This is a genomic window from Humibacter sp., from assembly GCF_051954055.1.
Lineage (GTDB): Bacteria > Actinomycetota > Actinomycetes > Actinomycetales > Microbacteriaceae > Humibacter.
Genome location: NZ_JBQCIE010000060.1, coordinates 1 through 41,670 on the forward strand (window position 1 = coordinate 1; position 41,670 = coordinate 41,670).

Here is a 41,670-nt window from a genome sequence, read left to right on the forward strand (position 1 = left end):
GCGCCGAGTCGTCCGGCGGCAGCACACTCGCCGTCCCCAGATATGGGAAGTCGTTCGGCTTCCACATTGGAACCCTGTCCCGCAGGGAATCGTGTCCGCTCCGGACACCATGACAACCATGTCCCGCGACGACTCAACGTCCTTCATCATCGTGCGACGGTGCGAGCAGCTCGACCTCACGGACGATCGCAGGCGCCGGCGCTCGATCGGGTCCGGCGCGTGGTCTCGTGTGTCCGCCGGCAGCTACGCACGCACCGCCGAGTGGCGGGCTCTACGTCCCATCGAGCAGCACCGCGTACGCGTGGCCGAAGCGCTGCGGCGCATCCAGCCAGGTGCCGTGGTCTCTCATCTGGCTGCAGCGGCGCACCACGACATCGACGTGCTGGGGACGTGGCCGGAATCCGTCGACGTCACCGTGGATCACGCGTCAGGTGGTCGATCGACGGGCGCTATTCGCCGGCACGCGACGGGTCTCGCCGGGGTTCAGCGAGAACCGCTGGGCGAGCACGAGGTGACCACGCCGGCTCAGACCGCACTCGATCTGGCTCGCACGCTGCCGTTCGTCGCCGCGGTGACGGCGGTCGACCAGGCGATCTGGACCGGGCGACCTGGTGGTCCGCTGACAACCCTCGCGGAGATCATCGGACTTCTGGATGCCGGTCGACCGCGACGAGGAGACGCGAAGGCTCGCCGCGTGTTCGGATTCACCAACCCCGAGTCCTCAAACGTGCGTGAGTCTCAGAACTTCGTCGTCGTGGTGTCTCTCGGGTTTCCCCGACCCCTCGTGCAGTATCCACGCGTCTTGCGCAGTGGTCGGCTCGCGATCGCCGACCTCTACTTCGAGGAGCAGGACCACTGGTGCGAGATCGACGGGCGTGGCAAGTATCTCAGTCCCAAGTTCGGAGCAGAGCGCGATCCCGCTCAGATCGTCATCGACGAAAAGAACCGGGAGAACGAAATCCGCCGAGAGGTCCGTGGCTTTTCCCGTTGGGAGGCGACGGATGCCGACCGGCCGCGAGACATCTACGACATCCTCACCCAAGACGGACTTCGCTCGTCCAAACCGCGGCCCTGATGATGCTTGGCGCTACACGTACCGGCATGCGCCACAGAAATCGGAGGGTGGAAACGCCACAGGTATCGGCATCCGCTACACGAATCGGCATCCGCCACAGAACATTCCTATGGCGGATGCCGATTCGTGTAGCGCGAAGGCCCGCACGCGGCGGGCACCCCTACCAGCTGACGGGGAGCGCCTTGCCCTCCTCATAGCCGGCCGCTGACTGGATGCCCACCAGCGCCCGGTCATGGAACTGCTTCAACGTCCGCGCCCCGGCGTAAGTGAACGAGCTACGCAGACCGGTCGTGATCATGTCGAGCAGGTCCTCCACCGACGGACGCAGCGGGTCGAGGTAGATGCGCGAGCTGGAGATGCCCTCCGCGAACAGCTCCTTTCGGGCGCGCTCGTACGGGTCGAGCCGCTCGAAGCGCTGCTGAACCGCCTTGGTGGATGCCATCCCCCAGCTCTCCTTGTAGAGCCGGCCCGTCTCATCGGTCTGAAGGCGTCCGGGCGCTTCGACCGTGCCGGCGAACCAGGATCCGATCATGACGGATGCCCCGCCCGCCGCCAGAGCGAGCGCCACGTCGCGCGGGTACCGCACACCGCCATCCGCCCAGACGTGTGCTCCGAGCTCGCGCGCGGTCTCGGACGTCTCGAGCACGGCCGAGAACTGCGGCCGCCCGACCGCCGTCATCATCCGGGTGGTGCACATGGCGCCCGGCCCGACGCCGACCTTGAGGATGTCCGCACCCGCCGAGACGAGGTCGCGCACTGCCTGGTCTGTCACCACGTTGCCTGCAGCGATCGGAACGCCGAGGCGCAGCCTCGCCACCGCGTGGATGGCCCGGCGCATCGCGTCCTGGTCGCCGTGGGCCGTATCGAGCACCAGCACATCGACGCCCGACGACACCAGTGCCCGCGCCCGGCCGGTGACGTCGCCGTTGATGCCGATCGCGGCCGCGATGCGCAGCCTGCCGTGCGCGTCGACCGCGGGCCGATAGATGGTGGAGCGCAGCGCACTCGTCCTGCTGAGCGTGCCGACGACACGACCGTGATCGAGCACGGGCGCGAAGTCCAGATCGGCCGCTTCGAGCAGGTCGAAGGCGGCACGGGCATCCGGAACATCCTCCGCGTCGATCGACGGAAGCGACCCGTGCAGCAGCTCGCCGAGCCGGGCGTCGGGAAGCGCGCCAGCGAGGTCGCGGGCGGCGAGGCATCCGATGTACTTGCCGGTGTCGTCGTGCAGAACGATGCCGTGGCCGGGCAGCGGCGGAACGACGGTGAGTGCCTGCTCGACCGTCTCGTCGGGGTTCATCGCGAACGGCGAATCGAAGACGGTGGGCTGCGCCTTCACCCAGTCGATGGCCGCTTCCAGGTCTTGCGGATGCATGTCCTGCGGCAGCACGCCGAGCGCGCCGCGTCTGGCCAGGGTGGCCGCCAGGCGCGGGCCCGTTACGGAGTTCATGTTCGCCGAGACGATGGGGATGCTCGCGCCGGTCCCGTCCTCGGGCGCGAGCGAGACATCCATGCGGCTTGTCACATTCGAGCGGCTGGGCACCAGGAACACGTCCGAGTAGGTCAGGTCGTGCGTCGGCGCCGTTCCATAGAACTGCATGGAGCCAACGTTACGAGGTGCCCGAGCGGGTCGCACTCGTCCGCGCGGACCGTGACGACGCCAGCTGTGTTCGCAGCTCCGCCGCTCAACAGCCTCCATCGGCTCGGCAAAGCGAGCAAGCTCGCTCTGCTCTCGCCTCAGTCGGCTGTGCTCGCAGCTGCGCCGCTCAACAGCCTTCATCGGCTCGGCAAAGCGAGCAAGCTCGCTCTGCTCTCGCCTCAGTCGGCTGTCAAGCACCGTGCGCCGAGACGCGGCGCAGAGACGATTCGATTAGGCTTGATCCCTGGCCGGAGCGGCCGTCACCTGTGCCCTCAGTGACCTCCGTTCCGTGCGCAGATAGCCATCAACGAAGAGAGTGGGCGAAACGGCTGTGTCGAGCCAGTTGACCGGTGTAGGAACAGACGAGGGAGCATCAGGAGAATTCGGAGTCAATGAATGGCTCGTCGACGAGCTGTACGAGCAGTACATCGCCGACAAGAACTCGGTGGACAAGTCCTGGTGGCCCATTCTCGAGACCTACACGCCCGGCAAGACCGCCGCGGCCGCTCCTCCGGCGGAATCCGCCGGCACCACTGAATCGGCGGAAGCCAGGGTCGCCGCCCCCGCTCCGCAGCAGGCCGCAGCCCCGCAGGCTCCCGCCCCGCAGCAGACCGCGGCACCGCAGGCTCCCGCAGCCCCGCCCGCACCGCAGCCTCAGGCCGCCGGGGCGGCAGAGCCCGCGCCTGCGACGCAGCCTGTCGCCCGCACGACATCCGTCGCACCGCGCCCGGCTCCCGTGCCGGCCGACGCGCCCGTCACCGCTCCGCAGGGCGTCGTGCGCGAGGGCGAGAAGGCCCCTGAGGAGCCGAAGCCGGTCGTCACCCCGCTTCGCGGCATGGCCAAGACGCTGGCCACCAACATGGATGCCAGCCTCACCGTGCCGACGGCGACGAGCGTTCGTACCATCCCGGCGAAGCTGATGATCGACAACCGCATCGTCATCAACAACCACCTCGGACGCACCCGCGGCGGCAAGGTCAGCTTCACGCACCTGATCGGCTGGGCGCTCATCCAGGCGCTGAAGGACTTCCCGAGCCAGAACGTCTACTACGACGTGGTCGACGGCAAGCCGTCGGTGGTCTCCCCCGCGCACATCGGGCTCGGCATCGCGATCGACATCCCGAAGCCGGACGGCTCTCGCGCCCTGCTCGTTCCCGCGATCAAGCGCGCCGAGTCGCTCACGTTCGGCGAGTACCTGGCCGCATACGAAGACCTGGTGAAGCGCGCAAGGGCCAACAAGCTGACGGCGGATGACTTCAGCGGCGCGAGCATCTCGCTCACGAACCCTGGCGGCATCGGCACCGTTCACTCCGTGCCGCGCCTGATGAAGGGCCAGGGCTGCATCATCGGTGCGGGAGCCCTCGAGTACCCGGCGGAGTTCCAGGGGTCGTCCCTGAAGACGCTCACCACCCTCGGTGTCGGCAAGACCATCACGCTGACCAGCACCTACGACCACCGCGTCATCCAGGGCGCCGGCTCCGGCGAGTTCCTCAAGGTCGTGCACGAGCTGCTCATCGGCCAGCGCGACTTCTACGAGGACATCTTCGCCGCGCTGCGCATCCCGTACGACCCGATCCACTGGGCCGAGGACATCAGCGTCGACCTCGCCAGTTCGGTCGACAAGACCGCCCGCGTGCAGGAGCTGATCAACTCGTTCCGGGTGCGCGGCCACCTGATGGCCGACATCGACCCGCTGGAGTACAAGCAGCGCACCCATCCGGACCTCGACATCGCCACTCACGGCCTCACCTTCTGGGACCTCGACCGCCAGTTCGTCACCGGGCGATTCGGGGGCGACAAGCGCACGATGCTGCTGCGCGACATCCTCGGCGTGCTGCGCGACTCGTACTGCCGCACGGTGGGCATCGAGTACATGCACATCCAGGACCCCGCCCAGCGCAAGTGGGTGCAGGACCACGTCGAGGTGCCCTACGAGAAGCCGACGCACGACGAGCAGCTGCGCATTCTGGGCAAGCTGAACGAGGCCGAGGCGTTCGAGACGTTCCTGCAGACGAAGTACGTCGGGCAGAAGCGGTTCAGCCTCGAAGGCGGCGAGTCGACGATCGCGCTTCTGGATGCCGTGCTGCAGGAGGCCGCGCAGGACGGCCTCGACGAGGTGGCCATCGGCATGGCGCACCGCGGCCGTCTCAACGTGCTCACGAACATCGCGGGCAAGACCTACGGCCAGATCTTCCGCGAGTTCGAGGGAGCCCAGGACCCGCGCACCGTCGGCGGCTCGGGCGACGTGAAGTACCACCTCGGCACCGAGGGCACCTTCACGGGTGCGAACGGCGAGGAGATCGCCGTGTACCTGGCCGCGAACCCGTCCCACCTCGAGGTGGTCGACGGTGTTCTGGAGGGCATCACCCGCGCGAAGCAGGATCGCCGCCCGGCCGGCACGTTCCTGACGCTGCCCATCCTCATCCACGGCGATGCCGCGATGGCCGGACAGGGCGTCGTCGTCGAGACGATGCAGATGTCGCAGCTGCGGGCGTACCGCACCGGTGGCACCATCCACATCAACATCAACAACCAGGTCGGATTCACCACGCCGCCGAGCGAGGGCCGTACCTCGGTGTACGCGACCGACGTGGCGAAGGCGATCCAGGCGCCGATCTTCCACGTGAACGGCGACGACCCCGAGGCCGTCGTGCGGGTGGGCCAGCTGGCCTTCCAGTTCCGTCAGGAGTTCAAGAAAGACGTCGTCATCGACCTCATCTGCTACCGCCGTCGCGGGCACAACGAGGGCGACGACCCGTCGATGACGCAGCCGCTGATGTACAACCTCATCGAGGCGAAGCGTTCAGTGCGCCGCCTGTACACCGAGGCTCTCGTCGGTCGCGGCGACATCTCCGAGGAGGAGTACGAGCAGGCGCACAAGGACTTCCAGGAGCGCCTGGAGCGTGCGTTCGCCGAGACCCACGCCGCGCAGACCGGGTCCATCCCCGTCGTCTCCGGCGACCCGGATGCCATCAACGACCTGGAGCGGCCGGACGCGCAGCAGGATGCCCCGCGCGGCGAACTCGCGACGACCGGGGTCTCCGACTCGGTCATCCAGACCATCGGGCAGGCGTTCGACAACCCGCCGGCCGGTTTCACTGTGCACGCGAAGCTGAAGCAGCTTCTCGGCAAGCGCGTCGAGATGACGAAGAACGGCGGCATCGACTGGGCGATGGGCGAACTGCTCGCGCTCGGCTCGCTGCTGCTGGAGGGCACCCCGGTACGCCTCGTCGGTCAGGACTCCCGCCGTGGCACGTTCGTGCAGCGCCAGGCGGTTCTGCACGACCGGGTGAACGGTCAGGAATGGCTGCCGCTGGCCAACCTCAGCGACAACCAGGCGAAGTTCTGGATCTACGACTCCCTGCTCAGCGAGTACGCGGCGATGGGCTTCGAGTACGGCTACTCGGTGGAGCGGCCGGATGCTCTTGTCGCCTGGGAGGCGCAGTTCGGCGACTTCGCCAACGGCGCCCAGACGGTGATCGACGAGTTCCTCTCCTCCGCCGAGCAGAAGTGGGGTCAGCGCTCGTCGCTCGTGCTGCTGCTCCCACACGGCTACGAGGGCCAGGGCCCCGACCACTCGTCGGCGCGCATCGAGCGCTACCTTCAGCTGTGCGCCGAGGACAACATGACGGTCGCCCGTCCCTCGACGCCGGCGTCGTACTTCCACCTGCTGCGTCGGCAGGCATACGCTCGTCCGCGACGTCCGCTCATCGTGTTCACGCCGAAGGCGATGCTGCGTCTGCGCGGAGCCACGAGCGACGTTTCCGAGTTCACGTCCGGCTCGTTCCGTCCGGTGATCGACGACCCGCGCGATGTCGACAAGAACGCTGTGAAGCGCGTGCTGCTCATGGCGGGCAAGGTCTACTACGACGTCAAGGCGGAGCTCGACAAGAATCCGGATGACCGCGTCGCGCTGGTGCGTGTCGAGCAGTACTACCCGTTCCCGGGCGACGAGCTGAAGTCGGTGCTGGCGTCGTATCCGAACGCGGAGTTCTTCTGGCTGCAGGACGAGCCGGAGAACCAGGGCGCGTGGATCTACATGGCGCTGTCGGCCGCGAAGGCCGGCCTGCCGCCGTTCGGCGTCTTCTCGCGGGCGGCGTCCGCTTCCCCGGCCACCGGCTCGGCGAAGCGCCACGCGCAGGAGCAGTCCGACCTGATCAAGCGCTCCCTCACCCTCTAACACCGCCAACAGAGAGAGGGGGACCACGCCGAATGGTCGCGGTCCTCCTTTTTCTCATTCCCTCAACCGAACGGCGAGCAAGCCTTCGGTGGGATGTGCTCAGGGCTCAGGTGTCCCTCGCCGAGAGACTGGCATTGGGTCTGGCAGGAGCGCCGCGAAGCGACGCGGGGGCATGTCTCTCGGCGAGGGACAGCTGAGCCCGATGCTTAATGAGTCGACTGAATGCTCCGCAGTCGCGCCAGCACCTGAACACGTAGCTGTTCCGGTGCCGTCTCCTTGCACGCCCGCTGCACGACTTCCGTGAGCACCATGCCGACGTGCACCTCGCCCTGGCAGTCGCTGCAGTTCTCCAGGTGCTCCCGGATGTCCGCAGCATCGTCGGCCTGCAACTCGTGGTGCAGGTACTCCTCGATGTCCTTCTTGGCCTTTTCGCAGCCGCAGTCGCTCATGTGGTGCTCCCGGTGTTCTGCACGGCGTCGGCCTTCTGCTGGGCATCCTTCTGGGTGTCCCTGACAGCGCTGAGGCCTCGTTCGTGCGCGTAGTCCGTCAACAGCTCCCGGAGCATCCGCCTGCCACGGTGCAGACGGCTCATCACGGTGCCGATCGGGGTCTTCATGATGTCGGCGATCTCCTGGTAGGAGAAGCCCTCGACGTCGGCGAGGTACACCGCGAGGCGGAAGTCCTCGGGGATGGCCTGCAGCGCGTTCTTCACGTCGGAGTCGGGGAGGTGGTCGATCGCCTCCGCCTCGGCCGAGCGGGATGTCGCCGACGTGGCGGATGCAGCGCCGCCGAGCTGCCAGTCCTCGAGCTCGTCGATCGGGTTCTGGTAGGGCTCGCGCTGCTTCTTGCGGTACGTGTTGATGAAGGTGTTCGTGAGGATGCGGTACAGCCAGGCCTTCAGGTTGGTGCCCTGCTTGAACTGACCGAACGCCGCGTACGCCTTGACGAACGTCTCCTGCACGAGGTCTTGGGCATCCGCCGGGTTGCGCGTCATGCGCAACGCCGCCGCATACAGCTGGTCCATGAACGGGAGCGCCTGCTCTTCGAACAGGGCGCCGACGTCCTTGGCTGATTCGTCGCGCGTGTTTTCCTCGTGTGGAGTCGACATCACGGCCCAGTCTAGGCCGGGCATCACGGTGCGAAGACCGCGCTGACGGGCGACGGATCGGAGCGACGGGGTCGTCAGCGGGGCTTCGAGCAGCGCCTGGGCCATCCGTGCATTCACCTCCGTGTCGTCCGGTCGATCGATACTCTTGACAAGCGATGTTGATCTCGAAATATTCCGCGCCGGACTTCGACCCCTACGGCGACAAGAAGCCTGAGGAGCCGGATGCGCTCTGGCCGGCGCCCACGGCAGCCGGCCCCCTGCAAGCGCGCCTTGCGCTGCCCGGCTCGAAGTCCATCACGAACCGCGAGCTCGTGCTGGCGGCCCTTGCGGATGCCCCGTCGCTGCTGCGTGCCCCGCTGCACTCCAGAGACAGCGCGAACATGATCGCGGCTCTGCGGGCTCTCGGCACTCGGATCGAGGAGCGGGACGGCGCAGGACGATTCGGCCCGGACCTTCTCGTCACACCGGGCGAACTGACCGGGAGCACCACGATCGACTGCGGGCAGGCGGGCACGGTTATGCGCTTCGTGCCGCCCGTCGCGGCGCTGGCGCTCGGTCCCACCACGTTCGACGCCGACGATTCCGCGCGGGGACGCCCGATGGGCGGCATCGTCGCGGCGCTGCATGCCCTCGGCGTCGACATCGACGACGACGGCCGCGGCGGGCTCCCGTTCACTGTGCACGGTACGGGCCGCGTGATCGGCGGCGCGATCGAGATCGATGCGTCGGCATCGAGCCAGTTCGTCTCGGCGCTGCTGCTGTCGGCGGCCCGATTCGACGAAGGGCTCCGCCTCACCCACGTCGGCGATCGGCTGCCGAGCCTACCGCACATCGAGATGACGATCGATGCGCTCGCCCGCCGCGGGGTGACGGTGCAGAGCCCGCGCATCGGCGAATGGGTCGTGGAGCGGGGTTCCATCGGCGGCCGCGATGTCGACATCGAGCCCGACCTCTCCAACGCCGCGCCGTTCCTCGCCGCCGCTCTCGTGACCGGCGGCAGCGTCACGGTGACGGGCTGGCCGGATGCCACGACACAGGTGGGCGCCGACCTCGCGGGCATCCTTCCCGCTTTCGGCGCCACTGTGGAGCGTGCGGAGGGCGACCTGACCGTGCGCGGCGGCGACGGCATCCGCGGTGTCGACCTCGACCTCACGACCGGCGGCGAGCTCGCGCCGACCGTCGCCGCGCTGGCCGCCCTCGCGGACTCCCCCAGCACCATCACCGGGATCGGGCACATCCGTCACCACGAGACGGACCGGCTCGCCGCCCTTGCCACCGAGATTCGGGCGCTCGGCGGTGAGGTCGACGAACTGGACGACGGGCTGCGGATCACGCCACGCCCCCTGCACGGCGGCGTCTGGCACAGCTACGAGGACCACCGCATGTCGACCAGCGGCGCGCTGATTGGGCTGGCCGTGCCGGGCATCCAGATCGAGAACGTCGAGGCGACGCACAAGACGCTTCCGCAGTTCACGGAGCTGTGGCAGTCGATGGTCGGCCACGCCGCCGTCTCCCACGCCCGGTTGGCGACGACGTGAGCGGAGCACAGGCCGCGTGAGCTGGTGGGACACCGACGACGACGAGGATGAACCGTACGGCGAGTACGACGAGTCGTCAGTGCGTGTGCGACCGAACCCGAAAGGCAGCCGTCCGCGCACGAAGACCCGGCCGGAGCACGAGGACGCGGTCGTGGGCCGGGTGCTGGGGGTCGACCGGGGCCGCTACGCCGTGCTCGTCGACGAGAACACGACGGGCGAGCACGAGGCGATCGCCGCCAGGGCGAGCGAGCTGCGGAAGCAGGCGGTCGTCACCGGGGACCGCGTCGACCTGGTCGGCGACACGAGCGGTGAGGAGGGAACGCTCGCGCGCATCGTGCGCATCCGTGACCGCAGCACGCTGCTGCGCCGCAGCGCCGACGACACGGATGCCGTCGAGCGCGTCATCGTCGCCAACGCCGATCAGATGCTCATCGTGGTGGCCGCGGCCAATCCGGAGCCACGCACCCGCCTGGTCGACCGCTACCTCGTGGCTGCGTACGACGCAGGTATCGAGCCCCTGCTGTGCGTGACCAAGACCGATCTGGCCGATCCAGGGCCGTTCCTGGCGAACTTCGCGGGGCTGGACCTGCCCGTGTTCCTGAGCACCACGCTTGCACAGGATGCCCGTGCCGGCATCCCGCTCGACGAGCTGTTCCACGCGCTGGCCGGCCACGACACGGTCGCGGTTGGGCACTCGGGCGTTGGCAAGTCGACGCTCGTGAACGCGCTCGTGCCCGGGGCGGATCGCGCCACCGGTCACGTGAACGAGGTCACCGGGCGCGGCAGGCACACGTCGTCGTCGACGGTGTCACTGCGGCTGCGCTCCCCCTACGGCGACGGCTGGATCATCGACACCCCCGGCGTGCGCTCGTTCGGGCTGGGACACGTCGACCCTGCCAACATCCTGCGCGCGTTCACCGACCTCGCGGCGATCGCCGAGAACTGCCCGCGCGGCTGCACCCATCTGCCCGACGCACCGGACTGCGCGATCATCGAGGCGGTTGATGCCGGCGAGCTCGGCGAGCGTGGCCACGCCCGCCTCGACTCACTGCAACGCCTTCTCGCCACGTTCCGCTGACTGATCCCGCTGCACATCGGATGACTGACGACTCTCACTGTCGTCGGCCGTGAGAACATGACAGGATTGACGTCTAAACATCCGATCAATCCCCCGCACGAGGAGTGCCCATGCACGACCGCTTCGCTCGATCCGAGTGGTTCCGTCACGATCGTTTCGGCCTGTTCATCCACTGGGGTGCGTACGCCGTACCGGCGCGCGGCGAGTGGGCGCGATCGTTCGAGCGGATCAGCGTGGAGGACTATCAGCGGCACGTCGACGCGTTCCAGCCCGACTCGTTCGACCCGGGCGCGTGGGCGGACGCCGCGGTGGCCGCCGGCATGAAGTACGCCGTGCTCACGGCGAAGCACCACGACGGGTTCTGCCTGTTCGACTCGAAGCTCACCGACTACAGCACCATGCACAACGGGCTCGGTCGCGACGTCGTGGCCGAGTTCCTCGACGCGTTCCGCTCGCGCGGGCTCAAGGTGGGCCTCTACTACTCACTGCTGGACTGGCACCACCCCGACTACCCGGCGTACGGCGACGCGTACCACCCGATGCGCGACGAGGTCGCATGGAAGGACCGCACGCACGACTTCGACCGCTACCTCGAGTACCTGCACGGGCAGGTGCGTGAGCTGTGCACGAGGTACGGGCAGCTGGACATCCTGTGGTTCGACTTCTCCTACGACGACCTGACGGCCGAGAAGTGGCGGGCGACCGAGCTCGTCGACATGGTGCGCGAGCTGCAGCCGAATGTGATCGTGGACAACCGGCTGGAGGCATCCGGAGCGCAGAAGGGCAGCATCGTCACGGATGCTCCGACGCCGTTCAGCGGGGACTTCGCGTCGCCGGAGCAGATCATCCCGACCGAGGGTGTGCGCACCGAGAGCGGCGAGCCCGTTCCGTGGGAGGCGTGCATCACGCTCAACAACCACTGGGGGTACAACGCGTTCGACATGCTCTGGAAGCCGTCCGAGCTGGTCGTGCGCAAGCTCGTGGAGTGCGTCTCGAAGGGCGGGAACCTGCTGCTGAACGTCGGGCCGGATGCCCATGGCCGGTTCCCGCAGCCGGCCGTCGACATCCTGCGTGAGGTCGGCGCGTGGCTGCGTGACAACGGTGAGAGCGTCTACGGCGCGGGCGCCAGCACGCTGCCCAAGCCGGAATGGGGCCGCTACACGCAACACGGCGACACCGTGTACGCGCACGTGCTCGAGGCGCCCGTCGGGCCGCTCGCGCTCACGCCGCTGCGTCCCGACCAGGTGGCGGACATCCGTCTGGTCGCCGACGGAACCGACCTGCCGTTGGCGGGCGGCTGGCACTCGCCGGAACTCAACGAGAACGCGCTCGTCGCGTTCGGGCCGGATCAGACATCCACCTATCCGCTGCCCGACCCGGTCGACACGGTTCTCGCCGTCAGGCTGAGCGGGCGTTGATACCGTGAAAAGCATGAGCGACGCTTCCACCACCCCTACTCCCCGACTCGCCGCCGGCGACACGGCACCGGACTTCACGCTTGTCGATCAGGACGGCGCCGAGGTGTCGTTGCACGACTACGCGGGCCGGAACGTCGTCGTCTACTTCTACCCGGCCGCGATGACGCCGGGCTGCACCAAGGAGGCGTGCGACTTCCGCGACAACCTGAACTCGCTCGCGGCGGCCGGCTACCAGGTGCTGGGCATCTCGAAGGACGACCCGGCCACGCTCGCGAAGTTCCGCGATCGTGACAACCTCAACTTCCCGCTGCTGTCGGACCCCGACCTCACGGTGCACAAGCTGTACGGCGCCTACGGCGAGAAGTCGCTCTACGGCAAGGTCGTCACGGGCGTGCTCAGGTCCACATTCGTGGTGAACGAGGACGGCAGCATCCGCCTCGCGCTCTACAACGTGAAGGCCACCGGCCACGTCGCGTCGCTGCGGAAGAAGCTCGGGCTCGCCGCCTGATCGGCCGGGCCGTCAGCCGTTCTTAGGGTCGGACCCGGTTGCGGGGTCGCCCTCGGCCGGCGCCGTCTCGCGCGCGGTCACCCTTGTGACCTGTGGTGCGACCACCAGGCCGATGCCGACCGCGGCGATCACCAGAAGCCCCCAGCCCGCCTGCGGCACCGCTGTGACGCCGGTGAAACATCCGACCGCGATCGCGAGCACGAGCAGGTGCCAGGTGATCGTGGATGCCCGCATCCACGACCTCCTGCGCGCCGCCGCGACGGTCGTCAGCACCAGCCACAGGGCACAGAGCGCAGCGATGATGAGCAGCGCGATTCCGCTCGCGACATCGGATGCCGTGGCCTCTGCGGCCTGCACCGCGAGCCAGATCACGAGCGCGATGACCGCGAGAGACTCGAGCGCAAGAAGTGCGACGAGGCATCCGAGCAACGCCGGAAACGACTTTTCGGGCCGGTCAACGCCGATATCGGGCGATTGTTTCCGGTCTGTGTTCACAGCGTTATCCCAATCGAAACTCTTGATTTGCCACTACCAGTATGCGAGCATTTCTTGGTCGAGTTGTCGCTCACAGGGTGGTGGGCAGGTGTCCATCTGAAGAGGAACACAGTCCACCAGGTACAAGGGTCCACCAGGAACCGAGCCCGTCGGTACGGGGTCCGCCAAGATCATCACCCTGACTCGTCGCTTACCCGAATTCATGACCATTCGGTCATGCCCGGGCGTCACACGACGCACGCTATTTAAGGAGCACCCCCTATGGATTGGCGCGACAAAGCCGCCTGCCTGACAGCCGACCCGGAACTCTTCTTCCCGGTGGGCAACACGGGACCGGCTGTCGAGCAGATCGAAAAGGCGAAGGCCGTCTGCGCCCGGTGCACCGTGACAGAGACCTGCCTGCAGTACGCCCTGGAGACCGGCCAGGACTCGGGCGTGTGGGGCGGTCTCTCCGAAGACGAGCGCCGCGCTCTGAAACGACGCGCCGCGCGCGCACGCCGCGCTTCCTGAGCGCGCGCACGCCGCGCTTCCTGACGCGCTGTTACGCCTTGCGCAGGTAGCGCAGCGGCACCTCGATCGTCACCTCGGTACCCGTGCCCACCATGGTGTGCCAGTCGATCGTTCCGCTCAGCTCACCCTGAATGAGCGTGCGGACGATCTGCGTTCCGAGTCCGTCGCCGACCTTGCCCTCGGGCAAGCCGGAGCCGTTGTCCTTCACCTTCACGGTGAGAGTCTCCGGCGACCGGTGAGCAATGATCTCCACCTCGCCTGAGCGGCCTGCAAGACCATGCTCGACGGCGTTCGTCACCAGCTCGGTGAGCGCCAGCGCCAGCGGGGTCGCGTACTCGCTGGGCAGCTCACCGAAGCTGCCAGACGACTTCGGATGCACCGTCGTGTTGTGCGTGCTCGCCACCTCCGCGACGAGCAGCAGCACCCGGTCGAACACGTCGTCGAAGTCCACGATCTGGGCGAGACCCTCGGAGAGCGTGTCGTGCACGACCGCGATCGCCGAGACGCGGCGCATCGCCTGACCGAGGGCATCCCGTGCCTCCTCGGAGTGCGTGCGCCTGGCCTGGATGCGCAGCAGCGACGCCACCGTCTGCAGATTGTTCTTCACCCGGTGGTGGATCTCGCGGATCGTCGCGTCCTTGGTGATGAGCTCCTGCTCCTGGTGCCGCATCTCCGTCACGTCGCGGCACAGCACGATCGCGCCGGTTCGTTCGCCGTGCGTGCGGATCGGGATGGTGCGCAGCGACACCGTCACCCCGCGCGCCTCGATGTCGGTGCGCCACGGTGCGCGTCCGGTCACGACGAGCGGCAGCGACTCGTCGACGACGGAGTTGCCGGTGAGGAGCCTGGTCGTCACCTCGGCCAGCGACTCGCCCTCGAGCTCCTCGGTGAAACCCATGCGGTTGAACGCGGAGAGCGCGTTGGGGCTGGCGAAGGTCGTCACGCCGTCCACATCGAGGCGGATGAGCCCGTCGGATGCCCGGGGCGCGCCCCTTCGAGGACCGGCAGGTGCGCCCAGATCCGGAAAGTCGCCGGTGGCGATCATGCCGAAGAGGTCGTTCGCGCACGCGTTGAACGTCAGCTCCTGCCGGCTGGGCGTGCGGGCCTCGCTGAGATTGGTGTGCCTCGTCATGACGGCGATCGGGGTGGGCACGACCTGCGCACTGGATGCCGACACCCGACGGAACACCGGGATCGCACGCACTCGGGTCGGCATCTCCTCGTACCAGTCCGGGGCGTGCGAGTCCACGATCGCGCCCGCCTCGAACGCCTCGGTGGCCAGCCCCCGCCATTCCGCGCGGATCGGTTGGCCGACGAAGTCGCGATAGAACAGCGTGGCGGCACTCGAGGGGCGGGAGTGCGCGACGGCGATGAACCCGTCGTCGGTGGGCACCCAGAGCACGATGTCCGCGAACGCCAGGTCGGCCAGCAGTTGGCAGTCGCCGACGAGCAGGTGCAGCCATTCGATGTCTTCTGGTGTCGAACGGCCGTGCGCGACGACGAGATCACTGAGCGTGGACATCGCTTCAGTTTATGGCGCCGCGACCCTCGCATTTACGCAGGTTCGGAGACAGGACGCGGCCGCGCGGCGCGACGCCGTCGGCCGTGCTGCGGTTCTGGCTCCGGCGCGAGCTCGCGCTCGACGAATCTGCGCAGGGCGGCCCGCGCGGGCGACTTGGGCGACGCATCCCGCAGCGTGCGTCCGGTGAGCACGGCGAGGTCGAAGCCGGCCGGATCGTCCGGGATCAGTGCGGCCGGCTCCAGGCCGCCGAACCGCAGCAGCGTCGAGGCGACCTGAGCGAACGGATTGGCTCCCACGGCGGATGCCCGCACCCGGTTCACGAGCACGTGCGGCGGCGGCTCCGGTGCCGCTTCGACGAGGTCGCCGAACGAGCGGAGAAACCGGGAAAGACCCACCGGATCCGCGAGGCCCACCGCGATCACGTCGTCCGCGCCGTGCAACGCGGCCAGCGTCGCCGCATTGCGTCGCGGTGCGAACATGTCGCTGGTGATCTCCTCGTCGGTCTCGAGGTTGAACCCCACGTCGACCACGGTGTAGTCCACCCAGCTGCGGCACTGGGCGAGCACTCGCTCCACCCGCTCCGATGTCAGCTCCGGCCAGCGAGTGGCACGGCCGATGCCGGTGAGCACCCAGAACGCCCCACGCGGACTGGCGTAGCGCTGAGCGACGCGGACCAGCTCGTCGTGAGTGAGCGAGTCGGATGCCGCGAGGCGACAGGCGGCGGCGAATCCCGGCGCCTCGTCGAGCAGACCGAGCGCCGGAGCCGTCGCCCCGCCGTAGGGGTCGGCGTCGGCGAGCGCCACGCTGTGCCCGAGCGCCGCGAGCTCGGCAGCGATCGCGATGGCGACCGACGTGCGCCCCGGCGCTCCGGGCGGTCCCCAGACGGCGATGACGCGCGAGGCATCCTCTCGGCCGAGGGGGCCGCCGGCGCGGGACGGAATGGCGCGCACGCCGCGAAGGCTCGGCTCCAGTTCGGTCCAGTCGGCCGTCGCATCCAGCGAGTCGTACACGCCCAGCGCGAGGGCGTGCCGTCGCTCGGACTCCCCCGCCGCCAGAACGACGAGCCGGATGCCGCCGCGATCGCACGCGGCGACCACCTCGGCCGAGAGGCGCCCGCGCCCGGCTCCGACGACGGCGACATCGACGTCACGCGCGGCAAGGGCCGCGACCAACTCCCGGCCTGCCGTGGTGCGCACGGTCACGAGGTGACCGGATGCCGTCGCCTCTGCGTTCACGCGCTCCTGGGTGCGCCTGTCGAGGCAGAGCGCGATGGCGGTCATCCGTCACCTCGCGCAGGAGCGGCGGGATCGGCGACATCTCCGGTGCCGGTGGGTGCAGGCGTGCTGGATGTCTGCGGCGCGGAGCGGGACGCCGCAGCATCCGGGCTCGCCGGCACTACCGAGATCACCTGTCCGTCCGCGATCGCCTGCAGAACCGTCGCCACCCTGGCGGCGGGCACACGAAGCTCGACGGACACGGAGCCGCGATCGGCGACGAGGGCTTCGTCGTGCACGATCGAGACCACGACGGCGCCGGAGACGAGCACGGCCGGTGGCTTGTAGTTCTTGTCGTTCGCGGGGTGCGCGGCCCAGACATCCGCGGTCGTGCCCGCGGCGACCGCCGCCGATACCGGCCCGGATGCCTTCACCACCACGCTCGTGAGCGAGGCGTCCGACGCGCCGCTGAGCGCGGACGCCGGTACGAGCTCACCCTTCGGCACCGAGCGCACCACCACCTCGTCGGGCTGCAGTCCGCCCGCAGCCAGATAGCGGTCCGACTGCGGCACGCGCACGCTGACGAGCTCCACATCGCCCGGCGACACCCGGTCGCCTGCCACGAGCGTGGTGCGAGCCACGTACACCTGCACACTGCGGTTCTGCGCGCTCAGCAGCACGCAGACGCCCACGACCGACGCGACGATGAGCAGGATGCCCACCGCGAACCTGGGGTCGAACCAGAACCTCCTGGGCTTGCCGTCCGCTGCTGCGCCCATGCGCCCTCCCCGCTTCCACTTCTCGTTTCCACTCGCGCGCCACCCGGCCGCTTCCACACGTTTCCCACCTGCCGACTCCCGTAACCCTGAACGTCTTCTCAGCCGTCCCGGCCGTGTTTCTGCGGCAGCGCGTGAGTCCATCGTGCCGATCCTGGACAAGTCGTAGGAAAGTTATCCACACCGTCGGGGCGACAAAGCCGCTCCCGCCATAATCGAAGGCATGACCGCCGACCGATCGGATGATGTGACGCGCTTCCTGACGGTCGGCGACGCCGCCGAACTGCTCAAGGTGACGCCGGGCGACGTCGTCGGTCTGATCGAGACCGGCGAACTGCCGGCCATCCGTGTGGGGCGACCAGGAGCGTGGCGCATCGAGCGAATCCAGCTCGAGGCGTACATCACGGCGATGTACGAGGAGACGCGCAGGCGCGCGCTGTGGGAGCAGTCGGATCTGGCCTCGATCCCCGAACTTTCCGGAGGCCGGGTCATCTGGCCCGACCGGGACTGACCGCGCCTCGAGCCGCGCGCTGAGGACGACGCTCAGACCCGTACGAGGATCAACGACGCCATGGGCACGATCCGGGTGCCGCGCACGTTGCTGGGCCGCCGCGGCGACCCGGGGTCGTGCAGCGCGAGGTCGAAGTGGTCCCTCGCCACTCGGTCGATCGTGCCGTGCAGCACACCCGACCGGGTCGTGACCGTGAGCGGGCTGCGTCGCCTCGCGAGGTCGCGCAACGCGAACGCGAGGCCGAGCCTGTCGATGAGGCGCGGCGCGGCATCCGGCGTGCGCGACGCATCCGGATCCGGCTCCGCGTGCAGGCTGTCGGCGAGCTGTGCATCGTCCAGACCGACCGAGGCGATGGCGTCCAGTGGCACCAGCGCGCGAATGGATGCCCGATGTGCGCCCATCTCCTCGCGCTCATCCGCCACGAGGTCGCCGGAGACCCAGTCCCGGCCGAATGTCACCGGGAGCAGGCGGAGGGTGCTTCCGTCCACCAACCAGAGGCGCAACGGAGCAGCACGTCGCCCCTTGTCGACTTCGGATGCCGCGCGCATCCGGTTGCGTAGCGAGAGCCGTCCGAGCCGTAGCCGTTCCTCTTCAACGCGGAGCTCGAGGTCCTCGACGCCGAGTTCGTGTTCGAGCTGACTCTCCAGGTCGTCGAACAGGTTGTCCCAGCGCATGAGAAGCCAACGTAGTGCTCCTGGCGCCGCGCGCGAAGGGATTATCAACAGGGCACGAACGCCGTGGACCGAATTGTCTGGCCACTGGTTGAGTGACATGCCAAACACCCCCGAAGGCGGGGGTTCTGGCGCATCCGAAGCGTCGTCACTCCTGCCTTCGTGAACCGCCGAGGCACCCGACCGCAGGGAGTACCGATGAGCCAGGCAACGCTGCCGCTTCCGTCGCACGACCCGTCCGAGAACGCGCGACAGGCGTCAGACGGCGCGGCGTCGCATCCTCGGGTGCCGCTCAGCCACGGGCTAGGCGACGACTTCTTCATGGCTCAACCCTCGCGTCGAGCGGAGCTGCCCGATCCCGAGCCGCTGCTGACGAACCTGGCACGATGCATCCTCGAGGTGCTGGCCGGGGCGCGTGAACTGGAGCAGCTGAACCGCTGGGTCACCGACGAGGTGTATGCGACGCTCTTGCACCGCACTGTTCTCGCCGAGCGGGCGCGACGGGTGAAGGGCCTGAAGGCGGTGCGCCCAGCGCTCAGCGTGCTGAGCACGCACATCAGCGAGCCGCGCGACGGCGTGGTCGAGGCGACCGTCGTCGTGCGCAATCCGGTCAGGGTGCGCGCCGTGGCCATCCGCCTCGAAGGTCTGGACAGGCGCTGGCGCGCCTCAGCCATCAGCGTGCTCTGAGCCGAAGCCCCCTGGCGCGGCAACCGAGGCAAGCCGTCAGCGGCGGCGACGCTCCTGGGCGCGACGCTCCGCACGGTTCATCGGCTCGGCCTCCGGTTCGGCACGCTGGCCGAACGCCCCCCGTGAGGCGCTCTGCTGCTGTTGCTCGGCGACGGCCTCCTCCTGGGCGGCGAGCTGACGGCGACGAGCCCGCTCCGCGCGCTCGGTGGCTGCGCGTTCGACCTGCCCGCGCTGGTTGCGCACTTCGACGCTGCCGTCGTCGCTCGGAGCGGAGTAGCTGAGACGCTGCTGCTCGTTGGCGGCAGGCGCCAGCCCCTTGGCCTCCACCTCGGTGACCTCGCCCGCTGCCTGCGTCACCTCGACCTCGAGGTTGAACAGGAACCCGACCGATTCCTCGCGGATCGCACCCATCATCTGCTGGTACATGGCGAAGCCCTCGCGCTGGTACTCCACCAGCGGGTCGCGCTGGGCCATGGCGCGCAGACCGATGCCGTCCTTCAGGTAGTCCATCTCGTACAGGTGGTCGCGCCAGCGGCGGTCGATCACGGACAGAACGACCCGGCGCTCGAGCTCGCGCATGGCCGGGGAACCGAGCTGCTCCTCGCGGCGCTGGTACGCGAGCCGGGCATCCGAGAGCACCTCGCGCTTCATGTACTCGCGGTTGACCCTGCCCTTGTTGCCCACCTCGGCGATGACCTCGTCGATGGTGATGCCCACCGGGTAGAGCACCTTGAGGTCGGCCCAGAGCGCGTCGAAGTCCCAGTCATCGGCGTTGGCCTCTGCGGTGTGCTGGTCGATGACCTCGGTGATCACGTCTTCGAGGAACTGCTGCACCCGCTCGTGCAGGTCGTCGCCCTCGAGGATGTGCCGACGGTCGTTGTAGATCGCCTCGCGCTGACGATTGAGCACGTCGTCGTACTTCAGCACGTTCTTGCGGATCTCGGCGTTGCGCGCCTCCACCTGCGCCTGGGCGGAGCGGATGGCGCGACTCACCACCTTGGACTCGATCGCCAGATCGTCTGGCACGTTGCTGCGGCCCATCAGGCTCTCGGCGGCACCGGCGTTGAACAGCCGCATGAGATCGTCCGTGAGCGAGAGATAGAAGCGGCTCTCGCCGGGGTCGCCCTGGCGTCCGGAACGTCCACGCAGCTGGTTGTCGATGCGCCGGGATTCGTGACGCTCGGTCCCGAGCACGTAGAGCCCGCCGACCTCGATGACCTTCTCGGCCTCTTCGGCGACAGTCTCTTTGACCCGCTCGAAGACGGCATCCCACTCCGCCTCGTACTCCTCGGGAGTCTCCACCGGGTTGAGCCCGCGGGCGTTCATCTCGGCCACCGCGATGAACTCGGCGTTGCCGCCGAGCATGATGTCGGTTCCGCGGCCGGCCATGTTCGTGGCGACCGTCACCGCTCCGAGCCGCCCTGCCTGGGCGACGATCGCGGCCTCACGAGCGTGGTTCTTCGCGTTCAGCACCTCGTGCCGCACGCCCTTCTTGGCCAACAGGCGCGAGAGGTACTCGCTCTTCTCGACGCTCGTCGTGCCGACGAGAACCGGCTGACCCTTCTTGTTGCGCTCGAGGATGTCCTCGGCCACCTGATTGAACTTGGCCTCCTCGTTCTTGTAGACGAGGTCGGGCATGTCCTTGCGGATCATCGGCTTGTTCGTCGGGATCGGGACCACACCGATCTTGTACGTCGACATGAACTCCGCGGCCTCGGTCTCGGCGGTACCCGTCATGCCGGACAGCTTCTTGTAGAGACGGAAGTAGTTCTGCAGCGTCACCGTGGCGAGCGTCTGGTTCTCCGCCTTGACCGGCACGCCCTCCTTGGCCTCGATGGCCTGGTGGATGCCCTCGTTGTAGCGCCGACCGACCAGGATGCGGCCGGTGTGCTCGTCGACGATCAGCACTTCGTCGTTCATCACGACGTAGTCCTTGTCGCGCTTGAACAGCGCGTTCGCCTTGATCGCGTTGTTGAGGAACGAGATGAGCGGCGTGTTGGCCGACTCGTAGAGGTTGTCGATGCCGAGGTAGTCCTCGACCTTCTCGATGCCCGGCTCGAGCACGCCGACCGTGCGCTTCTTCTCGTCGACCTCGTAGTCGACCTCCGGCTGCAGACGGGTCGCGAGCCTGGCGAACTCGTTGAACCACCTGTTGGCCTCGCCGCTGGACGGGCCGGAGATGATGAGCGGCGTGCGCGCCTCGTCGATGAGGATCGAGTCGACCTCGTCGACGATGGCGAAGAAGTGGCCGCGCTGCACCATGTCGGATGCCTGCCACGCCATGTTGTCGCGCAGGTAGTCGAACCCGAACTCATTGTTCGTGCCGTACGTGATGTCGGCGAGGTACTGCTCGCGGCGCTCGTCGGGCGTCTGCCCCGCCAGGATCACGCCGGTGGTCATGCCGAGGGCGCGGAACACGCGGCCCATCAGCTCGCCCTGGTAGCTGGCCAGGTAGTCGTTCGTCGTGACGATGTGCACGCCGCGGCTGGCGATGGCGTTGAGGTAGGCGGCCGTCGTGGCGACGAGCGTCTTTCCTTCACCGGTCTTCATCTCGGCGATGTTGCCGAGGTGCAGGGCAGCGCCGCCCATGATCTGCACGTCGAAGTGCCGCATGCCGAGCGTTCGCACTGCTGCCTCGCGCACGGCGGCGAAGGCCTCGGGCAGCAGGTCGTCGAGCGACTCGCCGTTGCCGTACCGCTCGCGCAGCTCGACGGTCTCGTGGCGCAGGTCCTCGTCGGTGAGGGCTTGGAAGTCTTCCTCGAGCGCGTTAACGGCGCGGGCGTACGCCTCGAGCCGCTTGAGCGTGCGGCCCTCGCCGACACGCAGCACCTTTTCGAGAACTGAGGCCACTGATGCACTCCAAGTGTTTTCGGGGGGAATGCCGCTCAAGGGCATCCGTCGTCCCGGGTTGACGGTGCCGGCCCACCGGACGGCAACGCCACTCATGTTACCGGGCTGTGACCTGGCGATGCCGGATGCCCTCTGGGCGGTCGCTGGAGGTTCGCCGCAACGATATCGCCGGCCCCGTAGCGGCGAAGCCGCTTATCGAAACCAGCACCGCTGTCGGGCTGGGGGTTTCGATACGCCGGCTTCACCGGCTACGGGGCCGGCGATAGTTGCGCGATCAGACGCGGCCCAGCTTGCGCGAGGCGGTGGCCACCTCCTGCAGCTCGTCCGCGTTCTCGTCGAGCGCGATCACGCCGTAGTCCCAGCCCTTGCGCCGGTACACGACGGACGGGCGTCCTGACTCCTCCTCGATGAAGAGGTAGAAGTCGTGGCCGACGAGCTCCATGTAGTAGAGCGCGTCGTCGACCGACATGGGAACCGAGGCGAACACCTTCTTGCGGATGACCACGGGGCAGTACTCGTCGGCTTCCTCCGCCGCTGCTGCCTCCTCCACCACGGGAACGGCGCCGGTGCGCACCTGCTCGAGCACAGTGACCGGGGCCGGCGTGACATCCACCCGCCCCAGGCCCACCGTTGAGGCCTCGCGCACCGATGGCGGTCTGTGCAGGCCGCGGTGGATCTTTCGGCGATCCTTGGCGCGCCTCACGCGCTCCAGCAATCGCCCGATCGCCAGGTCGAACGCCGCGTACTTGTCGGCGGCTGTGGCCTCGGCGCGAACGACGGGCCCAGGGCCGACGAGGGTCAGCTCGACTCGGTCGTCGCCGTTCTGACCTCCGGACTTCTCGTTGTGGCGGGAGACCTTGATCTCCAGCGAGAGAGCTCGCTCGGCGAGCGAGCCGACCTTGGCAGCCTTCTCCGTCGCATATTCGCGGAAGCGATCGGTGATGCCCACGCCGAGTCCGAAGATGTTGATTTCCATGGCGACCTCCTGCTTCCAGTGCGGCCGTCACCCGTACGGAAGGGGCGGCTGGACCGACACCTTTTCCCCTACCGTAGACCGGGCCTCAGCGGATGTCACGAGCCACTTCCTGGGTGACGGCGCGGCGTTCTGGCCAGCACCGCCGCGCCGACGACATCGGCTCCGCAGGATGCCAGTGCCCGCCGCGCCTCCAGCAGGGTCGCTCCCGTCGTGAGGATGTCGTCCACCAGCAGCACCCGTCGCCCCGCCACCCAGCCGCGGGGCTCGAGCCAGCCCGATCGGTTCTCAAGGCGCGACACCGCGGTCAACCCCGACTGGTCGGCGGCCTGGCGTCTCGCTCGGAGAGCCGGCTCCGTTCGCAGCCCCACGTGCTGCAGGAGGAGCCCGACCGGCGTGTAGCCGCGCGTGCGGAACGCTGCCCGAGACGACGGGACGGTCACGAGATGCACCGGCCCCGGCGAACGGGTCGAACGCAGGGCGACGGCGACCGCCGCCGCGAGCGACGGCGCGAGGTGAGCGCCGGCATCCGTTCGCCCGCCGTCCTTGTACGCGGCGAGAACCGAGCGCATGACTCCGTCGTACTCCTGCGCGTAGGCCACGCGCAGGCCATCGAGGTCGACCTCACGCACTGCCGGGCGCAGCGCGGCGATGCAGGCATCGCAGAGCGCGCGGTCGTGCCCCCCGCATCCGGCGCAGGTCGTCGGCGCGATCACGGCGAGCGCGTCGAGCAGAGCAGACTTCAGCCTGCGCGGGGCATCCTTCGGCATCCGTCCATGGTGGCCGGTCGCACGACGCCACCCCGCACCTCGGGCGAGGTCGGTGGAGAGGTGGTCCTCCATTGCGCCTGGGTGCGGAATGCCGCCGCGCCGGCTACTGCGGCTTGCCGAGTTGCTGTCCGATGAACTGCACGCCGTCCACGCGCTGCTGCCAGCCGGTTCCGCGCGGCCATTGCAGCGAGCCGTCGCTGGTGAGCACCCAGTAGTAGGGCGTCGAGCCCACCGGGCCGATGCTCGCGCCGTTGCTCGGCCCGGGGGCGGGCTGCGAGTCGCCACCCACGGTCTGCACGTCGATGGAGCTCTCGCCGCCGGATCCCGTGGCCAGAGCACCGAGCGTCAGTTCGTCCAGCCAGCTGAGCGAGGTCGCCGTTCCGCCGGCAACCGGCCCCAGGTCGATCGGAGTGGACACGCTCTCCGGCCTGCCGCCTGAGGTGCGCACCACGCCGGCCACCATGACGTCGGTTCCCGAGTCGGTGCGCACCAGGGCGGCCAAGCGCGTGCCGTCTCGCGACATCACCATCGAGACGAGCGAACGGGCATCGGGCCACGCTGCGGTGAGCGTCGTCGGCGAACCGGATGCGCCGAGCACCACGAACTCCGAGGGCGATCCGCTCGTGGCGCTCCACGCGTAGCCTTGCGGGTCGAGCGTGGGAGCGACGAGGCCAGGCCTGGTGTCGAGCTGGATGGGATCGTCCGTGTCGGCTCGCACCACCCAGCTCGCGTTCGCGCCGAGCACGACGGCCGTGCGGTGATCCGCGGCGAGCGTCGCGGCACGCGGGGCGAGCTGTTCGACCTTGGACGAGACATCCGGGATCTCCGTGACGCTCGCACCGGAGAGCAGCCCGAACTTGCCGCCGCGCATCACGAGCGCGTTGGAGTCCACCGACGGATTCTGTATCGGCTGCGGCGAGAGCGCGTTCGACACCGGGCGCTGCACGCCCTCGATGGAGATGCGCACGGCGTTGATGCCGGCGACCGAGGTGAGCGACTGCGAGAGCTGGAGCTGCATGCGGGCGAGGGTGATCGCATCCACCGCCCCTGCCGTGCTGTTCAGGTCGACGTCGGCCTGCCCACCGTTGACGGTGACCGAGTCGGAGGTGAGCTGGGATCCCTGCGGGAAGGCGCTGACGTAGGCGCCGGACAGCCAGCTCGCGGGGCCCTGCACCAGCTCCTTGACCACGCGGGTCTGCAGCGAGGCCGGCGAATTCGGGAACCAGCGCTCGTCGGGCACGAGGTAGGCGAGATCCGGGCTGAAGAAGTAGAGGGCGTGCGGGGCGAACACGCTCGGGAACCGGGAGCTGTCGATGATGACCCCATTCGGCGCCTTCGAGATGCGCCACTGCCCGTCGTTCTTGACGAACGTGTACTGCTGCTGGATGCCCGTGGACGATTCGGCTCTGCTGTAGGTGCCGTCGGCGTCGACGAACGCCACGGGGGTGAGCGTGAGCATGGTCTGGTTGCCGCCGGCCGGCTCGTAGTCGCGGTCGGAGCCGGTGTCCACGGTGACGGATGCGTCGGGGTTCCACTTGCTGCGGAAGTCCGTGGCGAGGAAGTCGCGGGCCACCTGGTAGTCGTTCTGCGGTGAGACCTGCGCCTGGATGAAGCCCTTCAGGATCTCGTCCTGCGTCGCCCCCGGCTGCGGGCCGCTCGGCAGGAAGTCCACCTGGCCGAGCCCGTCGTTCTGCGCGCTGATCGGGCCGACCTCTTTCACGGCGCTCGTGCGCGGTATCTGGGCGCACCCGGCGATGAGCGCGAGCACGGCCATCGCGACGACGGATGCCCGCAGCCCGCGCCCGCGCTTCATCGAGCTCATGTTGTGCCTCATGCCTTCACCGTCCCCTCGCGTCCGCTGCCTCGCCCGTTTCCGCGCCCATCCTGCTTGCGATTGTCGCCGCGCCACCACGCGCCCAGCCGTTCACGGCCGGAGCCTCGGCCGTTCCCGTGCGAGCGGGATGTGCCGTTGCCGTTGTCGTCGCCGTCGTGCTGGGCACCGATCAGCTCGTGACCGATCGGACGGTCGTCCGCGTCCCGCGGGGCATCCGAGGGCGCGAGCGAGATCGGGGAGGATGCGATCGGCTCGCCGGGCACCCGGGGCAGGGTGAGGCGGAAGTTGGATCCCTCGTGAGGGCTCGACCAGACATCCAGCCAGCCGTCGTGCTTCGCGGCATCTTCGAGGGAGATGGCGAGGCCCAGCCCCGTTCCACCGATGGTGCGTTTGCGGGAGGGGTCGGCACGCCAGAACCGGTCGAACACGTGCGCGACCTCGCGCTCGGTCATGCCGAGACCGTAGTCGCGAACCGAGAGCGCGACCGCGGACTGGTTGCTGTCCACCGTCACGACGATGGCCTTGCCCTCTCCGTGCTCGATGGCGTTGCCGAGCACGTTGCGCAGCACGCGGCGAACGCGTCTGGGGTCCATCTCCACCTCGAAGTAGCCGCCCGGTGCCTCGAGGCGCACCTCGGAACCGTTCGTCACCGCAAGAGGACGCATGTCGTCGACGGCGTCTTCGGCGAGGCGCACGAGGTTGGTGGGCTCGAGCTCGAGCACCACCGATCCGGCGTCGTACCTGCTGATCTCCAGCAGGTCGGAGAGCAGCCGGTCGAACCGCTCGACCTGCGCGTGCAGCAGTTCGGCCGTTCGAGCGGTCGCCGGCGGGAAGTCCTCCCGCTGGTCGTAGATCACGTCACCGGCGAGACGGATGGTCGTGAGCGGCGTTCGCAGCTCGTGCGAGACGTCGCTGACGAAGCGCTGCTGCAGCTGCGACAGCGTCGCGAGCTGCGTGATCTGCCGTTGCAGGGCATCCGCCATGCCGTTGAAGGAGCGAGCGAGGGTCGCGAACGCGTCTTCGTTCGCGATCGGCATGCGCACCTCGAGATCGCCGTCGGCCAGGCGTTGACTGGTCTGCGCGGCGACCCGGATCGGGGTGACGATGAGCCGGACCACGAGGTACGTGATGCCCGCGATGAGCAGCAGCAGCACGAGGCCGACAATGAGCAGCGTGTGCTGCACGAAAAGCAGCGTCTGCTCGGAGTCCGAGAGGTCGTAGCCGATGTACAGCTCGTAGCGGCCGGCAGTAGGGAGCTGCAGCTGCGAACCGACCACGATTCCCGGATCCGTCGAGCCGTCGGATGAGGGCAGTGCGACGGATTGCGCGAACACCGAGTGCGGCGCCGATTGCACCGCCTTGCGGAGGTCTTTGGTGATCACGTCGCGACCTGAACCGAACGTGGACACACCCACCGGGGCTGCTGCATCGATGCCCTGGCCGGGAACGCGGAAGGATGCGACGAGGCCAGTCGTGGTCGAGTTCTTGATGTCTCCGAACACCTGGAGGAACAGGTTGTCGATCGCTTCGGGATCGGTTGCGTCCGATGCGTCCAGCTTCTTCTGGGCATCCGTCGTTGCGCGTGCCGAGTCGTGATAGGCCTGATCGAGCCGCGACTGGTACAGACCGTTGCCGACGATGAACGAGACGAGGAAGCCGGCGACGAGCACGGCGGCTCCCGTGAGCGCCACGGTCAGCAGCACCGTGCGGAACTGCAGCGAGGTGCGCCACACGTGTGCGAAGCGGTCCGGCCACTCCCGCCACCGTCGCCAGTCGACGCCGAAGAGCATCAGCTGCTCGTCAGGGCGTGGCGCCGGCGCGGTAGCCGACACCGCGCACGGTCATGACGATCTTCGGGTTGTCGGGGTCTTCCTCCACCTTCGCCCGCAGTCGCTGCACGTGCACATTCACGAGCCGGGTATCGGCCTTGTAGTGGTAGCCCCAGACCTGCTCGAGCAGCATCTCGCGGGTGAACACCTGCTGCGGCTTCGAGGCGAGCGCGATGAGCAGATCGAACTCCAGCGGGGTGAGGTTGATGCGCGAGTCCCCCCTGCGCACCTCGTGTGCCGCGACATCGATCTCGAGGTCGCCGACACGCAGGGTGTCGTCTGCCGGTGCGGATGCGGCCGGCCGCAGCCGCGTGCGGATCCGCGCCACCAGCTCCTTCGGGTTGAACGGCTTCACCATGTAGTCGTCGGCGCCGGACTCGAGGCCCTTGACGACGTCGGCCGTGTCCGACTTGGCGGTGAGCATGATGATCGGCACACCTGACTCGGAGCGGATGCGCGAGCACACCTCGATGCCGTCCATTCCCGGCAGCATGAGGTCGAGCAGGATGAGATCGGGTTTGGTCGCGTGGAAGCTGTCGATCGCGATGGCGCCGTCGGCGCAGAAGCTCGGCTCGAAGCCCTCGGTGCGCAACACGATGCCGATCATCTCGGCCAAGGCGGTGTCGTCGTCGACCACCAGGATTTTCGCGTTCATGCCAGTCAGGGGTCCTGATTCCTCTTCTGTGCCCGCGGATGGCGACCACGCGGGCGAGACCATGGCACAAGAGTAGTCGACACGGTGCACCGGTTCCCTGGAGCTCCACGCCGCCGGATCGCCCCCTTTCGGGCGTTGTGCCAGGATGAGTCGACTCCAGCATCGACTTCTGCGGCAGGTAATCAGCGGTGAGCGACTCCCACGACGCGGCCCGGCCCGACTCGGGCGACCGGCAGCCGCCGATGCAGGGCGATTCGCAAGGGTGGACCGCGCCGGCGTCGTGGGCGCCGCCGACCGCTCCCCCGTCGTACCAGGCGCCGCCCGCGTGGCAGCAGCCCGGCTGGCAGCAGCCGGGCTGGCAGCAACCATCGTGGCAGCAGCCCGCGTGGCAACAGGGCTGGCAGCAGCCGGGCCCCGGCGCGTGGACGCCGCCACCCAAGCCGGGCCTGTTCCCGCTGCGTCCCCTCCCGTTCGGAACGCTGTTCGGCACACCGTTCCGGGTGCTGCGACACAACCCGAGAGCCACGGTGGGCGGCGCGCTCATCGTGCAGCTCATCTCCACGTTCACGACCGTGCTCGTGGTCGGCCTCACCGCGGTCTTCGCGGTTCTGCGCATCGCGACGGCCGACCAGAACTCTCCCTCTGACGTGCAGCTCGTCACGGCCGGGAGCATCGCGATGCTGATCGCCGCCGTCCTCGTCTCTGTGGTCATCTCGCTGATCGGCACGGCGCTGGTGCAGGGGCTTGTGGCATCCGAGGTGTCGCGCGGCGCGCTCGGCGAGAAGCTGACGCTGCGAGCGCTGTGGCGGGCGACCAGGGGCCACAGGTGGCGCCTGATCGGCTGGACCATGCTGCTTGCGGCGGGCGTGGTGGCGACGTTCGCGCTCCTGGCCGCGGCGGCCGTCGGATCGGCGATGGCGGGCTCCTGGGTGGGGGTGGTTCTCTTCATCGTGTTCGGCGTGTGCGGGCTCGCCGCCCTGTGGATCTGGATCGGCACCAAAACGGCGCTGACCCCGAGCATCATCGTGATCGAGAAGACGACCGTGTTCGCGGCCGTCGCGCGCTCCTGGCGCCTGACGGAGCGATCGTTCTGGCGCACATTCGGCACGCTCGCCCTGGTCGCGGTCGTGTGCTCGGTCGCCAGCTCGATCGTCACCGTTCCGCTGCAGACCGTGTACTACATCGTCATTTCGGTGATCAGCCCGACCGGGTCGCTCCAGACCGGCAACGCGATCGCCGTCACCGTCGTCTACTACGTGATCTCCCTCATCGTCGGAACCCTCATCGGCTCGGTCACCGCGGTGGTGGAGGCGGCAACGGCGACGACCGTGTACCTCGACCTCCGGATGCGCCGCGAGGGCCTCGACGCCGATCTGCGCAGGGTGGTGGACGAGCGCGCTGCAGGCATCCCGGATGCCCGCGACCCGTTCCAGGCGCCCGCCTGGCCCGGCGCGCGGCCGTGATCGGCGCGATCGTGCAGCTCCTGCCGACCGCGCTGCTGGTGCGGCTCGCGGATGCTCCGCCGCTGAACCCGGACGGCCCCACCGGCCAGCAGTGGCTGCGCCACGAACTGGCGAAGCCGGAGTATCAGGCGGCGAAACCGACCTGGTTCGACCGACTGGCGCAGCAGATCGCCGACTGGTTCCACTCGCTCGGCTCGAACGTGAGCGGCAACGCCGGCTGGATTCTCGCCGGCATCGGCATCGCCGTCATCGCTGCCATCCTCATCGGCGCATTCGTCGTCTTCGGGCTGCCCCGGTTGCGGAGGCGGCCGGTGGCGTCCGTCGTGTTCGACGAGGACGACGGACGCAGCATCGCCGATCTGCGCAGGGACGCTGCCGGTGCGGCCGACGACGGCCGCTACGAGGAGGCGGTGCGCGACCTGTTCCGCGCGCTCGCCCGATCGCTCGGCGAACGCACCATCGTGCTGCTTCTGCCGGGAACCACCGCGCAGGAGCTCGCCATCGACGCGTCGCGCGCGCTGCCGTCGTTCGCGGAGCGCCTGCATCGGGCCGCCGTGCTCTTCGACGGCGTGCGCTACCTGGGTCGCGTGGCGAGCGCCGACGACTACCGGACACTCGTCGCGCTGGATCACGACCTAGGCAGGGCCGCGCCGCGACTCACCGCACTCACGGGCTCCAACCGGTTGGCCGGCACTCCGGGGGTCGGTCGATGACCGCCCCCGCGCTCTCGCGGACGCCGCGGCAGACCATGAGACGGGCGCGTGGCTGGATCGTGCTCGTGGCCATCCTCGTGATCGGCGCGGGGCTCGCTGCGGCCGTGCAACTCTCGCTCGCCTCCACATCGACCGACCCCATGAGCGCCTCCAACCCGGCGCAACAGGGCGGCCAGGCCCTCGCCCGTGTGCTCGCTCAGCACGGCGTGGACGTGCGCCCGGCCGGGTCGCTCGACGCCGCGCGCCGGGCGGCATCCGGTCGGGACGACACCACGGTGCTGCTCTCGGATCCGAACGACATCCTGGATGCCTCCCAGCTGCGCTCCGCGCTCGCCATCGGCGCCGACGTCGTGGTGATCGATCCCGGGTACGAGCAGTTGACGAGGATGGCGCCAGGCATCGCACCCGCCGGCGAGCGGGCATCCGTCTCGAATTCGCCGCGTTGTTCCGTCGCCGCGGCGCAGAACGCCGGATCGGTTTCGGGCGTGCGCGCGGCATTCCGCGCGAGCGGCTCGGCGGTGGGGTGCTTCCCGGTCGGAGGCGGCGCATTCGCCCTTGCACAGACCCGCGCCGGAGGTGCGACGGTGAGCGTCGTCGGCCCCGGGATGTTCGACAACGAGGGCATCGCGCGAGCAGGCAACGCGGCGCTCGCGATCGGACTGCTCGGCCAGCACCGAACACTGGTCTGGTATCTGCCCTCCGAGGCGGATGCTTCACCCGCCGGAGCTCCCACCCTCGCCCAGCTGACACCCGAGTGGTTGACTCCCGCGATCGTGCTGCTCATCGCGGTGACCGTCGCTGCCGCGATCTGGCGCGGTCGACGCTTCGGTCCCCTGGTGGTGGAGAACCTGCCCGTCGTCGTGCGCGCCGGCGAGACCATGGAGGGCCGGGCGCGGTTGTATCGAACGGCATCCGCCCGGACGCACGCGCTCGACTCGCTGCGAGTCGGCGCGCTCGGCCGCATCGCTTCGCTGTGCGGGCTGCCACGCAACGCGCACGCCGACCAGGTCGCGGCATCCGCTGCTGCGCTCACCGGATGGCCCGCCGATCGCGTGCGCGACGTGCTGCTCGACGGTCGACCGCAGACGGACTCCGCCGCACTCGAGTACGCCGCGCGCCTCGCCGATCTCGAGTCCGCGGTCCGCGCGGCATCCAGAGCTCCCGGGCAAGCGGGTCAGTAGGCGCACTGGAGAATGGAGCGGAGGCCAATTCTGGCCACCGCCGCGACGCCAGCGCCGACCGCCGTCTCGGCGGTCGGTACAGAACCGCCAGATCAGTAGGCTCAAGGGACGCCGACGAGAGAGACACCGATGACCGACCCCACCACCGCCAGCGCCGACACCGCCGCACGAGACGAGTGGCGGTCCGCGTTCTCCGCCGTGCGCTCCGAGGTGGCGAAGGCGGTCGTCGGACAGGACGACGTCGTCACGGGCCTGCTGGTGGCGCTCCTCACCGGAGGTCACGTGCTGCTGGAGGGCGTGCCAGGCGTGGCGAAGACCCTGCTGGTGCGCTCGCTCGCCGCCTCGCTGTCGCTCGGGATGAAACGCGTGCAGTTCACGCCCGATCTGATGCCGGGCGACGTGACCGGCTCCGTGGTGTACGACGCCAAGTCTGCCGCGTTCGTCTTCCGGCACGGACCGGTGTTCACGAACATCCTGCTGGCCGATGAGATCAACCGCACCCCGCCGAAGACCCAGGCGGCTCTGCTCGAGGCCATGGAGGAACGCCAGGTCAGCGCCGACGGCGAGACGATGGCGCTGCCGGAGCCGTTCCTCGTCGCCGCGACGCAGAACCCCATCGAGTACGAGGGCACGTACACGCTCCCGGAGGCTCAGCTCGACCGTTTCCTGCTCAAGCTCGTGCTCGACCTGCCGGACCGGGACACCGAGTTCGAGGTGCTTCGGCGGCACTCAGCGGGCTTCGACCCGCAGGCCCTGGATGCTGCGGGTATCCGCTCGGTCCTCGGCGCGGACGGCGTGCTGCGCGCGAGGGCCGACGTGCGCCGGGTGGCGGCAGGAGCCGACGTCCTGGCCTACATCGTCGACCTCGCCAGAGCCACCAGGCAGAGTCCGTCTGTACGACTCGGGGTGAGTCCGCGCGGGGCCACGGCACTGCTGGCGGCCGCGAAGGCGTACGCGTGGCTGAGCGGTTACGACGCGATCACGCCGGACCACGTGCAGGCGATGGCGCCGGCCGCGTGGCGGCACCGCATGCAGCTGCAGCCGGAGGCGGAGCTGGAGGGCGTGACGACAGACGGCATCCTGCGCTCCGTGCTGCAGCAGGTGCAGGTTCCGCTGTAGGACGAACGGGTGGCCGTCACCGGGCGCTTCGTCGCCCTCCTCGCCGTCGGGCTGCTTCCCGTCGTGCTGTTCGGTGCGACCGCGCCTGGCGCATACCTCGCGCTGGCATGCTGGCTGGTGTTCTGCTGCGTGCTGGGCGCGATCGACTTGCTGGCGGCATCCTCTCCCCGTCGCGTTCTCCTGGCGAGAATGCTGCCGGCCAGCGTGCGTCTCGGCGAGACGGTTTCGTCCACGATCCTCGTCACGAACCTAGGCGCGAAGCGGCTGCACGGCAGGCTCCGCGACGGCTGGGAACCGTCGGCGGGCGCGTCTCCGTCACGTGTGCAGCTGGATGTTCCGCCCGCCGAGCGACGGATGCTCACGCTCACCCTGACCCCGCGCAGGCGCGGCACCCGACGCGCCGCGTTCGTCGTGATCCGTTCCGCCGGGCCCCTGGGTCTGTGGTCGCGTCAGGCCACGCTCGCCTCCCCCGCCGAGCTGCGGGTGCTGCCGCCGTTCCACTCGCGCAGGCACCTCGCCTCTCGTATCGCGCGGCTTCGCGAGCTCGAGGGGTCGACGCCGGTGATGGTGCGGGGTGAGGGCACCGAGTTCGACTCGTTGCGCGAGTACGTGGCAGGCGACGACGTTCGGTCGATCGACTGGCGTGCCACCGCTCGCACCTCGACCGCGGCGCGCGCCGGCTCCGGCATCATGGTGCGCACGTGGCGCCCCGAGCGCGACAGACGCGTCGTGATCGTGATCGACACCGGGCGCGCATCCGCCGCGCGGATCGCCGACGAACCGCGGCTCGACACGGCGTTCGAATCCGCCCTGCTGCTTGCCGCTCTCGCCGACCGCGGTGGCGACAGGGTCGACGTCGTCGCGTTCGACCGAAGGATACGGGCACGCGTGACGGGGGCCAAGGGTCCGGCCCTGCTCTCGCGACTGGTGACCGCGTTGGCCGATGTGCAGCCGGAACTCATCGAGACGGACTGGTCGGCCGTCCCCTCCCAGGTGCGGGCCGTCACGCACCGGCACGCACTCGTGGTGCTCCTCACGGATGCCTCGGCGCCCGGGTCGTCGACCGGCCTCCTCGCCGCCCTCCCGCAGCTCACCGCCACGCACACCGTGGTCGTGGCATCCGTGCGCGATCCGCGCGTCGCGGAGCTCGCCGCCGAGCGCGGCGACGTCGACTCGTTCTATGGCGCTGCCGCCGCCGAACGTGCCCTGCTCGATGCAGCTCGGGTCGCGGAAGCCGTGCGCCTCAGCGGAGCGCATGTCGTCAGCGCGCCGCCGGCCGAGCTCCCGCCCGCGCTGGCCGACCGGTATCTGCAGCTGAAGGCATCCGGTCGTCTCTAGCCGAACTTCCCGTCGCCTCTCACCGAAATGGCGAGGCTCGGCGGCCGATGCATTCTGTCGCGCATTCGTCATGCGAGAATCGAATTTCACGATACGAACTGTTGGTCGGGCAACATCAGGACGTTCACGTGCCGTTCGTCGCGACATGCGGCGAAATCGGCCGTGGCGAACCTGGGAGATCCCTTAGCGTCGCTGTAGGCGCCGGGACGCATGTCCTCGTGCGGAGTCTGCCCGGCCTATCCGATCCGCAAAGGAAAAGAGAAGATGTCTGAGTCAACTCCTGCGGCGGCCTCACCGGAGGCCTCCGTCTCTCCGTCTCTCGGCGCTCGCCTCGCGGCCGAAGCGTTCGGGACGTTCCTCCTGGTGTTCTCGGTCGTCGGCACGGCGATCTATGCGGCCGGCTTCAACGCGGGCAAGGGCGGCCTGAACGTCGGATTCCTCGGCGTCGCCATCGCGCTCGGCCTCTCGGTCGTCGTCGGTGCCTACTCGTTCGGACCGATCTCCGGCGGGCACTTCAACCCCGCCGTCACGCTCGGACTCGCGGCGGGCGGCCGCTTCGCCTGGCGCGACGTGATCGGCTACATCATCGCCCAGCTGGTCGGCGGGATCATCGCTTCCAGCATCATCCTCTGGGTCCTCTCCGGTGCGAAGGGCACCAAGGGCGACTTCCTCACGATGCAGTTCAAGGGTGCGTCCACGGGTTACGACGTGCTCTCGCCCGGCGGCTACGGCTTCTGGTCGGTGTTCATCATCGAGATCGTGACGACGGCGTTCTTCCTCTACGTCATCCTCGGAGTGACCCACGTTCGTGCGGCCGCGGGGTTCGCGCCGCTCGCGATCGGTCTCACGCTGACACTGGTCGCCCTGATCGCGATCCCGGTGTCGAACGGCTCGTTCAACCCGGCACGTGCTCTGGCCACCGCGATCTACGGCGGTCCGGATGCCATCGCCCAGGTGTGGGTCACGATCGTCGCGCCCATCATCGGTGCGCTGATCGCCGGCTTCACGTTCAGGCCGCTGTTCGACGGCATCCTGAAGCGCTAGTTCAAGGACCGCTCACTCGTCGCCGGTTGAGTACCCGGTACCGCCGGTTGAGTAGCCGCGAGCGGCGTATCGAAACCATCGCACCGTTCGGAGGTCTGGTTTCGATACGCGGCCTTCGGCCGCTACTCAACCGGCGGTACCACCTCAGCCGGCCACGAGGCGGCGGGTCGCAGCATCCGCGTCGTCGAGGTCGCCGGTCTCCCCCGCAAGCACCGCACGGCGTCCGAGCACGAGCATGTAGACGAGGAAGGCCGCCAGAGCGAGCGCGCCGATCGCGACCTTCGCCCACACCGGCAGAGCCGACGGCGTGACGAAGCCCTCGATGAGGCCGGAGCAGAACAGGCTGATCGCCGTACCGACCGCGATCGCGAACAGGGCGCGGCCTTCCTGTGCCAGCGCCTGCCCTCGAGTGCGGGCCCCCGGTGCGATCCACGCCCAGAAGATGCGCAGGCCGGCAGCGGCGGCGACGAAGAGCGACGTGAGCTCGAGCATCCCGTGCGGAAGGATGTACGAGAACATCACGTCCGCGCGGTCGTAGTGCACGAAGATGCCCGCCGCGACCCCGAGATTCACCGCGTTCTGCAGCAGGATGTACGGCACGTACACGCCGAGGATGCCCGTGGCGATGCTCTGTGCTGCCAGCCACGCGTTGTTCGTCCAGACCTGGCCGGCGAACGACGCGGCCGGGTTGCGCGAGTAGTAGTCGATGAAGTCGTGGTTCAGGTATTGCTTGAGGTCCATGGTGCTACCCACCGCGGCGAGCGCTCGCGGATCGCCGACCAGCCACCAGGCGGCCAGCGTTGCCACGAGCACGGTTCCCAGCGCGACGCACAGCGTCACCCAGCGCACCCGGTACAGGGCGGCGGGGAGCGAGATCACGAAGAACCGGGCCACCGCGCCCGCCGCACCGGAACGTGCGCCGGTGAACCGCAGCCGCGCTCGAGCGATGACGGTGGCGAGCCGGTCCGTATAGGCGCTGTCGCCGTCCGCCGAGCTCAGCGCCGAGAGCTGCGTGGTCGCCACCTGGTACGCCCCGATCAGCTCGTCGGATGCCTCGCCGTCCAGCCGCCGCCGACGCGCGAGCGCGCCGAGCCGATCCCATTCGGCGCTGTGGGCTGCGGCGTACGCGTCGGCATCCATGCTGTTTAGATGGTAGCCATGGCGGGCGAGGCGGCGAGCACCGGGCGGGTCACCGCGGTCACAGATCGCTACACCGGCCCCATCGCCGACCGCTACGCCGACACCGCGCTGACGCAGTACGGCGACGAGGACCGGCAGCTCATCGGTGAGGCGGTCGGCGTCGATGCCCGTGCGGCGAGCTTCGTGCTGCGCGCGGCCGGACTCATCATCGATGTGCTCGCAACGTACGCCGTCGTGCTCCTGCTGTTCTGGGCGCTCTCCGCGGCGGGCAAGGTGCTCGACGCCGCGGCGACGGCGGCCACCCAGGTCGTGATCGTCGCCGTGATGTTCGTCGTCGTGCCCACGACCGTCGAGACGCTCAGCCACGGCCGCAGCCTGGGCAAGCTCGCCATCGGCGCACGTATCGTGCGCGACGACGGTGCCGCGGAACAGCTGCGGCACGCCTTCGTGCGTTCACTGGCCGGATCCATCGAGATCTACCTCACCTTCGGCGGCATCGCCGCGGTCGCAGGCCTGCTCAGCCCGCGCTCGAAGCGCATCGGCGACCTCCTCGCCGGAACGTACTCACAGCTGCAACGCATGCCCGCGCCTCCGCCTCCGCCGCTCCCCCTCCCCGCGCACCTGGCGGCGTGGGCAACGGTTGCGGATGTCGCGGCCCTGCCGCCGCGGCTGGCTCGGCGCATCGCGGAGTTCCTGCGGCACGCTGCGACCCTCACGCCGGATGCCCGTGCCCGCGTCGCCACGGATCTCGCGCGAGAGGCGTCCCCCTTCGTCTCGCCGCTGCCGAACACCGACGCCGAGTCGTTCCTCGTCGCGGTCGCCGCTCTGCGCCGCGACCGGGAGTACGCCGCACTGCTGGGCGAGCGCGCCCGGCTCGAGCGCGTCGAGCCGGCCCTCGCCGCGCTCCCGCCCGGCTTCCCGCGCCGCGGCTGACGCCCCGCGTCCCGCGCCACGAGCCACGCACCGTCCGCACGCCCCATCGCTTCGCGCTACACCCATCGGCATCCGCTACACGATTTTCCTGGCGCGGATGCCGATTTCTGTAGCGGATGCCGGAAAGTGTGGCGCACCGCCTTCCCCAGCAGCCGCGACTCCTGTGGCACATGCCGATTCGTGTAGCGCATCCGTGACTCGCGGCAGCTGCGACCCCTGTGGCGGATGCCGATTCGTGTAGCGCGAGGCGCTCCCGCTTCGCCGTGCAAACGCCCCAAGGGCTGGACCGCTCGCCCCGGCATGGGTTAGGGTTGCCTGAGTTAGGTAAGCCTTACCTACCACTTGAGCCGATCGCGCTAAGGCGACGACTCCACGAAACGGGCACCGCCGCCCGACGGCGCGTTCGGCGCCCGTCATGCGGCGGGCGTCCGCGCTGCCGTCGACGCATGCCCACGGCCCGCCTGCCAGCCCACCCGGTATACGCATCCGGACCATCCGACCCGAAGGACAGCATGACCTCCAGCGCCGATCGCACGCCCACCGGCACCCGCTCGCCCCGCCGATCCCGGCTCGCCGTCGCGGCCGTGTTCACCGCGGCGGCTCTCGTGCTCACCGGATGTTCCGCGACGACGGGCAACGCGACGAACGACGCAGAGAAGGCATCCGGTCCCTTCCCCGTGTCACTGAAGAACACGTACAGCACCACGGTGATCCCGTCGCAGCCGAAGCGCGTGGCCACCATCAGCTGGACGAACCAGGACGCGGCTATCGCCCTCGGCGACATCCCGGTGTCGATGTCGAAGGCCACCTACGGCGACGACAACGGCGACGGCGTGCTGCCGTGGACTGCGGCGGCCCTGAAGGAGGCGGGCGCGAAGACGCCGCAACTGAACGACGAGAGCGACGGCATCCCGTACGAGAAGATCGCGGACTCCCAGCCCGACGTCATCCTCGGCGCCTACTCGGGCCTCACGAAGCAGGAGTACACGACGCTCAGCAAGATCGCGCCGACCGTGTCGTACCCGAAGGATGCCTGGGGCACGCCGTGGCGCCAGACCACTCTCATCGACGGCGAGGCGCTGGGCAAGAAGGCTCAGGCGAAGAAGCTGATCGACCAGACGGACGCGAAGATCGACTCCGCGGTGTCGAAGTACCCGCAGATCAAGGGCAAGACCGTCATGTACATCTGGGTCGACCCGAAGAACCTCGGCACTATCACGTACTACACGCCGAACGACGCGCGTGTGCGGTTCCTGAACGACCTTGGGCTGAAGAACGCGCCCTCGATCGAGAAGCTGTCCAAGGGCAGTTCGCAGTTCTTCGGCACGATCAGCAGCGAGGAGGCGGACACCCTGGATGCCGACATCGCCGTCATCTACGTGGACGACGGCGCCTCGTTCGACCTGATCAAGAACGATCCGCTGCTCAGCAAGATCCCCGCGGTGCAGCGCGGCTCGGTGGTCGAGTTGAGCAACACGACCGACATCATGGCGACGTCGGCGCCCTCCGTGCTGTCCATTCCATGGGTTCTGCCGAAGTTCGTGCCCGAGCTGGCGAAGGCCGCCGACAAGGCGCGGTAGGACGGATGCCCGCACTCAGCACACCACGACCGTAACGATGACGGCTTCACTGCACGAGACGAGCGCCGAGCTCCACAACGGCGCAAGCGTCGCCGGACGCACCGCGGCTCTCGCGGCCACGCCTGCCAGCGTCGACGCCAGGCCGGCGAGACGCCGCGCCGTCCGCATCGCGGGCATCGCGGCGTGCGTGCTCGCGCTGGTCGCGGCATCCGTCGCCTCGCTCGTGTTCGGCGTACGGGACGTGCCGCTGCAGGAGGTCTGGCAGGCGCTGACCGGGCCGCATGACGTGGCGCGTGATGGCATGAACGCGGCCGCGACGCTGAGCCGGGTGCCGACGACGCTTGCAGGCATCCTGGTCGGGGCCGCGCTCGGAATCGGCGGAGCACTCATGCAGGGCGTCACGCGCAACCCGCTGGCGGACCCCGGCCTGCTCGGCATCAACTCGGGCGCCGCTCTGTTCGTGGTGTTCGGCATGACGTTCCTGGGAGTCGGGAGCGCGATCGGCACCGTCTGGTTCGCGTTCGCCGGTGCGGCCGCCGCGGCGCTCGTCGTGTACGCGGTCGCGTCAGTCGGCAGGAAGGGCGCGACGCCACTCGGCCTGACCCTGGCGGGCGCTGCGGTCACGGCCGCCGCATCCTCGCTCACGCTCGGCGTGCTGCTCACGCACATCGACTCGCTCGACTCCTATCGGTTCTGGCAGATCGGCTCCATCTCCGCGCCGTCCTGGCCGACGATCGTGCTGCTCACGCCGTTCATCGTCGTCGGCGTGGTGCTGGCTCTGCTGCAGGGTCCGGCGCTGAACGCGCTCGCGCTGGGCGACGACCTTGCGCGCGGACTCGGCCACCGTGTGGGCCTGTCGCGCGTGCTGGCCGCTGTCGCCGTGGTGCTGCTGTGCGGCGCGGCCACCGCGATGGCGGGGCCGATCGCGTTCGTCGGCCTGGCCGTTCCGCACGCCGCTCGCCTGATCTTCGGCGCCGACTATCGGTGGGTGCTTCCGGCATCCGCTCTGCTCGGCGGCGTGCTGCTGCTCGTCGCCGACGTGATCGGCAGGCTGGTCGCTCGTCCGTCCACGATCGAGGTCGGCGTCGTCGTCGCCGTGATCGGCGCCCCCGTACTCATCGCGCTCGTGCGCCGTACGAAGGCGGCGGCGCTGTGAGCGTCGGAACGACGACCTCGCGGGTCTCCTCCGCGGAGACGCGAGCCGGGTACCCGCATGAGGCAGGCGCGCGCGATGCCGTCGTGGCGGGCATCCGTGCCGCACGCCGGTCCACGATGCGCCGCGATGTCGTCGTGGTTGTCGCGCTGAGCGTGGCCGCGCTCGCACTCGTCGTGCTCACGCTGTGCATCGGCGCCACCGTCACGCCGATCGGGGACGTGCTTCGGGTGCTGTTCGGCCAGAGCGTTCCCGGCGCCGGCTTCACGGTCGCCGAGCTGCGGCTACCGCGCGCGCTCGGCGGGCTGCTCGTCGGCCTCGCATTCGGGGCGGCCGGATGCCTGTTCCAGTCGGTGCTGCGCAACACGCTCGCGAGCCCCGACGTGATCGGCATCAGCTCCGGCGCAGGGCTCGCCGCCGTGGTGGCGATCGCCGTGCTCGGAACATCCGGGCTCATCGTCTCGGCAGCCGCACTCGCCGGGGCGTTGCTCACGGCCGGAGCGATCTTCGTGCTGGCGGCCGGGCGCTCCACCACGGGGTACCGGTTCGTGCTGATCGGCATCGCCGTCGGAACGGCCGCGCAGGCGGTGATCGGCTACGTCATCTCTCGCGCCGGCATCGCCGACGCGCAGCAGGCCATGGTGTGGCTCACCGGCAGCCTGAGCCGCAGCCTCTGGGACCAGCTGCCGCCGGTCGCGATCGCCATCGTCGTGCTGCTGCCCTTCGCGCTGCTCAGCGGCCGGGCGCTGGATGTTCTGCGCCTGGGCGACGACACGGCGACGGCGCTGGGCGCGAGGGCGGGCGGCGACCGCGTGCTGCTCATCCTGCTTGCGGTGGCGCTCATCGCGGTCGGCACGTCGTTGACCGGTCCTGTCGCGTTCGTGGCCTTCCTCGCAGCACCCATCGCCTCGCGGATGCTCCGCTCGAGCCGGCTTCTTCTGCCCGCCTCAGCGCTGATGGGCGCCGTCATCATGCTCGGCGGCGACTTCGTGGGCCAGCACCTCATCCCCGGGGTCGCACTCCCGGTCGGCGTGGTCACCGGCGCGATCGGCGCCCCTTACCTGCTCTGGCTGCTGGCGCGAGGCGGCCGTCGCAATGCATCCACCGGAGGAGTCTCGTGAGCACGCACACCCTCGTCGCCGACCACGTCACGCTCGCCTACGACGACCGCGTCGTCGTCGACGACCTCACACTCCGTCTGCCGGAAAGCGGCGTGACGATGATCGTGGGAGCGAACGGATGCGGCAAGTCGACGCTCCTGCGCGCGCTCGCTCGCCTGCTCGCTCCGAAGACGGGAGCTGTGCTGCTGGACGGTACGGACATCCGCCGCACGCCGACGAAGGCGGTCGCCCGCGTCGTCGGACTTCTGCCGCAGAGCCCGGTAGCACCGGAGGGCGTTACCGTCGCAGAGCTCGTCGGCCGCGGCCGCTACCCGCATCAGTCCTGGGCAAGGCCGTGGAGCACGGCCGATGACGATGCGGTCGCCGACGCGCTGGCCGCCACCGGCATCGCCGAGCTGGCGCAGCGCCGCGTGGACGAGCTCTCCGGCGGCCAGCGGCAGCGAGTCTGGATAGCGATGGCGCTCGCGCAGCAGCCGGACATCCTGCTGCTCGACGAGCCGACGACTTACCTGGACGTGGCGCACCAGATCGACGTGCTCGACCTGCTCACCGATCTCGCGCGCCGGGGCACAGCCGTCGTGGTGGTCATGCACGAGCTCAACCTCGCCACCCGCTACGCGGACCAGCTGATCGCGATGAAGGACGGCGCGATCGTCACCTCTGGGGCACCGAGCGAGGTCGTGACCAGCGAGCTGGTCAGGGACGTGTTCGGGCTCGATGCCGCGATCGTGGACGACCCGATTTCCGCGACGCCGCTAGTCGTGCCGATCGGAAGGCACCGTGTGGCTAAGGATGCCTCGATCGTCGCCGTAGGGGAGGTTATGCATGGCGTTCGCTGACACGGCGGTCGAGCCGCTCTTCCGGCTCTTCGACGTGACCGTGGTCGCCACGGAGCGGATCTCGCCCACGTTCGTTCGGGTCACGTTCGGCGGCGCAGCGCTCGACGACTTCGCCTGGGACGGCCTCGACCAGCGCATCAAGCTGCTGTTCCCGAATGCGCAGGGCGGATACCCGGCCATGCGCGCCAAGGACCCCTCCTGGTAT

The 41,670-nt window shown here is 69.1% G+C and carries 36 protein-coding genes; 21 read left to right on the forward strand and 15 right to left on the reverse strand.

Features of this window, described 5'->3' with window-relative positions:
• Nucleotides 1-118: 118 nt before the first annotated feature.
• Nucleotides 119-1,075, forward strand: a complete 957-nt coding sequence (locus tag ACTHNC_RS07505) for a hypothetical protein (RefSeq protein WP_440293975.1) — start codon at nucleotides 119-121, stop codon at nucleotides 1,073-1,075.
• 160 nt (nucleotides 1,076-1,235) lie between these two features.
• On the opposite strand, the gene ACTHNC_RS07510 is transcribed toward ACTHNC_RS07505, so the two are convergent.
• Nucleotides 1,236-2,675, reverse strand: coding sequence for a GuaB1 family IMP dehydrogenase-related protein (locus tag ACTHNC_RS07510; RefSeq protein ID WP_440293976.1), 1,440 nt, complete (start codon nucleotides 2,673-2,675; stop codon nucleotides 1,236-1,238).
• A 370-nt stretch (nucleotides 2,676-3,045) separates the two neighbouring features.
• Here ACTHNC_RS07510 and ACTHNC_RS07515 point away from each other — a divergent pair, with 370 nt between their 5' ends.
• Nucleotides 3,046-6,894: a multifunctional oxoglutarate decarboxylase/oxoglutarate dehydrogenase thiamine pyrophosphate-binding subunit/dihydrolipoyllysine-residue succinyltransferase subunit gene (locus tag ACTHNC_RS07515; protein ID WP_440294009.1), complete on the forward strand. Its 3,849-nt coding sequence runs from the start codon at nucleotides 3,046-3,048 to the stop codon at nucleotides 6,892-6,894.
• 206 nt (nucleotides 6,895-7,100) lie between these two features.
• On the opposite strand, the gene rsrA is transcribed toward ACTHNC_RS07515, so the two are convergent.
• Together rsrA and ACTHNC_RS07525 are read right to left on the reverse strand one after the other, a co-directional pair.
• Nucleotides 7,101-7,343 carry a mycothiol system anti-sigma-R factor gene (gene rsrA / locus ACTHNC_RS07520; RefSeq protein WP_440293977.1) on the reverse strand — a complete coding sequence of 81 codons (243 nt, stop codon included), beginning with the start codon at nucleotides 7,341-7,343 and terminating at the stop codon, nucleotides 7,101-7,103.
• Nucleotides 7,340-8,002 carry a sigma-70 family RNA polymerase sigma factor gene (locus ACTHNC_RS07525; RefSeq protein ID WP_440293978.1) on the reverse strand — a complete coding sequence of 221 codons (663 nt, stop codon included), beginning with the start codon at nucleotides 8,000-8,002 and terminating at the stop codon, nucleotides 7,340-7,342. Before ACTHNC_RS07525 ends, rsrA begins: the two co-directional genes overlap by 4 nt.
• A 155-nt stretch (nucleotides 8,003-8,157) precedes the next feature.
• Between ACTHNC_RS07525 and aroA the strand changes: the two genes are divergently transcribed.
• The 4 genes from aroA (at nucleotide 8,158) to bcp (ending at nucleotide 12,544) form a co-directional block, all read left to right on the forward strand.
• Nucleotides 8,158-9,540, forward strand: coding sequence for a 3-phosphoshikimate 1-carboxyvinyltransferase (gene aroA / locus ACTHNC_RS07530; RefSeq protein ID WP_440293979.1), 1,383 nt, complete (start codon nucleotides 8,158-8,160; stop codon nucleotides 9,538-9,540).
• Nucleotides 9,541-9,556: 16 nt separating this feature from the next.
• Nucleotides 9,557-10,618: a ribosome small subunit-dependent GTPase A gene (rsgA, locus tag ACTHNC_RS07535; RefSeq protein WP_440293980.1), complete on the forward strand. Its 1,062-nt coding sequence runs from the start codon at nucleotides 9,557-9,559 to the stop codon at nucleotides 10,616-10,618.
• A gap of 110 nt (nucleotides 10,619-10,728) precedes the next feature.
• Nucleotides 10,729-12,036 carry an alpha-L-fucosidase gene (locus ACTHNC_RS07540; protein WP_440293981.1) on the forward strand — a complete coding sequence of 436 codons (1,308 nt, stop codon included), beginning with the start codon at nucleotides 10,729-10,731 and terminating at the stop codon, nucleotides 12,034-12,036.
• A 13-nt stretch (nucleotides 12,037-12,049) separates the two neighbouring features.
• On the forward strand, nucleotides 12,050-12,544 hold the full coding sequence (gene bcp, locus ACTHNC_RS07545; protein ID WP_440293982.1) for a thioredoxin-dependent thiol peroxidase: 495 nt from the start codon (nucleotides 12,050-12,052) through the stop codon (nucleotides 12,542-12,544).
• A gap of 12 nt (nucleotides 12,545-12,556) precedes the next feature.
• Here the strand turns inward: bcp and ACTHNC_RS07550 are convergent, their stop codons facing one another.
• Nucleotides 12,557-13,039 (reverse strand): hypothetical protein, encoded by a 483-nt coding sequence (locus ACTHNC_RS07550; protein WP_440293983.1) that lies wholly within the window; start codon nucleotides 13,037-13,039, stop codon nucleotides 12,557-12,559.
• Between the two features lie 261 nt (nucleotides 13,040-13,300).
• On the opposite strand from ACTHNC_RS07550, the gene ACTHNC_RS07555 reads away from it, so the two are divergent.
• Nucleotides 13,301-13,549, forward strand: a complete 249-nt coding sequence (locus tag ACTHNC_RS07555) for a WhiB family transcriptional regulator (RefSeq protein WP_146322482.1) — start codon at nucleotides 13,301-13,303, stop codon at nucleotides 13,547-13,549.
• Between the two features lie 31 nt (nucleotides 13,550-13,580).
• Here ACTHNC_RS07555 and ACTHNC_RS07560 read toward each other — a convergent pair whose 3' ends face one another.
• The 3 genes from ACTHNC_RS07560 to ACTHNC_RS07570 are packed head-to-tail and all read right to left on the reverse strand — an operon-like array spanning nucleotide 13,581 to nucleotide 17,064.
• Nucleotides 13,581-15,071 carry a sensor histidine kinase gene (locus ACTHNC_RS07560; RefSeq protein ID WP_440293984.1) on the reverse strand — a complete coding sequence of 497 codons (1,491 nt, stop codon included), beginning with the start codon at nucleotides 15,069-15,071 and terminating at the stop codon, nucleotides 13,581-13,583.
• A gap of 32 nt (nucleotides 15,072-15,103) precedes the next feature.
• Nucleotides 15,104-16,351 (reverse strand): AAA family ATPase, encoded by a 1,248-nt coding sequence (locus ACTHNC_RS07565; protein WP_440293985.1) that lies wholly within the window; start codon nucleotides 16,349-16,351, stop codon nucleotides 15,104-15,106.
• Nucleotides 16,348-17,064: a hypothetical protein gene (locus ACTHNC_RS07570; RefSeq protein ID WP_440293986.1), complete on the reverse strand. Its 717-nt coding sequence runs from the start codon at nucleotides 17,062-17,064 to the stop codon at nucleotides 16,348-16,350. The genes ACTHNC_RS07565 and ACTHNC_RS07570 overlap by 4 nt, the downstream gene beginning before the upstream one ends.
• A 220-nt stretch (nucleotides 17,065-17,284) precedes the next feature.
• Between ACTHNC_RS07570 and ACTHNC_RS07575 the strand changes: the two genes are divergently transcribed.
• Nucleotides 17,285-17,572 (forward strand): helix-turn-helix domain-containing protein, encoded by a 288-nt coding sequence (locus tag ACTHNC_RS07575; protein WP_440293987.1) that lies wholly within the window; start codon nucleotides 17,285-17,287, stop codon nucleotides 17,570-17,572.
• A 32-nt stretch (nucleotides 17,573-17,604) separates the two neighbouring features.
• On the opposite strand, the gene ACTHNC_RS07580 is transcribed toward ACTHNC_RS07575, so the two are convergent.
• Nucleotides 17,605-18,246 carry a hypothetical protein gene (locus tag ACTHNC_RS07580; protein ID WP_440293988.1) on the reverse strand — a complete coding sequence of 214 codons (642 nt, stop codon included), beginning with the start codon at nucleotides 18,244-18,246 and terminating at the stop codon, nucleotides 17,605-17,607.
• Between the two features lie 195 nt (nucleotides 18,247-18,441).
• Here ACTHNC_RS07580 and ACTHNC_RS07585 point away from each other — a divergent pair, with 195 nt between their 5' ends.
• On the forward strand, nucleotides 18,442-18,930 hold the full coding sequence (locus ACTHNC_RS07585; RefSeq protein WP_440293989.1) for an Rv3235 family protein: 489 nt from the start codon (nucleotides 18,442-18,444) through the stop codon (nucleotides 18,928-18,930).
• A 36-nt stretch (nucleotides 18,931-18,966) separates the two neighbouring features.
• Here ACTHNC_RS07585 and secA read toward each other — a convergent pair whose 3' ends face one another.
• The 6 genes from secA to mtrA all read right to left on the reverse strand — a co-directional run bounded on the left by secA (nucleotide 18,967) and on the right by mtrA (nucleotide 27,841).
• Complete coding sequence (secA, locus tag ACTHNC_RS07590) at nucleotides 18,967-21,780, reverse strand: preprotein translocase subunit SecA (RefSeq protein WP_440293990.1); 2,814 nt, start codon at nucleotides 21,778-21,780, stop codon at nucleotides 18,967-18,969.
• Between the two features lie 274 nt (nucleotides 21,781-22,054).
• Nucleotides 22,055-22,756: a ribosome hibernation-promoting factor, HPF/YfiA family gene (gene hpf / locus ACTHNC_RS07595; RefSeq protein ID WP_440293991.1), complete on the reverse strand. Its 702-nt coding sequence runs from the start codon at nucleotides 22,754-22,756 to the stop codon at nucleotides 22,055-22,057.
• 95 nt (nucleotides 22,757-22,851) lie between these two features.
• A complete protein-coding gene (locus ACTHNC_RS07600; RefSeq protein WP_440293992.1) occupies nucleotides 22,852-23,595 on the reverse strand; it encodes a ComF family protein in 744 nt (247 codons plus the stop codon).
• 31 nt (nucleotides 23,596-23,626) lie between these two features.
• Nucleotides 23,627-25,345, reverse strand: coding sequence for a GerMN domain-containing protein (locus ACTHNC_RS07605; protein WP_440293993.1), 1,719 nt, complete (start codon nucleotides 25,343-25,345; stop codon nucleotides 23,627-23,629).
• Between the two features lie 8 nt (nucleotides 25,346-25,353).
• Nucleotides 25,354-27,147 carry an MtrAB system histidine kinase MtrB gene (gene mtrB, locus ACTHNC_RS07610; RefSeq protein WP_440293994.1) on the reverse strand — a complete coding sequence of 598 codons (1,794 nt, stop codon included), beginning with the start codon at nucleotides 27,145-27,147 and terminating at the stop codon, nucleotides 25,354-25,356.
• 10 nt (nucleotides 27,148-27,157) lie between these two features.
• The gene (gene mtrA / locus ACTHNC_RS07615; protein ID WP_440293995.1) at nucleotides 27,158-27,841 is read right to left on the reverse strand and encodes an MtrAB system response regulator MtrA; all 684 of its coding nucleotides are present in this window, start codon (nucleotides 27,839-27,841) and stop codon (nucleotides 27,158-27,160) included.
• A 188-nt stretch (nucleotides 27,842-28,029) separates the two neighbouring features.
• Here mtrA and ACTHNC_RS07620 point away from each other — a divergent pair, with 188 nt between their 5' ends.
• The 6 genes from ACTHNC_RS07620 (at nucleotide 28,030) to ACTHNC_RS07645 (ending at nucleotide 34,699) form a co-directional block, all read left to right on the forward strand.
• Entirely contained in the window at nucleotides 28,030-29,304 is a 1,275-nt protein-coding gene (locus ACTHNC_RS07620) for a hypothetical protein (RefSeq protein ID WP_440293996.1), read from the forward strand.
• Nucleotides 29,301-30,017, forward strand: a complete 717-nt coding sequence (locus ACTHNC_RS07625) for a DUF4129 domain-containing protein (RefSeq protein WP_440293997.1) — start codon at nucleotides 29,301-29,303, stop codon at nucleotides 30,015-30,017. Before ACTHNC_RS07620 ends, ACTHNC_RS07625 begins: the two co-directional genes overlap by 4 nt.
• Nucleotides 30,014-31,198 carry a DUF4350 domain-containing protein gene (locus ACTHNC_RS07630; protein WP_440293998.1) on the forward strand — a complete coding sequence of 395 codons (1,185 nt, stop codon included), beginning with the start codon at nucleotides 30,014-30,016 and terminating at the stop codon, nucleotides 31,196-31,198. The genes ACTHNC_RS07625 and ACTHNC_RS07630 overlap by 4 nt, the downstream gene beginning before the upstream one ends.
• Before the next feature lie 129 nt (nucleotides 31,199-31,327).
• A complete protein-coding gene (locus ACTHNC_RS07635; protein WP_440293999.1) occupies nucleotides 31,328-32,317 on the forward strand; it encodes an AAA family ATPase in 990 nt (329 codons plus the stop codon).
• A 9-nt stretch (nucleotides 32,318-32,326) separates the two neighbouring features.
• Nucleotides 32,327-33,655: a DUF58 domain-containing protein gene (locus ACTHNC_RS07640; protein WP_440294000.1), complete on the forward strand. Its 1,329-nt coding sequence runs from the start codon at nucleotides 32,327-32,329 to the stop codon at nucleotides 33,653-33,655.
• Nucleotides 33,656-33,919: 264 nt separating this feature from the next.
• On the forward strand, nucleotides 33,920-34,699 hold the full coding sequence (locus ACTHNC_RS07645; protein WP_440294001.1) for an aquaporin: 780 nt from the start codon (nucleotides 33,920-33,922) through the stop codon (nucleotides 34,697-34,699).
• Between the two features lie 144 nt (nucleotides 34,700-34,843).
• Here the strand turns inward: ACTHNC_RS07645 and ACTHNC_RS07650 are convergent, their stop codons facing one another.
• Complete coding sequence (locus ACTHNC_RS07650; RefSeq protein ID WP_440294002.1) at nucleotides 34,844-35,839, reverse strand: stage II sporulation protein M; 996 nt, start codon at nucleotides 35,837-35,839, stop codon at nucleotides 34,844-34,846.
• Nucleotides 35,840-35,848: 9 nt separating this feature from the next.
• Between ACTHNC_RS07650 and ACTHNC_RS07655 the strand changes: the two genes are divergently transcribed.
• The 6 genes from ACTHNC_RS07655 to ACTHNC_RS07680 form a co-directional block, all read left to right on the forward strand.
• A complete protein-coding gene (locus tag ACTHNC_RS07655; protein ID WP_440294003.1) occupies nucleotides 35,849-36,772 on the forward strand; it encodes an RDD family protein in 924 nt (307 codons plus the stop codon).
• A 446-nt stretch (nucleotides 36,773-37,218) separates the two neighbouring features.
• Entirely contained in the window at nucleotides 37,219-38,352 is a 1,134-nt protein-coding gene (locus tag ACTHNC_RS07660) for an iron-siderophore ABC transporter substrate-binding protein (RefSeq protein ID WP_440294004.1), read from the forward strand.
• A 37-nt stretch (nucleotides 38,353-38,389) separates the two neighbouring features.
• Entirely contained in the window at nucleotides 38,390-39,508 is a 1,119-nt protein-coding gene (locus ACTHNC_RS07665) for a FecCD family ABC transporter permease (protein WP_440294005.1), read from the forward strand.
• Nucleotides 39,505-40,626, forward strand: a complete 1,122-nt coding sequence (locus ACTHNC_RS07670; RefSeq protein WP_440294006.1) for a FecCD family ABC transporter permease — start codon at nucleotides 39,505-39,507, stop codon at nucleotides 40,624-40,626. Before ACTHNC_RS07665 ends, ACTHNC_RS07670 begins: the two co-directional genes overlap by 4 nt.
• Nucleotides 40,623-41,465: an ABC transporter ATP-binding protein gene (locus ACTHNC_RS07675; protein ID WP_440294007.1), complete on the forward strand. Its 843-nt coding sequence runs from the start codon at nucleotides 40,623-40,625 to the stop codon at nucleotides 41,463-41,465. The genes ACTHNC_RS07670 and ACTHNC_RS07675 overlap by 4 nt, the downstream gene beginning before the upstream one ends.
• Nucleotides 41,452-41,670, forward strand: a 219-nt coding sequence (locus ACTHNC_RS07680; protein ID WP_440294008.1) for a siderophore-interacting protein, incomplete at its 3' end; no start/stop codon positions are given. The genes ACTHNC_RS07675 and ACTHNC_RS07680, both read left to right, overlap by 14 nt.

Excerpts from the sequence above, each read along its gene's own strand:
- aroA (WP_440293979.1), top strand. The coding sequence starts at position 8,158 with ATGTTGATCTCGAAATATTCCGCGCCGGACTTCGACCCCTACGGCGAC.
- ACTHNC_RS07505 (WP_440293975.1), top strand. The coding sequence starts at position 119 with ATGTCCCGCGACGACTCAACGTCCTTCATCATCGTGCGACGGTGCGAG.
- ACTHNC_RS07560 (WP_440293984.1), bottom strand. The coding sequence starts at position 15,071 with ATGTCCACGCTCAGTGATCTCGTCGTCGCGCACGGCCGTTCGACACCA.
- ACTHNC_RS07580 (WP_440293988.1), bottom strand. The coding sequence starts at position 18,246 with ATGCGCTGGGACAACCTGTTCGACGACCTGGAGAGTCAGCTCGAACAC.
- ACTHNC_RS07510 (WP_440293976.1), bottom strand. The coding sequence starts at position 2,675 with ATGCAGTTCTATGGAACGGCGCCGACGCACGACCTGACCTACTCGGAC.
- ACTHNC_RS07575 (WP_440293987.1), top strand. The coding sequence starts at position 17,285 with ATGACCGCCGACCGATCGGATGATGTGACGCGCTTCCTGACGGTCGGC.
- hpf (WP_440293991.1), bottom strand. The coding sequence starts at position 22,756 with ATGGAAATCAACATCTTCGGACTCGGCGTGGGCATCACCGATCGCTTC.
- ACTHNC_RS07585 (WP_440293989.1), top strand. The coding sequence starts at position 18,442 with ATGAGCCAGGCAACGCTGCCGCTTCCGTCGCACGACCCGTCCGAGAAC.
- ACTHNC_RS07555 (WP_146322482.1), top strand. The coding sequence starts at position 13,301 with ATGGATTGGCGCGACAAAGCCGCCTGCCTGACAGCCGACCCGGAACTC.
- ACTHNC_RS07635 (WP_440293999.1), top strand. The coding sequence starts at position 31,328 with ATGACCGACCCCACCACCGCCAGCGCCGACACCGCCGCACGAGACGAG.
- ACTHNC_RS07570 (WP_440293986.1), bottom strand. The coding sequence starts at position 17,064 with ATGGGCGCAGCAGCGGACGGCAAGCCCAGGAGGTTCTGGTTCGACCCC.
- bcp (WP_440293982.1), top strand. The coding sequence starts at position 12,050 with ATGAGCGACGCTTCCACCACCCCTACTCCCCGACTCGCCGCCGGCGAC.
- ACTHNC_RS07540 (WP_440293981.1), top strand. The coding sequence starts at position 10,729 with ATGCACGACCGCTTCGCTCGATCCGAGTGGTTCCGTCACGATCGTTTC.
- ACTHNC_RS07605 (WP_440293993.1), bottom strand. The coding sequence starts at position 25,345 with ATGAGCTCGATGAAGCGCGGGCGCGGGCTGCGGGCATCCGTCGTCGCG.
- rsrA (WP_440293977.1), bottom strand. The coding sequence starts at position 7,343 with ATGAGCGACTGCGGCTGCGAAAAGGCCAAGAAGGACATCGAGGAGTAC.
- mtrB (WP_440293994.1), bottom strand. The coding sequence starts at position 27,147 with ATGCTCTTCGGCGTCGACTGGCGACGGTGGCGGGAGTGGCCGGACCGC.
- ACTHNC_RS07665 (WP_440294005.1), top strand. The coding sequence starts at position 38,390 with ATGACGGCTTCACTGCACGAGACGAGCGCCGAGCTCCACAACGGCGCA.
- mtrA (WP_440293995.1), bottom strand. The coding sequence starts at position 27,841 with ATGAACGCGAAAATCCTGGTGGTCGACGACGACACCGCCTTGGCCGAG.
- ACTHNC_RS07645 (WP_440294001.1), top strand. The coding sequence starts at position 33,920 with ATGTCTGAGTCAACTCCTGCGGCGGCCTCACCGGAGGCCTCCGTCTCT.
- ACTHNC_RS07525 (WP_440293978.1), bottom strand. The coding sequence starts at position 8,002 with ATGTCGACTCCACACGAGGAAAACACGCGCGACGAATCAGCCAAGGAC.
- ACTHNC_RS07630 (WP_440293998.1), top strand. The coding sequence starts at position 30,014 with ATGACCGCCCCCGCGCTCTCGCGGACGCCGCGGCAGACCATGAGACGG.
- ACTHNC_RS07660 (WP_440294004.1), top strand. The coding sequence starts at position 37,219 with ATGCCCACGGCCCGCCTGCCAGCCCACCCGGTATACGCATCCGGACCA.
- ACTHNC_RS07655 (WP_440294003.1), top strand. The coding sequence starts at position 35,849 with ATGGTAGCCATGGCGGGCGAGGCGGCGAGCACCGGGCGGGTCACCGCG.
- ACTHNC_RS07600 (WP_440293992.1), bottom strand. The coding sequence starts at position 23,595 with ATGGAGGACCACCTCTCCACCGACCTCGCCCGAGGTGCGGGGTGGCGT.
- ACTHNC_RS07565 (WP_440293985.1), bottom strand. The coding sequence starts at position 16,351 with ATGACCGCCATCGCGCTCTGCCTCGACAGGCGCACCCAGGAGCGCGTG.
- ACTHNC_RS07650 (WP_440294002.1), bottom strand. The coding sequence starts at position 35,839 with ATGGATGCCGACGCGTACGCCGCAGCCCACAGCGCCGAATGGGATCGG.